Raw genomic sequence first — 55,516 nt, 5'->3', positions numbered from 1 at the left:
CTTTGCGCGCGCGTACTGGCACTGGTTCTTTCTGATCCAGCCGCCGCCTTTGCCAGAGGCTCTGCTGTCGTCCGATCCCTCGCGCTATGTGCGCAGCGTGATGGGCGGCCGGCACGCCGGCCTCGCGCCTTTCGCGCCGGAAGCGCTGGCCGAGTACGAGCGGTGTGCCGCGCTTCCGGGTACGGCGATGGCGATCTGCGAAGACTACCGCGCATCGGCCACCATCGACCTGGAACACGACCGCGCCGACGTGACGGCGGGGCGTCGTCTGCAGCAGCCGTTGCGCGTGCTGTGGGGCGAGCACGGCGCGGTTGGAAAATGCTTCGACGTGCTGGCGCTGTGGCGCGAACGTGCCGCCGACATCGCAGGCCGATCGGTCGCCTGTGGTCACTACATCCCTGAAGAAGCGCCGGACGAGCTGTTGCGCGAGGCGCTCGCCTTCTTCCATTCCTGAAACCTAGGACACTTCATGAGCACCAAAAGAATCGCAGTCATCGCCGGCGACGGCATCGGCAAGGAAACCATGCCCGAAGGCCTGCGCGTGTTGGACGCTGCCTCCCGCAAGTTCGGCATCGACCTGAAATTCGACCACTTCGACTTCTCGAGCTGGGACTACTGCGAGAAGCACGGCAAGATGCTGCCGGACGACTGGAAGGATCAGATCGGCGGCCACGACGCGATCTTCTTCGGCGCGGTCGGCTGGCCCGAGAAGATTCCCGATCACATCTCGTTGTGGGGCTCGCTGCTGCTGTTTCGCCGTGAGTTCGATCAATACATCAACCTGCGCCCGGCGCGCCTGATGCCGGGCATCACGGCGCCGGTCGTGCGCAGGGATGGCAGCCCGCGCCAGCCGGGCGAAATCGACATGTACATCGTGCGCGAGAACACCGAGGGAGAGTACTCGAGCATCGGCGGCCGCATGTACGAGGGCACTGCGCGCGAGATCGTGGTCCAGGAGACCGTGATGTCACGTCACGGTGTCGATCGCGTGCTCAAGTTCGCCTTTGAACTTGCGCAGTCGCGGCCCAAGAAGCACCTGACCAGCGCCACCAAGTCGAACGGCATCTCGATCACGATGCCCTATTGGGACGAGCGCGTGGCTGCGATGGCGAAGAACTATCCGGGCATCACGCTCGACAAGTTCCACATCGACATCCTGACGGCGCATTTCGTGCAGCGCCCCGACTTTTTCGATGTGGTGGTCGCGAGCAACCTTTTCGGCGACATCCTGTCGGACCTCGGTCCAGCCTGCACCGGCACGATCGGCATCGCGCCCAGCGCGAATCTGAATCCGGAGCGTACGACGCCGTCGCTGTTCGAGCCGGTCCACGGCTCGGCCCCCGACATCGCGGGCAAGGGCATCGCGAACCCGATCGGCCAGATCTGGTGCGGCGCGATGATGCTCGAGTTCCTGGGGCATAAGGAGGCGCACGACGCAGTGCTTGCTGCGATCGAAAAAGTGCTGGCACCACAAAGCGGCGCGCCTCGCACGCCCGACATCGGCGGAAACGCTTCGACAGCCGATCTCGGAAGGGCGATTGCCGAGGCCCTCTGAGCGAGTTCGCAAAACGCCCCTAGAATCGCGCTCCCCGCTGGATCACGTGGCTTGGTGTCTTATTGACACCCCGTGGACCAGTGGTTGTAATCGTTGGCGGCTGTCGCTGCCAACACGTCCACCAGCTGTTCCCTTCGCCCCCTATCGCCGCAGCTGGTCTGTCGGCAATGCCATGGGCCCGGCGACAGCTGGCGACAAACTGATCAACATTTTCTGCAAGGGGCCCTTGTGAACAAGACCGAACTGATTGAGCACATCGCAAAAAACGCCGACATCTCCAAAGCCGCTGCTACTCGCGCACTTGAATCGACCATCGGCGCCATTCGTACAACGCTCAAGAAGGGTGGTTCGGTTTCTTTGGTTGGTTTCGGCACATTCGCCGTCGGAAAGCGCGCAGCGCGAACCGGCCGCAATCCGCGTACCGGCGACGCGATTAAAATCAAGGCTGCCAAGATTCCGAAGTTCCGTCCCGGCAAGGCGCTGAAAGATGCGCTGAACTGAGTCATTGCTTCTCGGGGGTGCTTAGCTCAGTTGGTAGAGCGGCGCCCTTACAAGGCGTAGGTCACAGGTTCGAGCCCTGTAGCACCCACCACCCCGACAAAAAGGCGAGCATTTGTTCGCCTTTTTTGTTTTCCCGCCCGAGATCGTCACAGAGAGTGTTCAAGCATGTTTGAGTTCTTCCGCAAGTACAACAAGATCGTCATGGGCCTCTTGTTCTTGCTGATCATTCCTTCGTTCGTCCTGTTCGGCGTCGATCGTTACAAGGGCGACAGCTCCGGCGACAAGGTGGCCCAGGTCGATGGCCAGCCGATCACTCGGCCGGAATGGGATGCCCAACATCGAAACGAAGTGGCGCGCATCCGCGAACGTGCTCCCAACGTGGACGTCGCGCTCCTGGACTCGGATGCTGCGCGCTATGCAACGCTGGAGCGCATGGTGCGTGACCGAGTGATGGCGGTCGCCGCTGCAAAGTCGAACATGACGGTGTCCGAGGATCGTCTCGCGCGGCTCTTTGCCGAAGATGCCGGCCTGGCTTCTTTCCGTACTGCCGACGGCAAGTTCGATCGCGAGCGCTTCGTGATGGTGACCGGCCGTACGCCCGAGCAGTACGAAGCCGCAGTCCGTGCGGATCTCTCGACGCAGCAGGTGCTGCTCGGCGTGTCCGGCACGGCCTTCGCGGCAAACGCGCAGGCGGACCTGGCACTCGGCGCTTATTTCGATCGGCGAGAGATTCAGGTGGCGCGCTTCAACACCGCCGATTTCAATGGCAAGGTGCAAGTGAGCGATGCGGATATCGATGCCTACTACAAGGCAAACACTGCGCAGTTCCAGGCGCCGGAAGAAGCCTCCATCGAATATCTCGTGCTCGATCTCGATGCCGCAAAAAAGAATATCGCTGTCAGCGATGCGGATCTGCAGAGCTATTACCAGCAGAACCTGACCCGCTTCGGCACGCCTGAAGAGCGTCGTGCCAGTCATATTTTGATCAATGCCCCTGCGAGCGCATCGGCATCCGATCGCGAGAAGGCGCGTGCCAAGGCAGAACAGCTCCTGGCAGAAGTAAAGAAGTCACCGAATACGTTCGCGGATGTGGCGCGCAAGAATTCACAAGATCCTGGCTCGGCGGAAAAAGGTGGAGACCTGGATTTCGTGAGCAGAGGCGCGATGGTCAAGCCTTTTGAGGACGCGATGTTCTCGTTGAAAAAGGGAGAGATCAGCGGCATCGTGGAGACTGAATTCGGCTACCACATCATTCAGTTGAATGACATCAAGCCGTCTGTCGTGCAGCCGTTCGCACAAGTGCGTGCAACCATTGAAAACGATGTTCGCAGTCAACAGGCGACCCAGGAATTTGCCAAGGCGGCAGAGACTTTCACTGACGCGGTGTACCAGCAGCCTGACAGCTTGCGGCCTGCGGCTGACAAGCTCAAGCTCGTTATCAAGACGGCGAACCATGTGACGCGTTCTCCTGCACCTGGTGCTGTCGGCCCGCTGTCCAGCCGGAATTTCATTTCGGCGCTTTTTGCGCCTGAGGCGATCGACAGAAAGCACAACACGGAGGCGATCGAAATCGGCCCGAACCAGCTCGCTTCAGGTCGGGTGACGCAATATTCCGCTGCACGCACGCTGCCCCTGACGGAAGTTCGCGAGCAGGTTCGCAGTCAGCTGGTTGCGGAGAAAGCCGCTGCGCTTGCGCACACCGACGGACAGGCCAAGCTGGCAGCGTGGCAGAAGGATGCTGCTGGCGCAGCGTTTGGTCCGGTTGTGGTCGTGTCGCGCCCGGAGCCCCAGTCCCTGCCCGGTGCAATCGTGGAAAGCGCGTTGCGTGCCGACTTGTCGAAGCTACCGGTATTGCAAGGTGTCGATCTGGGGCCGGCGGGTTATGCCATTGTCCGTGTGACGAAAGCGGTCCCAAGGACGGCGCTGGCCCCCGATGCTGCCAAGCAGGAGCGTGAGCAGTTCGCGCAGGCTGTCGGGGCCGCAGAGAACATGGCGTACTTCGATCTGTTGAAGACTCGTTTCAAGGCGGAAATCCTGGTTCCGAAGCCGGTGGATGCGCAGTCTGCCGTGCAGCGCTGATTTTTGCCCTATAATCTAAGGCTCTACGGTGGCTGTAGCTCAGTTGGTAGAGTCCCAGATTGTGATTCTGGTCGTCGTGGGTTCGAGTCCCATCAGCCACCCCAGCCTTCGAAAAGGGCGCCTGTTACAAACAGGCGCCCTTTTTTCTTATGGGCATTGTCTTGTGATAATTTGAAGTTGAATTAGAATTCCGCGTTCCAATTTAATTCAAGGACTCAAGCATGGCTTCATCCACTCTTGCAGACATCAATTCACAGATCAAGAAGAACGAAGAACAGATCGCTCAATTGCGCAAGCAGGCTGAAGAGCTTCGCAATCACGAACGTGCCGGTGTCATCGAAGAGCTGCGCAAGAAGATCGCTGAATACGGATTAAGCGCTGCCGACCTGAAACTCAATGTACGCGGACCTTCCGGCAAACGTGCCGCAAGCGCGCCGACGACCAAGGCAGAGGCCAAATACCGCAGTCCGACGGGTGAGACATGGTCTGGTGGCCGTGGTCGCAAGCCTCGCTGGATCACGGAAGCACTCGCAGCTGGAAAGTCCCTGACCGACTTTGAAATCAAGTGACCCACTTGCACTTGAAGTACCCCATGAAAAAGCCCGCATAGCGGGCTTTTTCATGTGAAGAGAATTCGGTCAGGTGGCGCTCAGTTGGTCATGACCAATTTCCCCTTCACGCCACGCGAACCCATGTGGGCATAGGCTGCTTTCAGCTGGCTCATCGGCATCGTGCTGTCGATTACGGGTTTGATCTTTCCCTGGGCATACGACGCAACCAATTCCGCCATCATTGCGGCATTGGCCTTCGGTTCTCGGCGTGCAAAATCGCCCCAAAATACACCGACCAGAGACGCTCCTTTTAGCAGTGTCAGATTCAATGGGAGTGATGGAATGGGGCCAGCCGCAAATCCAACGACGAGGTAGCGGCCGCGCCATGCGATCGAGCGGAACGCCGGCTCTGCAAAGTCCCCGCCGACCGGGTCATAGATCACGTCCGGTCCCTTGCCTCCGGTTGCTGTCTTGATGGCATCGCGAAATCCGCCGGGCAGCGCATGCGTTGTGTAGTTGATCGTCTCATCGGCGCCGATCGATCGGCAGAGTTCGCATTTCTCATCCGTCGAAGCTGCGGCGATGACCCTGGCGCCCGCAGCCTTGGCGATCTGGATTGCGGCAGTGCCGACGCCGCCGGCCGCGCCGAGCACCAGGACGGTCTCGCCGGCTTTCAGCTGCGCCCGGTCCATCAATGCATGCCACGACGTCGCGTAGATCATGATGAAGGCGGCAGCGTCCACATGGCTGAATCCGTCCGGCAGCGGTATGCACAGCGCAGCAGGTGCCAATGTGTGCGTCGCAAAGCCGCCCGTGCCGGAAAGACAGGCAACGCTCTGGCCCACTTGCAGATGCTTGACTCCCTCGCCCACTGCCTGGACGGTGCCGGCGTATTCCGAGCCGGGCACGAAGGGGAGTGCGGGCTTCATCTGATACTTGTTCTGCACGATCAGCAGATCCGGAAAGTTCAGGCTCGCCGCCTTGATCTCGATCAGCACCTCTCCGGGGCCTGGTTGGGGCGTGGGCAACTCTTTCCAGGTCAGCGCGTCAACGCCAGTCGGGGTTTCACAAAGCCAGGCATGCATGCCGATGTCTCCTTCAGGTGCGGTGGGGGTCGGTGAATGCGGGCATGATAGGTGGCGCGCCAGAGTGCCCTTGTCCCTGCGGCGACCGCTGCAACCTACAATTCCGCGCACTCCAAGACATCCATGAAGATACTCATTTCCAACGACGACGGTTTTCAGGCTCCGGGCATCGTGGCCCTCTATGAGGCACTCAAGGATCTGCCAGATGTCGACGTCGAGGTGGTTGCTCCGGAGCACAACAACAGTGCCAAGTCCAACGCGCTGACGCTGGCGGCTCCGCTCTACGTGCATCGGGCGCACAACGGCTTTCGCTACGTGACCGGAACTCCGGCCGACTGTGTTCACATCGCCTTGAAGGGCCTTCTGGGCTACCGTCCCGATCTGGTCGTCTCCGGCATCAACAACGGCGCCAACATGGGCGACGACACGATCTATTCCGGCACGGTCGGTGCAGCCATGGAGGCGTATCTGTTCGGTATTCCCGCGATCGCTTTTTCTCAGATTGAAAAGGGCTGGGCACACGTCGATGCCGCTGGCCAGGTGGCACGGCGATTGGTAGAGCAGGTTCGGCGCGAGCGGATGCTGGAAGGAGCACCCTGGCTCCTCAATGTGAATGTGCCCAACAGGCCCTTTGGCGAACTCAAACCCGTCAAGGTCTGCCGACTCGGGCGGCGCCATGCGGCGGAGAAGGTCATTACCCAGGACAGTCCACGCGGCGAGACGATGTATTGGATCGCTGGCGCCGGTGGTGCCAAGGACAGTGGCGAGGGGACGGATTTCCACGCGACGGCGGCTGGCCACGTGTCTCTCACGCCGCTGCAGATCGACTTGACGGACCATGCCAACCTTGGCCAATGGCGCGACTCGGTGGCGCGATTGGCGGGATAAGCATGAGCTTGCGCCTGCGCCCATTGATGCCGGTGCCGCCGAGCGCGGATGCTGTGAAGATCTGATGGTGACGCAACGCCCCGGCTTCCCCATACGGCTCACGCCCACGGCATCTGCTGCGACACGCGGACGGATGCCCGCGGCACCCGCGAGGCCGACGTTGCCGGCAACGCCCTCCATGGCCTCCGATGCGATCCGTGCGCGCATGGTCCAGCGTCTTGCCGGGCAGGGCATCGGCGATGCGCGGGTCCTGCGCGCGATGATGGCGGTCGAGCGCCACCTCTTCGTCGATAGCGCACTGGTGAATCAAGCCTATGAAGACACGAGCCTGCCTATCGGTTTCGGGCAGACCATTTCCAAGCCGAACGTGGTTGCGCGAATGGTCGAGTTGCTGCTGGGTGCGTCGGCTCTGACAGGGCAGCCCGATGGACGCCTGGGCCGCATACTCGAGGTCGGGACGGGGTGCGGTTACCAGGCGACGGTGCTGAGCCATGTGGCCAGCGAGGTCTACAGCATTGAGCGGCTGCGTGGCTTGCACGAGCGCGCCCGTACCAACATACGGCCGCTTCGTCTGGCAACCGTTCATCTTCTCTTTGGCGATGGCATGGTGGGCTATGCCAAGGGCGGCCCGTATGCGGGCATCATTGCTGCGGCCGGAGGCGAAGCGGTGCCGCAAGCCTGGATCGACCAGCTTGCCGTTGGTGGCCGGATCGTCGCGCCGACACAGTCCGCGAGTGGCGGGCAGGTGCTGGTCGTGATCGACAAGATGCCCGCCGGGGTCCAGCGTCGTGTGCTGGAGGCGGTTCATTTTGTCCCCCTAAAATCGGGAATTGCTTGAAGGAAGAATACATGCAGGGTTTTGGCAATCGGGGCTGGCTTGCTGGCGTAACGCTGGTTTCGGTCCTGGCGCTGGCAGCTTGTACGGCACCGCCGCGCGTTCCGGCGCCGGTCGAGGATCGCGCATCGACCATCATGACGCCGTCCACAGCGGCAGGGGTGCCGCCGATCACCACCGACGCCTCCGGCAAGCCGCTGCCGGGTATCGAGAATTACGGAAAACCCGGCTATTACGCCGTACGCCCCGGCGACACGCTGCGCCGTATCGGCGCAGAGACGGGTCAGAGTTGGCAGAACATCGTTCGCTGGAACAACCTCGAGAACCCGGACCGTATCGAGGTCGGGCAGGTGTTGCGCGTGATTCCGCCATCGGCGACTGCAGAGTCTTCGGGTGCAGTGACGCGGCCGGTATTGCCGCCCGCCGTCGTCGTGCCGGGCAACAACGGCTCGACGGCGTCGGTTCCTCCCCCTGTGCCTTCGACCGCTGCCAAAGCACCGGCGGCAACAGGCGGGGATGAAGACGTGGGCTGGATCTGGCCTGCCAGTGGTTCATTGATCGCGGGCTTTGACGAGGCCAAGAACAAGGGGCTGGACATTGGCGGCAAGGCCGGCGACGCCGTGCTCGCTGCGGCCGATGGCCGCGTTGTCTATGCCGGTGCCGGCTTGCGCGGTTACGGCAATCTGATCATCCTGAAGCACAACAACACTTACCTGACTGCGTATGCGCACAACCAAGCGCTGTTGGTCAAGGAAGATCAGTCGGTGCAGCGAGGCCAGAAGATTGCCGAAATGGGCAACAGCGACGCAGATCGGGTCAAGCTCCACTTCGAGATCCGGCGGCAGGGTAAGCCAGTCGACCCCGCACGTTATCTGCCGACGCGGTAGGCACCGATCCGTTGCTTGGCGCTTGGTCGGGCTTGCCAGCCTGAGACAATCGCCGCATGACGGATACGACAGAAAAAAAAGGGGTGACCCACCCGAGCGATGAATGGCTGAACGTCGAGTCGCTTGATCTCGACGCCCAAGGCGTTGCACACAAGGCGGACGGCATGGTCGTCTTCATCGAAGGCGCATTGCCTTTCGAGGAAGTGCAGCTCAACGTTCATCGCAAGAAGAACAACTGGGCACAGGGAACTGTGACCGCCATCCGGCGCGAATCGTCGCAGCGCGTTCGGCCAGGTTGCCCGCATTTCGGATTGCATACAGGCGCTTGCGGCGGCTGCAAGATGCAGCATCTGGATGCGTCGGCACAGGTCGCGGTCAAGCAACGCGCATTGGAAGACAACCTGTGGCACCTCGGCAAGGTTCGTGCGGAAACCATGCTGCGCCCGTTGGCCGGGCCGTCCTGGCATTACCGCTACCGTGCCCGGCTTTCGGTGCGCTATGTGGTGAAGAAGGGCACGGTGCTCATCGGCTTCCATGAGCGCAAGAGTCGCTATCTTGCGGACATGACGGTCTGCCCCGTGCTTCCTGCACGGATCAGCGACATGCTGGTACCGCTGCGTGAACTCATTGCGTCGCTGGATGCTCGCGATACGTGTCCCCAGATCGAGCTCGCCTGCGGTGATGCCCCGGGTAGCACCCAGCTCGGAACAATCGCGCTCGTGCTGCGCCATCTCGTGCCGGTGTCGAAGAGCGATGCCGACCGGCTGCGTGCTTTTGCGGCCGTGCATGAAGGTGTGCAGTGGTGGCTGCAGGCCAAGGGACCGGAGACCGTGAAGTTGCTCGATGAGGGCGGCATGCCGCTGTCTTACGAGCTGCCTGAATTCGGCGTCACCATGCCGTTCAAGCCGACGGACTTCACGCAAGTGAATCCGCACATCAATCGGGCGCTGGTCGGTCGGGCGCTGCGCTTGCTGGACGTACAGCCTCACGAGCGTGTGATCGACTGGTTCTGTGGCTTGGGCAATTTCACGCTGCCTCTGGCAACGCGCGCGCGCGAGGTGCTGGGCATAGAAGGTAGCGACACGCTGGTGGCGCGGGCGGGTGACAACTTCCTCCGCAACCAGCCTGCTACGTCGTCACGCGGTGCGTTGTCGAATGCGAGCTTCGTCGCCCGTAACCTGTTCGACATGACGCCAGCCATGCTGGTCGCGGATGGCGCGGCAGACAAATGGCTTGTCGACCCGCCGCGGGAAGGCGCTTTCGCCTTGGCGAAGGCACTCGCCGACATCCATCAGCAGGTCGAGTCCCATGAAGGCAGCTGGACGCCGCCAAAGCGCATCGTCTATGTCAGCTGCAACCCGTCGACGCTGGCACGCGATGCCGGATTGCTGGTGCACCAGGCCGGCTATCGATGCACGTTCGCGGGGGTGGTCAACATGTTTCCGCACACGGCACATGTCGAATCGATCGCGGTGTTCGACCGGATATGAAAAAAGGCCCCGAAGGGCCTTTTTTCTTGCGTGCCACTCGGGCCCGACCAGTTGATCAATCCCGTTCGCCACCCATGATGCCGAGCAACGCGAGCAGGCTCTGGAACACATTGAACAGATCGAGATAAAGGGCCAGCGTTGCACTGATGTAGTTCGTCTCGCCGCCGTCGATGATCTGCTTCAGGTCATAGAGCATGTAGGCAGAAAAAATGCCGATGGCTGCGACCGAGATGGCCAGCATGCCCGCGCTGGAGCCGACGAATATGTTGATGATTCCGCCAACCATCAGGACCATCGCGCCGACGAACAGCCATTTGCCCATGCCGGACAGGTCGCGTTTGATGACGGTGGCAAGCGATGCCATCACGAAGAAAACACCTGCCGTGCCGCCGAACGCCGTCATGATCAGCTCTGAGCCGTTCTTGAAGCCCAGCACCATCGCGATCAGGCGCGAGAGCATCAGCCCCATGAAGAAAGTGAAGCCCAGCAGCACGGGGATGCCGGTTGCGGAGTTCTTTGTTTTCTCGATGGCGAACATGAAACCGAACGCACCGCCCATGAAGACGATCAGGCCAAGGCCGCCCGACAGAGAGCGTGTGATGCCGGTGGACACGCCCAGCCACGCGCCAAGTACCGTGGGAACCAGGCTCAACGCAAGGAGCCAGTAGGTGTTGCGCAGGACGCGCTGGCGCTCCGCCTGCGGCAGCGTCTGGCCGTAGCCGACGGAAGTGTCGAGGGTAGTGACGCGGTCGTTCATTGCTGAAACTCCTGGGGGTTGACTGCAACACTGCAGATCGAAGCATTCTAGGATGCGGCTTCACGGTTGGTCACAAAAGCTCGCCGTCTATGTGCCTACATCATGTGTGGGCTCTACCCGTGCCTGGCGGTATGCTCGACGGCTCATCAAATCAACCTGACCATGAAGACCAAATCCTTCCTCGAACTTGCAGACGTCAAGGCCATCGCGGCAGCGGCGGAAGCAGAGGCACTCAAGAACAATTGGGCCGTGACGATCGCTATCGCCGACGACGCCGGACATCTGCTGTGGCTGCAGCGGTTGGATGGAGCGGCGGCACTGTCGTCCCACATTGCCCCCGCCAAGGCGCACACGGCCGCCCTCGGACGGCGCGAGAGCAAGGTCTATGAGGACATCATCAATGGCGGACGAATCGCCTTCCTTACGGCGCCCCTCGTCGAGGGAATGCTCGAGGGCGGAGTGCCGATCCTGAAAGACGGGCACGTGATCGGTGCCGTGGGCGTGAGTGGCGTGAAGTCCAGCGAGGATGCACAGATCGCCAAGGCAGGTATTGCAGCGATCGGCCTCTGAAATAGATGCAAAGCAAAACGCCGACCTCGAGGTCGGCGTTTTCTTGAGCGATCAGCGTGGAAAAAAAGCTTGGCTAGTCGGCGAACCGTTGGCTAGCAAAAAACGACCCTTCGGAGAATGATCTCCTGGAGTCGCCCCACGATGAAACTTGCACAGTGGCTGCGATCCTTATTTCGTCAGGATCAGCTTGCCGAGTTTGGTGGCCTGAAGCCGATAGAGCGAGCCGTTGTGAAGGATGGCGACGGTCTTGCTGCCCCGCAGAAGATCGGCGCTTTCCAGCAGATGCGCAGGACGCGCGCCACTTTGTGTCGAGGCCTGGCCGCCACCGGAATGGTCGAGCGAAGGGTGGTTCAGCACCAAGGTGGCGGAGGGATTGCGTTGCATCTGGAGTTCCTTTCTCGAAACGATGAGCGAATGATAATGATTCGCAATTAAAAGTCAATCGTCGCGATCAATCTTTTTTGCGAACCACCGTTGCTCACTTTGCGTCGGGCTCGGTGATGAATCCAATCTTGCGCACGCCGGCCTCGCGTGCTGCCGACATGGCCTGTGCCACCCGCTCATAGCGAACGGCCTTGTCCCCGCGGATGTGCAGTTCAGGCTGCGGATCCTTCGCCGCCTCGGCCGCCAATAGCGGTTTGAGCGCCGTGTCGTCGATCTTGTTTTCGTTCCAGTAATAGCTGCCGTCGGCAGCTACCGTGAACAGGATGTTCTGTGGTTTGTTGACCTCCGGCTCGCTGGTGGCCTGAGGCAGATCGATGTTCACCGCGTGCTTCATCACCGGCACGGTGATGATGAAGATGATGAGAAGCACAAGCATGACGTCGACCAGTGGCGTCATGTTGATTTCATTCATCACCTCATCCGGTTCGTCTTGTGTTCCGAATGCCATGGTGTTCAGCCCTTCTTGAGCGGCACGACGATCGGCGTTTCACTGCCGCTCTGAACGCGGGCGCCGGTGACGAAGTAAGCATGCAGGTCGTGCGCGAAACTGTTGAGCTTGTTCAGCACGAACTTGTTGCCGCGCACGAGGGTGTTGTAGCCCAGCACGGCGGGGATTGCGACCGCCAGGCCCAGCGCCGTCATGATCAGTGCTTCCCCGATGGGGCCCGCCACCTTGTCGATGGTGGCCTGACCGACCGTGCTGATGCTCATCAGCGCGTGATAGATGCCCCACACCGTGCCGAACAGACCGATGAACGGCGCGGTCGATCCGACCGAGGCGAGCACGGCGAGGCCGTTCTGCAGGCGTGCGGTGAACTCGTCGATGCCGTTGCGCAATGCACGCGTGATCCAGTCGCTGACGTCGAGCGAGTCGTGCAGGTGTGCCTTGGTGTTGCGATGGTGCGCAGCCGCCTCGCGACCTTCGAGCGCCAGTCCCCGGAAGGGATTGGTCTCGTCCTTGCCCAATTTGTTGAGTGCCGTCGCGAAATCTTCGCTGTGCCAGAAATCCTGCGAGTGCCGTGCGAGGCGCTTGTACTTGATGACGTCGAGCGCCTTGATGAAGATGACGATCCATGATGCGAGCGACATGCCGACCAGAATCACGGCGACTGCCTTGGTGACGAAGTCGCCCTGACTCCATACATTCATCAGGCCAAAGTGGGAATCCATACGAACAGCTCCAGAGAAAATTAGTTGAGAACCCAGTTGATCGGTACGTTGAACTCCATCGGTTCAACGACCCCATTTCTTTTGCCAGGCACATAACGCCAGCTCATGACGGCTGTGCGCGCGGCCTCATCGAGCCGCTCGTAGCCGCTCGATGTGCGAATGCTTGCCTGCTTGGGCAGACCGTCGATCCCGATCAGCACGCGCACCACTGTCTTGCCTTGTTCGCCGAGCCGCTTGCTCATGGCCGGATAAACAGGTTTCGGGTTCTGCAGGTAATCCGCATCGCTGCTCGGAAGCTGCACGCTGGGCGGCGCCGGTGGAGCCGGCGGCGGGGCAGGAGGAGCGGGCGGTGCTGGTGGTGCGGGCGGCGCCAGTGGTGGCGCTGGCGGCTGCGGCTCGAGCACGCCGGTCGGCGCGTCCGGCGCCGGTGCGGGTGTGCGGATGGCCATCGGCCGTGGAGGCGGGGGCGTCCTGATTTCCTTGGGCCGCGGCGCGGGCGGCGGCGGTGGAGGGGGCGGAGGCGGTTCCTTTGGCTTGGGCGGTTCCACGAACTCGCTCAGTATCTCGACAGGAACAACGACTTCGGCGGCTTTTCGAATCAGGCCGCTTTGCAGTGCCCACAGAGCTGCTACGTGAAAAAGAACCACACCGCCCGCAATGAGGGCATTGCGGGATAACCCCAGTGCGTAACTGGGAGGCGAAGAGAAGCGCTCAGACACGGTCCACCATTCGGGATATGGGTGCGCCGAACGCACCCCGATTCAGCACAAACCGCTGCTTATTTGCGAAAGATCCACCAGACGGAGCCGGCGACGAAAATCAGGCTGCCAGCGAGTGCCGAGAAGAGTTCCATGCGCTGCTTTCCTGAATGGAAGTGGCAAGCTGGATAGTCCTCGCGTCGTCGCGATGAAGCGCGGCGACGGGGTGGGACGCACTGCATTGCGCGACGACCTCGCGTGCGCAACCTTCGCATCGACCACACTGTGTGGCCACGCCAAGCTCAAATTGCACCTCGTCAAAGGTCATGCCGGCACGCGCATGGCGCGCAATCTCCCGGTCCGACACTCGGCGGCAAACGCAAACGATCATGGGAGTGAAGGCGCTTTGGCTGGCTGTTTGAAGAAGCTTCATTATAAATACGAATTTGTCGCATTTGCAATCGCTATCGATTCTTCGGCCTGCCATCAGCCTCTAGATCTCGGACCACATCCGCAAAAGATTGTGATAGTGACCCGTCAGCGCAACGGTTTCCTCCGTTTCGCCCAATCGCGTGCGCAGCTTCTGTATCGACTGATCGAGTTCGAACAGCAGGCCGCGCTGATGGTTGTCACGCACCATGCTTTGCAGCCAGAAAAAAGAGCAGACACGTGCGCCGCGCGTCACAGGGGTCACCCGGTGCAGGCTGGTCGATGGGTAGAGGATCAGATCACCCGCCGGGAGCTTGACTTCGTGGACGCCGTAGGTGTCGACCACTTCCAGTTCTCCGCCGTCGTATTCCTCGGGATCGCAGAGGAACAGCGTACATGACAGGTCCGTGCGGAGCTGTGCACCGGTCCCTGGAACACTGCGCACCGAGCCGTCGATGTGCAGACCGTAATGTTCGCCCCCTTCGTAGCGATTGAACAACGGCGGTACGTAGCGCAGTGGCAACGCAGCAGAAAAGAAAAGCGGGTGGCGGGCCAGGGCTGCAAGCACGGAACGGCCGAGTTCCTGGCTGACCGGGGATTGTTCCGGCAACTGCCGATTGCGCTTCACCTTGGCACCCTGGTCACCGACGGTCTCCCGGCCGTCTACCCATTCGGTGGCGTCGAGGGCTCGGCGCAACTGCTGGACCTGTGCGGCGCTCAGGACTTCGGGAACATGCAACATCATTTTCAAGGGCCTTCACAATGAAAAAAGCCCCGGCAGCGCCGGGGCTCGAGTGTCGCACCGCCGTCAGCGGTACGTCTTGATGGAGATCAGAACGCGAAGTTCGCAGTGATCCGTGCCGAGCGGGGCGTGCCGGGGGTGTAACGGTAGCCGCTCTTGTTGATTGCGGCCACGTAGTCCTTGTCGAACACGTTGTACAGATTGAACTGGAGGTCGAGGTTCTTGTTGATCCGGTAGGACGCCATGGCGTCGACCACCCAATAGGAGTCGACATACGCCGGCGTGCCGACTGCGCCATCGGTGCCGCGGTGCAGCTTGCCGTTGAAGCGGGCGCCCGCGCCGATCGTCAGGCCGAAGGGCAGTACGTAGGTGGTCCAGGACGTGAACGCACTCTTCGGCGTGTAAGCAAGCGCCGTGCTGCCATCGGCCAGAACCACCGGACCGCTCTTGACCTTGGTGTCCATCGTCGTGAAGCCTGCGCTCACGCCCCATGCGTCGGTGATCGCGCCAGCCGCGCCGAGTTCGATACCCTGCACCTGCTTCTTACCAGTCTGGTAGTAGAGACTCGATGCGGTGTCCTGCACCACTTCGTTGCTCACTTGCGTGCGGTAGAGCGCTGCGGTCAGTGCCACGCGCTTGTTCAGCACGTCCCACTTGGTGCCGATCTCATAGGTCTTGGCCTTTTGCGGCAGATAGTTCGTGTTGGCCGCGCTGTTGGCCGCCGAACTCAGTGCGAAGTTGGCGCCGCCCGGAGGCTGAGCGGCTGTGCCGTAAGCGGCGTAGATGCTTGCGTTGTCGACGGGCTTGTAAACCACGCCCAGCTTGCCGGTGAAGAGGTTGTCCGAGGTCTTCAGATCCGTCACGGCGATGGTGCGGGTCTGAGCCGCACCGGTGCCGGCCAACGTCAGGGCGGTGGCGTTGTAGTCGGTGTTGTAGTGCTCGAAGCGGATGCCACCCGTGATCTGCCACTGCTCGTTGAGCTTGGCCGTGTCGAAGATGTACAGGCCGACGGTGTCGGTGCTGCCGTCCGAACCCGTGCCGTTCGGGATGCGGTTGTAGCCGGTCACGTTCGGGTTCGGGTTGTAGAGGTTGGCGGCCGGCCAGGAGCCGGCGGCTGCGTAGGTCGTGCCGACCGTGGCAAATCCTGGGGCGTAGAAGTTCTCGTTGGTCTGCTCTTCGTGGCTGAACTCGACGCCAGCGCTGATGGTGTGGCTCACACTGCCCGTATTGACCTTGGCTTGCACATTGGTCTGGTTGATGAAGACCTTGTTGACCTGGTCCTTGTTGGTCGGCGAGTTGCGGGTGATCGTCCAGCCCGAGGGATCCGACGCCGACGGCGTGGTGAGCGAAGCCGCGCTTGCGGCCGGTGCGGCGCCGGTCGCCGTAAGACCGGCGGCCATGAACGACGTCAGCATGTAGTCTTGCGACGTCTTCGCATAGCGCGTGGTGTTGCGCAACGTCACGTCCGGCGTGATGTCGTGTTCGATGCGCACCGTCAGCATGTCCGTCGTCACCTTGTCGAAGTCGGAGCTGGTGCCATAGAAGTTGCTCGAGTCAACGCGCGCGGCCGAGTCCAGGAAGGTCCGGCGGCGGCTGCCGAGAGCCAGCGGATCCGGGTTCGTGTAGCCGGGCAGGCCGATGGTCGGAACACCGCCATCAGGCACGTTGTCCTGCTTGACGTGCAGGTAGTCGATGTACGTACGGGTCGGGGTGTTGAGGCCCAGGGCGAGCGACGGTGCGATCGCCGTACGCTTGTTCTTCACATAGTCGCGGCCGTCGACGCCAGCGTCCTGCGCCACTGCGTTCAGACGGAACGCCGCACCCACGCCGTTCTCGCCGCTCAACGACTTGTTCCAGTCGATGCTGCCGCGCTTGTAGTCGGCCGTGCCGAATCCGATCGAGCCGCTGAAGCTGTCTTCCAGCTTGGGCTTCTTGGTGATCATGTTGATGTAGCCCGTCGGCGACGTACGGCCGACGTCCGTGCCGGCGGGGCCCTTGACCACTTCAACTTGCTCGATATTGAACACGTCGCGCGAGATCGAGCCGATGTCGCGGATGCCGTCCACGAAGATGCTGCTGGAGCTGTCGAAGCCACGCATGTAGATCGCGTCGCCGGTGCTGGTGCTGCCGTTTTCACCGAGGTAGAACGCACTGGCGCCGGGCGTGTTGCGCAGCGCTTCGGTCAGCGTCGTCGCACCTTGCTCGCGAATGATCTGCTCCTTGATCACGGCGATGGTTTGCGGTGTGTCGACCAATGGCGCAGTGAACTTCGGATTCGCAGACGTATCGGCCTTGTAGTCGCTGGCGGTGCCGGAGTCCTGCACGCGGACTTCCTTCAGCGTGTTGGTTTGTGCGCCCACAGGAAGTGCAAGCACCATCAGGGTGGCGGCTGCCACGCTGCTCAAGGGAGGGACGGCACGCGCCACGGCGTGCTTGCGGCTTTTGATGTAGGCCATGAAATCTTCCGAGTTGTTTGGGAATTGTTTTGGACTTGAACTCGACTGGCGGGTCCGGCGCCGGGCAGAGAGGCCGGTCAGGATTGGCTTGTTGAGGCCTCCGGGGCGCGACGCCGCGGAAATGCATGCAAATGATAATAACTATCAATACCTTTGGTCACACGCGCTGCCTGAGTTCACCAAAATTTCCACCAGATGTTGCGGTACAGCAACTGTCGGACGACGCCGGGTCGCATTGCCGGCGCAATGCGACAGCCGGAAGCGGCTCAGGTGCTAGGTGGTGGCCGTCGCGGGGTCGATGCCCCGGAGGCGCTTAATAGACGTCGCGGTGATAGCGGCCGTTGCCGATCAGCTCACGCACGAGCGCGTCGCCAGCGATCTGGCGCAGAGCGGCATCCACGCCGCTGGCCATTCCTTGGAGGCTGCCGCACACATAGATGGCGGCATCGCGCGCCAGCCAGGACTGAAGCTCGTCGGCAGCCTGCAGCAGCCGATGCTGCACGTAGATCGGCTCCTGCTGGTCGCGCGAGAACACCATGTCGAGTCGTTGCAATACGCCCATGGCTTGCCATGCTTCGAGTTCGCTGCGGCAGAAGTAGTCGTGCGTTGCCTGGCGCTCGCCGAAGATCAGCCAGTTCTGATGCTGGCGCATGGCCGCTCGCGCGCGGAGATGGCCGCGCAAACCCGCCAGGCCGGTTCCGTTGCCGATCAGAATCAACGGTCGCTCGAGATTCCCGTCAAGGCGGAAATTGCGGTGGGCCCGCACACGCAGTGACACCGAGTCACCAAGCGCCAGCGTCGACGTGAGCAGACCGGACGCCGCGCCGAGCGTGCCGTCGGGATGACGCTCCTGCCGCACCAGCAGTTGGACTTCTCCATCCGAAGGAATGGATGCGATGGAATAGTCGCGCGGGCGCTTCGGGTCGCTGTTGAGGGCCACCTGTACGAGATCACCCGACTGCCAGGTCGCTTTGGCGCCAGATACGGGCCGCAGACCCAGGTGATAGACAGGCCCGCCCTGGCTGCCTGGGTTGAGCAGTTCACGGCGAACGAGCTGCCAGGCGGCATAAGTCGCGTCATCCTTGCCTTCGTCGTTCGAGGTGGATGTGCTTTCACTGCCCCATTGGGCATGCCAGCGGGCAAGCGCAGCAGGATCGCCGTTGTCGACTTCGATACGAGGTTCCGAGGCGAGCGCACCGCTGGCCTGCAGCCATTCGTCGAGCGCGCGGCCGAAGCCGCAGAACTGCGCATATTGGCGATCGCCAAGTGCCAGCACCGCGTAGTGCAGCGAAGGCAACTGCATTGGTTCGCCCATCAACTGCTCGGCGAAGAGGCTGGCATCGTCCGGGGCGTCGCCTTCACCATAGGTGCTGACGATGAAGAGCGCGTGCTTTGCCGCACTCAGCGTTGGCGCATCGAGTTCGTTCAGCGGCATCACGCGGACCGGCGCGCCGGTGGCATGCAGAGCCCGTGCGGTTTGCCAGGCGATGGATTCCGCCTGCCCGGTCTGGCTGGCGAAAGCCACCAGGACGGCTGGCTTGTCGCCAGCGCCAGCGAGAGCAGCTGCCGCGTTCGCGGTCGCGGACCGCCGACGGCGTTCGCGCAGATAAATGGCCAGGCACAGCGCGATGTAGGCGAGCACCACGAGGCCAGCCGCCAGCATGCGGAAGTAAGGCTCAGTCATCGTGTCGATCGCGAGAGGTTACTACTTGAATGGGCGCGCGTGGCGTCACGCCGACAAGGCGCGCCAGGTCTGGGTCGCGAGGACTTGCTGGGTTTCACCATTGCGGCGCACGAAAACCGCCGCGATTCGATGACGCTCCGCGAACGCGGGCCCTTCCGTTGCGCCAAGCACCATGAGCGCAGTGGCGAGCGCGTCCGCATGCATGCATTGCGGATGAAGCACGCTGACGGACGCCAATGTTGCGGACAACGGTTCACCGCTGCGTGGGTCGATGGTGTGCGACCAGCGGCGCCCGCTCTGCTCGTGGACATGCCATCGATCGCCCGAGGTGGCGATGGACATTCCATTCAACGCCACCGGCGGCAATGCGTCGTCGACGACATCGATGCGAACACGCCATGCTTGCCCGCCCGGTCGAACGCCGATGCCGCGCAGCTCGCCGCCGATCTCGACCAGAAAATTGCACAGGCCCAGCGCGAGCAGAGCCTCGACGACCTTGTCGACGGCAAAGCCCTTGGCCACGCCCGAAAAATCGAGAGACAAGCCGCCGGGCTGGGTGATCGTGCGCGCGTCCGGGTCGAAGGCGAGTCGTTCCCGCCCTGTGCGCGATCTCGCGTCAGCCAGCGCTGCAGGAGTCGGCTCCGCGGAGATGACGCTGGCGTGCGCGCCAAAACCCCACAGCGCCACCAGCGAGCCGATGGTGGGATCGATGGCACCACCGCTGGCCTCGGCCCATTGCAGCGCGCAGGCCAGTACTTGCGCGAAGTCCTTCGGCAGGACGTGCCGGCTGCCTGCAGGTGCCTGGTTGTAGCGGCTGATGTCCGATGTGGCTTCCCAGGTGCTCATCTGGTCGATCACTTCGCGCAGCGCCTCGTTGATCGCTGCAAGCACGGTGTCGTGCGCGCGCATCGCCGGGTTGTCGAAGACCAGCGACCAGGTCGTCCCCATCGTGCGACCGGCCAGCTTCTGCAAGCGGCTGGGGTCCGCCGGCCGAGGGATGGCCGTGTTCGCATAGCCACCGGCGCGCCAGGTGGCGAAAGAGGGGCGCACCGGTGCAACTCCGATCAGGCGATCAGGGCAGCACTTGCAGCGTCGCTGCGTAGCTCAGGCGCCGCTCCTTGGCCTGCGGCAAGGTGGTCTTGTTGTCCTTCGTGTTGGCGTCGAGGTAGTACATGCCTGCCACAGGCCACGTCACGCTGAACTGGCCCTTGTCGTCGGTCTTGAGCTTCAGTTCCGCCAGGGCGTCCCGGTATTGCGTGTCGCCCTGCGTCACGGTGACTTCGAGGTCCTTGGCGGCCTGGCCGTCGACCAGCAGGGTGAACGTTGCCTTTTCGCCCTTCACCAGGTCCGTCGGGCTGCCGGTCGACACCAACTCCAGGCCCTGGCCGATCGGCTTGAGTGCCGAAGGCTTGCCCATCGTCACGAAGGTCTCGATGCGACCCGACGACTGCGTGATGACCACATCGGTCGCGTCGGCAGGAATCTCCTTGCCGATCGTCTCTGGCGTGCCGCGTGCGCGCTTCTGCTGGCCGGTGGCTTTGTCCTTCCAGCTGGCAAATGCGCCGCCGTTGATCACGGCGATACGGTAGGTGCCTGGCTGCGCGATGCTCAGGTCGAAGACGCTGCGCTGCTTCAGCTTGGCTTCGGACTCGGCTTTCACCGCGGTGCCATCCGGAGCGGTGATCTGCAGGCCATCGAGGCGCAGGGCAGCGTGATTGGCCACGAACAGATCGTTCGAAACAGCGGCATCGACGGTGATCGTGTCGGCCTTCGACAGCACCGTGGTCGACGGCAGGATCCAGGCGTTGTGCGCGTGAGCGGTGCCCAGGGCGGCAATGAGGGCGGTTGCAAGCGCGGCGGTACGGATGGAAAGTTTCATGGCGGACTCCTGTGAGTGGATTCGATGGGCGGGGCGGTGGTCAGGGCTTGAAATCGAGCTTGATCTCGCCGAGCTCGTTGCTGCCTGTGGCGGTGGCTTGCGCCGCACCGGTCGGCGGCCATTGGAAGGGCACGGTCACCACTTCGCGGCCGCCTGCCTCGCGCGCCGCTTCGACGACGAACTTGTAGGCGCCAGGTGCGAGTTTCGGCAGCGCTGCCGTGCCTTCCGTCAGGTTGATCTGATGCTTGCCGACCGGCTTGGTGGCGCCACTGATGCCGTCGATCGGCATCTGCAGCTCTCGGCCGGTACGGCGCCACCACTGGCGCAGATCCTTGAGCCACTTGGTGCCTTCACCTTCAGGATTGTTGGTACGGGTGCGGATGTCATACCAGACGGCGACCGTGCTGGCGACAGAGTTGTCGGCGCGTTCGATCCAGGCCGCCACATAAGGACGGTGGTATTCCGCTCCGCTGAGGCGTGGCACCTCGATGCTCACGCCCACGCCAGCCGAAAATGCCGGGGCGCCGAACAGGGCGGCGAGCGCCGGGATTGCGAGCGAATAACGAACTTGCACGAAGAGACCTCTTTCTGATTGGTGATTAGTGGATGAAGAGCAGGGCCAGCAGGACCGGGATCACCAGTCCCATGCCGACCATCGGCCAGGTGAAGGGTCGGTTGCCCGCATGCATCTTGAGAATGAAGAGACCGGTGATCGAGAAGATCATGGCCGCGGCTGCAAAGACATCGATGAACCAGCTCCACGCGGTGCCGGCGTTGCGGCCCTTGTGCAGGTCGTTGAGATACGAGATCCAGCCGCGGTCGGTGCGCTCGTACTCGATCTCGCCGTCACCCAAATTCAGCCGCAGCCATGCATCGCCCCCCGGCCGCGGCAGGGAGAGGTAGATCTCGTCGTCCGACCATTCGGCGTCGCGCCCGGCCGTATCGATGGCCCAGTGGGTCTTTACCCAGGTTTGCAGTTCCGTCGACAAGGGTGCGTGCCCCTTTTGCTGGGACTTCACCGCAGGCTGTTGCTTTTCCAGTTGTGCGCGCAGGGCGTCATCGATGGTTGCGCGCAGATTGGTCGTGACGGGTTTGGCTTCGATCTGCCCCGCGTGATTCAGCGTGAAGCCAGTCACGCTGAACAAGATCATGCCGATCAAACAGATGGCGGAACTGACCCAATGCCACTCGTGCAGAGTTTTCAGCCAGTAGGCACGTCGGCGGTTGTCGGTGGAGGTGGCGGTCATCGGCGCCGCAGATTCTAGCGGCTCGAATGAGAATGAATGTTATTTGTAGTCTTGTGGATGCCGTGTCAATAGCTTCTGAAAGACTTGCAAGAGCTCGCGTCGATGCTCCTGAATCGATAGCGTGTGAAGTTCGGTAAAGAAAAAAAAGGCCCTCATGGGGCCCTTCTGAATTGTCGACGTGTGCCGCTCAGGCGAGTTCGCCCATTTGGGACTGCTGGTAATTTTGCAGGCCGACCTTGTCGATCAGGTCGATCTGTGTTTCCAGGAAATCGATGTGTTCCTCCGTGTCGTCGAGGATCTTCTGCAGCAGTTCGCGTGACACGTAGTCGCGCACCGTCTCGCAATGCGCGATGCCGGCCTTGATGGTGGCTTGTGCGCCGTATTCAGTCTTCAAGTCGCAGGCGAGCAGTTCAGGCACGTCTTCGCCGACATTGAGCTTGGCGAGATCCTGCAGGTTGGGCAGGCCATCCAGCATGAAGATGCGGTCCATGAGCCAGTCCGCGTGCTTCATCTCGCCGATCGACTCTTCGTATTCTTTCTTCGCCAGCTTGTCGAGCCCCCAGTGCTTGAGCATCCGGTAGTGCAGGAAATACTGGTTGATCGCAGTCAGCTCGTTCTTCAGCTGAGCCTGCAGATGTTCGATGACTTGGGGGTCGCCCTTCATGATTGTTGTCCTCTTCTGAAACCACGATTGTCCGAGGGCGAAAGGGGTCTTTGCAAGCAAACCCATGCCCTGCCGGTCTGCATGCGGCTGAGGGTGATAGGCGTTCGTGTTTGGTTATGTCAGAAGCATGTCACGAAGGGGCGCTGACATAGGCCGGTGCAATACATTGAATAGTTTATGACTATTGATTTGAGTGAATCGGTAGTTATACTAGCTGCTCGCACTTTTTATCCACCTGCACCGCCAAGGAAAACACCATGTCCGTGATCAATACCGAAATCAAGCCCTTCAAGGCAACCGCCTACAAGGATGGCAAATTCGTCGACGTGTCGGATGCCGATGCCAAGGGCAAGTGGTCCGTCTTCTTCTTCTACCCCGCCGACTTCACGTTCGTGTGCCCGACCGAACTGGGCGATGTGGCTGACCACTACGCCGAGTTCCAGAAGCTGGGCGTGGAGATCTTCTCCGTGTCGACCGACACCCACTTCACGCACAAGGCCTGGCACGATTCGTCGGAAACGATCGGCAAGATCAAGTACACGATGATCGGCGACCCGACCCTGGCGATCAGCCGCAATTTCGAAGTCCTGCGCGAAGATCAGGGCCTCGCCAACCGCGGCACCTTCATCGTCGACCCGCAAGGCGTGATCCAGGCGCTGGAAATCACCGCTGAAGGCATTGGCCGCGATGCCAGCGACCTGCTGCGCAAGGTCAAGGCGGCTCAGTACGTCGCTTCGCACCCCGGTGAAGTCTGCCCCGCCAAGTGGGAAGAAGGCGCTGCCACGCTGAAGCCGTCGTTCGACCTCGTCGGCAAGATCTAAGCGCTCCTTTGCGCCCAAGCCCGGGCGCTTCGGCTCCCGGGCTTTTTTGTTCCTCCCCGTATTTCAGGAAAGTGAGTCCGCCATGCTCGACGCAGCCACCAAAGCCCAACTCAAGAGTTACCTCGAACGCGCCACGCAGCCGATCGAAATCGTCGCTTCGCTCGACGACAGCAAGGCTTCGGGTGAACTGCAGTCGCTGCTGAAGGACGTCGCGGAGGCGTCGCCGCTCATCAAGCTCACCGAGAGCCGCGACGATGAGCATCGCAAGCCCTCGTTCTCCGTCAACCGGCCAAGCGAGAACCACGGGCCGCGCTTCGCCGGCCTGCCGATGGGCCATGAATTCACGTCGTTGATCCTGGCGCTGCTTCAGATCGGCGGCTACCCGCCGAAGGTCGAACAGGCGATCCTCGAGCAGATCCGCGCACTCGATGGCGACTTCGAGTTCGAGGTCTATGTTTCGCTGACCTGCCACAACTGCCCTGACGTCGTACAGGCGCTGAACCTGATGGCAGTGCAGAACCCGCGCATTCGCACCACGATGATCGAGGGCGGCACCTTCCAGGACGAAGTCAAGGAACGCCAGGTGATGGCCGTGCCGACCGTGTTCCTGAACGGCACCGAGTTCGGCCAGGGCCGCATGAGCCTGGAAGAAATCCTCGCAAAGATCGATACCAGCGGCGTCGAGCGCGAGGCGAAGAAGATCGATGGCAAGGCACCGTTCGACGTGCTGATCGTCGGTGGTGGTCCGGCTGGTGCGGCGGCGGCGGTCTATGCGGCCCGCAAGGGCATTCGCACCGGTGTGGCATCGGAGCGCTTCGGCGGCCAGGTGCTCGACACCATGGGCATCGAGAACTTCATCTCCATCAAGGAGACCGAAGGGCCCAAGTTCGCGCATGCGCTGGAAGAGCACGTTCGCAACTACGACGTGGACATCATGAATCTGCAGCGCGCCAAGGCATTGATTCCGCAAGGCGGCGCGGATGGCGATCTGATCGAGGTGCAGCTCGAAAGCGGTGCAACACTGAAGAGCCGTTCAGTCGTGATTTCCACGGGCGCGCGCTGGCGCAACGTCAACGTTCCAGGCGAGCAGGAATACAAGAACAAGGGCGTGGCCTATTGCCCGCACTGCGACGGTCCGCTGTTCAAGGGCAAGCGCGTGGCTGTCATCGGTGGCGGTAATTCGGGCGTCGAAGCGGCGATCGATCTGGCGGGCATCGTGGGCCACGTCACGCTGATCGAGTTCGACAAGCAACTGCGTGCCGACGCGGTTCTGCAGCGCAAGTTGGGCAGCCTGAAGAACGTCGCCGTTCACTTGAACGCGCAGACGACGGAAATCACCGGCGACGGGCAGAAGGTGAATGGCCTGGTGTTCAAGGATCGGGTGAGCGGTGACAGCCACACCGTGCCGTTGGATGGTGTGTTCGTGCAGATCGGGCTGGTTCCGAACACTGACTGGCTGAAGGGCGTCGTCGAGTTGTCGAAGCACGGCGAGATCGTGGTCGACTCGCGCGGTCAGACCTCGGTGCCTGGCGTGTTTGCCGCGGGTGACGCGACCACGGTGCCGTTCAAGCAGATCATCATCGCCGCAGGCGACGGCGCGAAGGCCGCGCTGGGCGCGTTCGATCATCTGATCCGCACGTCGGCACCGGAAGAAAAGGTGCTGGCCACGGTCTGATCGGCGCTTTCAAATGAGAGCGGTTCTCATATAATCCGTGGACTCGGGCACGCCGTCCGAGTCCACGCCAGCCAGGCTACGCGCACCATGCGCCGTCCAGCAAGCAGTTCACTCACTGTTTTCCCGGATGTCCAGTGGCCAGCCTCTCTTCCCTTCTTCTTGACCGATCTGCGCTGTCGTGCACGCGCGGTCTGATTGCCAGCGCTTGCGTGCATGTTCCTTTCCAAGGAGCGACACGATGAACGCAAGTGAAATCCGCACCGCCTTTGCGGCGCTGCGTACGCAGGGCAAACGCCACAAGGATGCCGCCGAGGCCTTGGGCTTGAGCGAAGGCGCCGCTGTCGCCGCGCACGCTGATGCGCACGACGGCGCACTCCAAGCGACGCCGCTGCGCGCCCCGTGGATCGATCTGCTGCAAGCCCTGGAGCTTTGCGGGCCGCTGCTGGCGCTGACCCGCAACGCGTCGACGGTGCATGAGAAAACTGGCGTCTATCAGAAAGTGTCGGGCAGCGGCCCCATGGGGCTCGCGCTGGGTGAAGACATCGATCTGCGTCTTTTCTTCAGCCAGTGGCATGCGGGTTTCGCCGTGGAAGAGGCGGCGGCCAATGCGGGCAATCCGTCGTCGCTGAGCCTTCAGTTCTTCGATGCGGCTGGGCTGGCCGTGCACAAGATCTTCGCGCGCGACGCGACCGACCGCGGTGCGCTCCAGTCGGTGATCAGCGCCCATGCCGATACGTCGCTGCGCGCCGTCTTTGGCGCGACGTCAGCCAAGGCACTGCCAAGGCCCGATGCTGCGATCGATGCGGCCGGTCTCAATACAGCCTGGAGCGCAATGCAGGACACCCACGAATTCTTCGGTCTGCTGAAGAAATTCGAGGTCGAGCGGCAACAAAGCTTCCGGCTGGCCGAAGGTCGCTTCACGCGGCGCGTGGCGCCGTCGGCATTGCGCGAACTTCTGAACGAGGCTGCGTTCGATGGCACGCCCATCATGGTGTTCGTCGGCAGTCCGGGCTGCATCCAGATCCACACCGGGCCGGTGATGCGCATCGAGCCCATGGAAATTCATGGGGCGCAGTGGCTCAACGTGCTCGATCCTGGCTTCAACCTGCACTTGCGAGAGGATTGGATCGATACGGTGTGGGTGGTCGAGAAGCCGACGAGCGATGGCGTGGTGACTTCTGTCGAGGCCTTCGACGGCGAAGGCAACGTGATGGCGATGTTCTTCGGTGCACGCAAGCCAGGGGCGCCCGAGCTCGAAGCGTGGCGCGCCATCGTGCGCAAGCTCTCGCCGATCGAGTTGCCGGCATGAGCAATCTGAAGACGGTCGAGATCAAGGCGTTCGTCCCTGCGAAGGACTTCACGCGCTCCAAGCAGTTCTATCAGGAGCTCGGGTTCACCATGGCCTGGGATGGCGGCAACCTGGCGTACTTCCATCACGGGCAGACCAGCTTCCTGCTTCAGGATTTCTATGAGCAGGCGCTGGCCGAGAACCTGATGATGCATCTGCTGGTGGAAGACGTACACGCCTGGTGGGCTGCCGTCGTTGCGAGCGGCGTGATCGAGCGCTATGCATTGCGCTCCGTGCCGCCGCAATTGCAGCCTTGGGGAATGACCGACTTCGTTCTGATCGATCCCAGCGGGGTTCTCTGGCGCATCGCGCAGAACGAGCCCGCGCAGCCTTGATCTTCACCTTGCCTTTTCCCCCAGACCCATGACCGACAAGCTCTCTATTCTTTCTGGCCGCCGCGCCATGCTGCGCGCTTTTTCTGCTTCCCTGGGCGCGGCGGCGCTCCCAGGTTGGGCGCAAGGGGCGGGCGCGCCGCGCCTGGTCACCATCAGTGGCGCAATCACCGAAGTGGTCTACGCGCTGGGTGCGGAGACACAGTTGGTGGGCACGGACACCACCAGTCTGTACCCGCCGGCCGCGCTGCGGACGCCGAAGGTCGGCTACATGCGCCAACTGTCCGCGGAAGGTCTGTTGTCGCTCAAGCCGGACGCCGTGATCGCCACGACCGAATCGGGCCCGCCCGTCGTCCTTGACCAGATTCGCAGCGCCGGCGTCAAGCTGGAGCTGATCGATGCCGACCACAGCTGGGGCGAAGTCCAGCGCAAGGTTCAGGCGGTCGGCCGTGCCTCCGCCCGCGAAGCGCAGGCGCGCGATCTGCAGGCAAAACTGGACGCCGAATGGGCTGGCGTTCAGAAGCGTGTGGCTGCCTCGGCAACACGCAAGCCGCGCGTGTTGTTCGTGCTGTCGCACAGCGCAAGTCCGCAAGTGTCTGGTGAAAAGACGGCTGCGCATTCGGTGATCGGTTTTGCCGGCGGGGTCAACTGCCTGAGCGGTTTCCAAGGTTACCGACCGATGACGGCGGAGGCGATGGCCAGCGCCGCGCCCGACATCATCCTGACCAGCACGCAGAGCATCGAGGCGCATGGTGGCGTGGACAAGTTCTGGCAACGTCCTGAGCTCGCGCTGACGCCTGCCTACCGCAAGCGTGCGTTGATCACGCAAGACGCACTGCTGCTGCTCGGTTTCGGTCCACGGCTTCCGTCCGCCATCGATGAGCTGCACACGCAATTTCTCGCCGCATGAGCCGACGCATTCGCGCGCGCACGGTGATCTGCGCCGGCGTGCTGCTGCTCCTTCTGGCATTGCTGGCGGGTAGTGCATCGGGTGCGTATGCGATCAGTCCGACGCAACTTTGGGGCGTCTTTGGCGATCTGCTGCGCGGCACGGGCGATCCGTCTCCCGAACACCTCGTGTTCGTCAATATCCGTTTGCCAAGGCTGGTGCTGGGCGTGGCGGCGGGAGCCGGCCTCGGTTTCTCCGGCGCACTCATGCAGGGGCTTTTCCGCAATCCGCTGGCCGATCCGGGGCTGATCGGCATCAGCAGCGGCGCGGCGCTCGCGGCGGGCGTCACCATCGTTCTGGGCGCCTGGCTGTGGCCATCGCTGCCGCGCACACTCGGCAGCTGGACGTTGGTCTCGATGGCCTTCGGCGGTGGGTTCCTGGTGACGTTGTTGATCTATGGTCTCTCGCAAAGCGGCGGGTCGACGCGCATGGCGCTGATGCTGCTGGCCGGCATCGCCGTGAATGCGCTGGCCGGCGCCGGGCTCGGCTTCCTGAGCGTGATGGCGACCGATGAACAATTGCGCAGCCTGCAGTTCTGGCTGTTGGGGAGCCTTGGCGGTGCGCGCTGGAGTGCCGTGGTGCTGGTCGGCTCGGTCGTGCTGATCGCACTGCTGGCGGGCATGACGCTGGCATCGCAGCTCAATGCCGTTGCGCTTGGCGAGGCGCAGGCCACTCTTCTGGGTGTCGAAGTGGAGCGCGTCAAGCGGCACGCCGTCTGGATCACCGCCATTGCGGTGGGCGCTGTCACGGCCACCACGGGCATCATCGGTTTCATCGGGCTAATCGCGCCGCATTGGGTGCGCATGGTGGCGGGGCCTGACCATCGCGTGGTGCTGCCCGGTTCCGCATTGCTCGGCGCGACCCTGGTGCTGGTGGCCGACACGGTCGCGCGCACGGCCATGGCACCAGCCGAGCTGCCACTGGGCGTGTTGACCGCCTTCATCGGCGCACCGATGTTCCTGTTGATGCTCCGCCATTTCCGGGAACGTGCATGAACACCGCGGGTTCACTCGCCTGCACGGATGCCACGATGCTGGCCGGCGGCAAGACGATCATGGCTTCGACGTCCACGGTGTTCGGTGCAGGCCGCGTGACCGCGATCCTCGGCCCCAACGGTGCGGGCAAGTCCACGCTGCTGTCGATCCTTGGCGGTCAGCGTGTGCCCACAGGAGGGCGGGTTTCGCTCGACGGCCAGCCGCTGACCAAGTACACGCCTGCTGCGCTGGCCTTGCGGCGGGCGCTGATGCCGCAAGAGAGCGCAGTGGCTTTCGAGTTCACTGCCCAGGAAATCGTCGCACTCGGGCGCTATCCGCACCGCAGTCAGCCAGCCGACGACGAGGACCGTATCGTGTCAGAGGCGATGGCGTTGACCGGTGTCGAGCGGTTGTCGGGGCGCGTGCTCAATACGTTGTCGGGTGGCGAAAAGGCCCGTGTGCATCTGGCGCGCGCGTTGGTGCAACTCTGGCACCCACGCCCCGATGGCGCCGCGCGTTGGCTGCTGTTGGACGAGCCCACCGCAGCACTCGATCTGGCGCATCAGCACGCGACCATGCGGCTCTTGCGCAACTGGGCAGGGCAGGGCGTCGGCGTCGTTGCGGTGCTGCATGACCTGAACCTTGCACTGCGCTACGCAGACGATGTGCTGGTACTGGGTGGTCCGGCCGGCCTGCATGCAGGCGCCGCACATGAGGTTCTGCAGCCGTCGCTGGTCGAACGGGTCTGGGCCATGCCATGCCAGCCGGTGGCTGGCGGCGACGGCATCGTGCAGTTCCTCTTCGGATAGAGGCCCAGGAAACGTTCAGTAAGTGAGCCGCTCCGGGCGCAATTCCTGAAGGATCGTCGTTGCGATCTCCTCGATCGACTTGGTCGTCGTCGACAGCCAGCGGATGCCGGCGCGCCGCATCATCGCTTCCGCCTCGCTGATCTCGTTGCGACAGTTCTCGAGGCTCGCATAGCGCGAATTCGGGCGGCGCTCGTTGCGGATTTCGGACAGCCGTTCCGGCTGGATCGTGAGCCCGAAGATCTTCTTGCGGTGCGGCATCAGGGCCGGTGGCAATTGGCGGCGGTCGAAGTCTTCGGGGATGAGCGGGTAGTTCGCGGCTTTGAGGCCATGCTGCATTGCCAGGTAAAGCGATGTCGGCGTCTTGCCGCTGCGGCTCACGCCGACCAGGATCACGTCGGCACCTTCGAGGTCGCGGTTGCTCTGGCCATCGTCATGCGCCAGGCTGAAATCGATCGCCGCGATGCGGTCGTTGTATTCCTTGCTCTTGCTCACGTCGCTGAAGCGGCCAATGCGGTGGTTCGACTTCATGTTCAGTTCGATCTCGAGCGGCCGAACGAAGGTGCCGAACATGTCCAGCAGCATGCCCTTGCAACCGGTTTCAAGAACCTCCAGCACTTCCATGTTGGCCAGCGTCGAGAAGACGATGGGACGCTGACCCTCGAGCTCCGCCGTATGGTTAATCTGTCGCACCGCCTGGTGCGCCTTGTCGACGGTGTCGGTGAATGGCAGCCGGATGTGGCGCGGTTTCATCTCGAACTGCGAGATGACGGCGTTACCGAAGGTTTCGGCGGTAATGCCGGTGCCGTCCGACACGAAGAAAACAGTGCGCGTGTGCATGATTTTGAGCGGTCTTGTCCTGCGGCACGCCGGGGCTTGGCGCGCCTACAATCCGCTTCATTATCGGGATTCCGGTCGGATTCCGGTACGGTCCCTGACGGTTTTCCCAGCCATCGAATTCATCCCATGACCAGCGCGCGAGCACCCAAAGCAACGAGAACGATCGTGCCGCGCCCTGGCCGCATGCGGCACAGGTTTTAACTTCTGGAGCTTCCCATGTCTGCACTCTTCGAAGCGACCGCCCTGGTCGTCCCGTTTGAAAATCTGAGAATGACCGACGTCGAGTCGGTGGGCGGCAAGAACGCCAGCCTCGGCGAAATGATCTCCCAACTGCCGCAGGGCGTGCGTGTTCCGACGGGCTTCGCCACCACGGCGCATGCTTTTCGTGAGTTCCTCGCGCACGACGGTCTGGCTGCACGCATCAGCGACAAGCTCGCGACGCTGGACACCGAGGACGTGCGCGCACTGGCCACCGTCGGCGCCGAGATCCGTGCGATGGTCGAGGCGCAACCCTTTCCGACCGATCTGCAGAAAGCGATCTCCGATGCATTCGCCACGCTGAGCGCCGGCAATCCGGCTGCTTCTTTCGCCGTGCGCTCGTCCGCCACGGCCGAAGACCTGCCCGACGCGTCTTTCGCCGGCCAACAGGAAACCTTCCTGAACGTGGTCGGCATCGACGACGTGCTGCACAAGATGAAGGAAGTGTTCGCGTCCCTGTACAACGACCGTGCCATCAGCTATCGCGTGCACAAGGGCTTCGCGCATGACGTCGTGGCGCTGTCAGCCGGCGTGCAGCGCATGGTGCGCTCCGACCTCGGCGCCGCGGGCGTGATGTTCACGATCGACACCGAATCCGGTTTCGAGGACGTGGTGTTCATTACCTCCAGCTACGGTCTCGGCGAGACGGTGGTGCAGGGCGCCGTCAATCCTGACGAGTTCTACGTGCACAAGCCCATGCTCAAGGCCGGCAAGCGTGCGCTCATCCGCCGCAACCTGGGCTCGAAGCTGATCCAGATGGAGTTCGCCACGCCGGAAGAGAAGGCCGCAACCGGCAAGCTGGTCAAGACCACCGACGTCAAGGCGGAGCTGCGCAATCGCTATTCGCTGACCGATGCCGATGTCGAGCAGCTTGCCAAGTACGCGCTCGTGATCGAAGAGCACTACGGCCGTCCCATGGACATCGAATGGGGCAAGGACGGCACGGACGGCCATCTCTATATCCTGCAGGCCCGCCCGGAAACCGTGAAGAGCCAGCAGCAGGGCAAGGCCGAGCAGCGCTACAAGCTGCTGGGCAAGGGCACCGTGCTGGCAGAAGGCCGCGCCATCGGCCAGAAGATCGGTACCGGCCCGGTCCGGCTGGTCTACAACATCAGCGAGATGGACAAGGTCCAGGCCGGCGACGTGCTCGTGACCGACATGACGGATCCGAACTGGGAGCCCGTGATGAAGCGCGCCAGCGCCATCGTCACGAACCGTGGTGGCCGCACCTGCCACGCCGCCATCATCGCGCGTGAACTCGGCATTCCCGCCGTGGTCGGCTGCGGCGATGCCACCGACCTGCTCAAGGACGGCACGCTCGTCACGGTGAGCTGCGCCGAGGGCGATACCGGCTTCATCTATGACGGCCTGCTCGAAACCGAAGTGACCGAAGTCGTGCGTGGCGAGATGCCGCCCGTCGACGTCAAGGTCATGATGAACGTGGGCAATCCCCAGCTCGCCTTCGACTTCGCGCAACTGCCGAACCACGGCGTAGGTCTGGCGCGCCTCGAATTCATCATCAACAACAACATCGGCGTGCACCCGAAGGCGATCCTCGATTATCCGAATGTCGATGCCGACCTGAAGAAGGCTGTCGAGTCGGTCGCTCGCGGCCATGCGTCGCCACGCGCTTTCTACGTCGACAAGGTGGCCGAAGGCATTGCGACCATCGGCGCCGCCTTCTGGCCCAAGCCGGTGATCGTGCGTCTGTCCGACTTCAAGTCGAACGAATACCGCAAGCTGATCGGCGGCAGCCGCTACGAGCCCGAAGAAGAAAACCCGATGCTGGGTTTCCGGGGTGCCGCGCGTTACGTGAGCGAGGAGTTCCGCGAAGCCTTCCTGATGGAGTGCGAAGCCATGCGTCGCGTGCGCAACGACATGGGCCTGACCAATGTTCAGATCATGGTGCCTTTCGTCCGTACGTTGGGCCAGGCCGAGCGCGTCACCGGGCTGCTGGCCGAGCAGGGGCTGAAGCGCGGCGAGAACGAACTGAAGATCATCATGATGTGCGAGGTGCCGAGCAACGCCATCCTGGCAGATGAGTTCCTGAAGTACTTCGATGGCTTCTCGATCGGCTCGAACGACTTGACGCAGCTCACGCTGGGCCTGGACCGCGACTCCGGCCTTGAACTGCTGGCGGCCGACTTCGATGAGCGCGATCCAGCCGTCAAGGCCATGCTGAGCCGCGCCATCACGGCGTGCAAGTCGGCAGGCAAGTATGTCGGCATCTGTGGTCAGGGCCCCAGCGACCATCCCGACTTCGCGCTTTGGCTGGCAGAGCAAGGGATCGAGTCGATTTCACTGAACCCCGACAGCGTGATCGATACCTGGAAGCTGCTGTCGGCGCGTTGATCTCCTGGCTGAGCGAGAGCGAGGCTCTCGCCCGGCCAGTTGCTGTTTAGCAAAAAGCCGGGCTATAATGCTCGGCTTTGCCTTGCCACACTGCGCCGACGCTGCGGGTGGCTTAATCCCTTCTACGGAAGACCCACAAGGAGTGCCATGCGTCATTACGAAATCATTTTGCTGATCCATCCGGATCAGAGCGAGCAAGTTCCGGCCATGCTGGAGCGTTACAAGGGTCTGATCACCGCCGGCGGTGGCAAGGTTCATCGCGTGGAAGACTGGGGCCGTCGTCAGCTGGCTTACCAGATCAACAAGCTCAACAAGGCGCACTACCTGTGCGTGAACATCGAAGCCGAACAGGCCGTGATGGGCGAGCTGGAACACGCGTTCAAGTTCAACGATGCCGTGCTGCGTCACCTCACCGTCGTCAAGAAGAAGGCTGACACCGGCCCTTCGTCGATGATGAAGACGGTCGAACGCGAAGAAGCCCGCAAGGCTCAGCAGGCCGAATACGCCGCCAACAACAACTGATCGTGCAGTGGCCGCTGCAGTCAATCAGCTCCTGCTGACTGCCTGCGTAGCCGAACTCGGTAATTTGCGTTTCACGCCGGCCGGCGTGCCCGCCCTGGACCTTAAGCTCGAACACGAGTCGAAGATCGAAGAGGCCGGTGCACCGAGGCAGGTGAAAGCGGCCCTCAAGGCCGTGGCGTTCGGCGCAGTGGCCGAACGGCTCGCGAAGCAGGCATTGGGCAGTCTCTGGCGTTTCCAGGGCTTCCTCGCCACACCGGGCAACGCCAAGCATCCCGTGCTGCACATTCAGGATTTTCAGCAAGATTAATTTTCGAAGAGAGGTCCAGAAATGGCCACGTTCAAGAAATTCAACAAAGACAAGCGCCCGAAGCGCAACACCCAGTCGCTTCTGTTCAAGCGCAAGCGCTTCTGCCGTTTCACCGTCGCTGGCGTCGAAGAGATCGACTACAAGGACATCGACACGCTGCGTGACTTCATCAGCGAAAACGGCAAGATCATTCCCGCACGCCTGACCGGCACGCGCGCGATCTATCAGCGCCAGCTGAACACCGCGATCAAGCGTGCGCGCTTCCTCGCGATGGTTCCGTACAGCGACCAGCACCGCATCTAAGGAGCCAGACACCATGCAAGTCATTCTTCTGGACAAGGTCGTCAACCTCGGCACCCTCGGCGAAATCGTCAAGGTCAAGGACGGTTACGCACGCAACTTCCTGATTCCGACGGGCCGCGCACGCCGCGCCACCGCTGCGAACAAGGCCGAATTCGAAGCCAAGCGCGTCGAGCTCGAAAAGGCTGCCGCTGCAAAGCTGGCCGAATCGCAAGCCCAGGGCGAAAAGCTCGGCGGCACCGTCGTCAAGATCACGCAGAAGGCCGGCGTTGATGGCCGTCTGTTCGGTTCGGTCACCAACAACGACATCGCCGAAGAGCTCAACAAGCTGGGCTACAAGGTCGCGAAGTCGCAAGTGCGCATGCCCAACGGCCAGATCAAGGTCGTCGGCGACAGCACCGTCAGCGTTGCGCTGCACACCGACGTGGTGGTCGACATCACCGTCACGGTCTACGGCGAAAGCGCCTGATCGCAAGTCGCGCTTCTCGCGCGCCGTAAAGCCGCCTTCGGGCGGCTTTTCTTTTTCCAGGGCAACCCACAGAGGTTGTCCTCGTTGCTTCACTGGAAAATCACCGCTTATCCACAGCGTTGTCCCGTGACGCTGCCAAGCATGCGCCGTAGCATGCTTGGCTGCAAGGAGAGCCATGTCCGCCGTTTTTTCTTATGCCGACAACGACCCGTCGGCCGACCGCCAGGTCGCGCAACTGCGCATTCCTCCGCATTCCATCGAGGCCGAGTCCAGCGTACTGGGCGGCCTGCTGCTGGACAACGGCGCATGGGACCGCATGGGCGACCTGCTGGTGGATGGCGACTTCTACCGCTACGAGCACAAGCTGATCTACGCGGCCATCGGCACGCTGATCAATGCCTCGAAGCCGGCTGACGTGATCACCGTCTTCGAACAACTGCAGAACCTTGGCAAAGCCGACGAGATCGGTGGCCTGCTGTACCTCAACTCGCTGGCGCAATACGTGCCAAGCGCGAGCAATATTCGTCGCTACGCCGAGATCGTGCGGGAGCGGTCGATCCTGCGCAAGCTGGTGTCGGCCGCCGACGAGATCGCGACCGAGGCCTTCAATCCACAGGGCAAGGCAGTCGACAAGATCCTGGACGAATCCGAGCAGAAGATCTTCAACATTGGCGAAGAAGGCTCGCGAATGAAGCAGGGCTTCCAGGGCATGCACACCCTGGTTGTCGATCTGCTGGATCGCGTGACGGAGATGGCCGACAACCCGAACGACATCACGGGTGTGCCGACAGGTTTCATCGACCTCGATCGCATGACTTCCGGCTTCCAGGCTGGCGACATGATCGTGCTGGCCGCGCGGCCGTCCATGGGCAAGACGGCCTTCGCGATCAACATCGCCGAGCACGTGGCCCTCAACGAAGGCTTGCCGGTGGCCGTGTTTTCGATGGAAATGGGTGCGGCACAACTTGCGGTGCGTATCGTCGGCTCGATCGGTCGTATCGACCAGGGCCACTTGCGTACTGGCAAGCTGACCGACGAGGAATGGCCACGTCTCACCGAAGCGATCGAAAAGCTGCGGAACATCTCGCTGCACATCGACGAGACACCCGGGTTGACCACCAGCGAGCTGCGCGCCAACTCGCGTCGGTTGGCCCGTACCTGCGGTCAACTCGGCCTGATCGTGGTCGACTACCTGCAGCTGATGAGCGTGTCGACGGCCATGAACGACGAGAACCGCGCCACGGCGGTGGGTGAAATTTCCCGCGGCCTGAAGATGCTCGCGAAAGAGCTCAAATGTCCGGTGATCGCGCTGTCCCAGCTGAGCCGTGGTGTTGAATCGCGTACAGACAAGCGCCCGATGATGAGCGACTTGCGGGAGTCCGGCGCCATCGAACAGGACGCGGATGTGATCATGTTCATCTACCGCGACGACTACTACAACAAGGACAGCAAGGAGCCGGGCGTCGCCGAGGTGATCATCAGCAAGCAGCGCAATGGCCCGACCGGTACCGTGAAGCTTGCTTTCCTGAAGTCGATCACCAAGTTCGAGAGCCTGGCGGGCGGCGGCGGGCACGACTACTGAGCTTTGGGAGGCATGCGCGCCATCCCGCAGGATCATTTCCCTGCGGGTTGTATTGGCAGATCGAGCCCTTGTTCCGCCCGCACCTTGCGCAGCAGATCGGCCAGCGTCTTGCCGGCTTCGTGGCTGAAGCGCTCCGGCAGCACGTCCAGGGCATCGATGCGATCGATGCGGAAACCTCGAAAGTCAGCGCGGAGTTCACACCACGCCGACAGCGTCCAGACCTTCCCCCAGTAGAAGCAGCCGAGCGGGCGTACCGTTCGCGTGCTGCCCGAATCGCTCGCGTCGCGGTAGTTGATGCACAACTTGTGTCGCGCCTGAACAGCCTCGCGCACCGTCTGCAGTCGTGCGCGCGTCGTGTCGTCGAGTGCAAGCGCCGGAGCGTAGAGTGCAATCGCTTCGGCGGACGCCCGCGCTGTGGGTGACAACACCGACAGGATCTTGCCGAGTGCCGTTTCCACGTCGCGCGCCATCGCCGGATCGACCCAGCTTTGCGCCAGCCGCGCCGCAGCCACGAGTGCGCGGGCCTCATCCTGCGTGAACATCAACGGCGGCAGTTCGAAGCCGGCTCCCAGTCGATAGCCGACACCGGCTTCGCCTTCAATCGGTACGCCCTGATGTTGCAAGTCGGCTATGTCGCGATAGATGGTGCGCTCTGACACCTCGAGCCGCCGGGCGAGCATCGCGGCTGTGGTCAACCGGCGCCCGCGGATCAACTGCACGACCTGGAACAGTCGGTCGGCACGGCGCATCAGGCGCTTCCGCGTTCGATGTCGGCGCCGAGGCGCAAGGTGCCGAGCAGAACGGCTGAGGCGTCGACCGTCTTGGCGTGCATGCGCGAATGGCGGACAGCGTGCGTCATTCAGTCGATGAGGGCCATGCTCACGCGACGCCGATGTAGACAGCCACATCGACAGGACTGCTGTAGGCCTCGAAGTCGCTCACATAGCGACGTCGTACTTGAGGATGCGCTTCGATGTATTGCCATGCGGCCATCCAGGCACCGAGCACCGCTTGCGGCATCGGTCCGTTGGCCTTGAACACGAGGTAGTCGCCAGCCTCGATCTGCGCGCTGCCGCCCTGCGTGACCGCAACGCCGGCGGTCACATCGAAGGCGCCTGTCACGTCGGACTCGTAGCCCGAGTAGACGCCGAAATTGCGCAGGTCGGTCGCGTCGCGATGCGGTGTCAGGCCCATGACGTTGTCGCGGAAAAATCCAGCCCAGAGGCCAGGGATGCGACCGGTGGCGGGCCTGGCCTCATCGGCGTTCGTGGTGCGCACCGACGGGCCTGCGACGGAAAAGGCATTCAGATGCTGGCGAAGGGGCTCCATCTCGATATCTCCTGTCATCCTGTGAGAGAGCGGGGCGCAAGTCGAAGTGTCTTCCCGTCGGCTTGCATGGCGCTCGCAATCAGCGTCATGTCGTGCTCGCTGACCTTGAAAAGCCCGAAGCGGAATTTCGCGCCCCAGCGTTTCGGATCTTCGACGAAGTCGAAGGCCTCGACCAGAGGCGCGATCGGCGCTTCCTGCGATGGCGCATAGCGTACATCGCGGCGCCACGGCTTGAAGCCGTTGCCCATGTCCCCGACATATGGCACGCCGGGCTGCACGATGCCGATCGAGACGAAGCTCTGCAGCCGATCGTTGCCACCATAGACCGTGGCGGGCGCGTAGTAGGCCACGCGATCGCCCGGCGCGATGCGCTGGAGCGGCGTGCCCTTGCCATGGCCGACCTGCATGAAGCCGACCGGCCGGTGATCGCGGCCGATGCGCGCGTGCTCGGCGCTGGCGACAGCGATCCAGTTGTTGCGAACCCTTGGTCCGCGGCCGGAATCGGCGCATGCGCCATCGTCATGCATCGGCGCTTTCGCGTCATCGCGCATGCGGAAAAGCAGATGGATGGACGTCATGTTCAGGCGGCCGCATGGAGTCCGACAAGATTCCCGTCGACATCCTCTATCTGTGCGAAGTAACCGACGCCGGGTGCGATCAGCGTTCTGGGCGCCACGATGCGGCCGCCCGCGGTCTGCGCACGCTGCAGTGCTGCCTCCACGCTCGGCGCGCAATCCAGGTACACCAGCGTGCCGCCACGCACGGGCTGATGCGCCGGCCGTTGAACCAGGCAGCCGCCGGCGCCAGGTTTGTCGTGCGCAAAAACAGCCATCGCTTCGCCACCGACGTCTTCGGTTCCACGCATCGGGCGGTCGAGCATGGCTTCGTAGAAGCGTTGAGATCTGCCGAGATCGGCGACCGGAATTTCGAACCAGGTGGTGGCGTTGCGCATGAGAAGCTCCTGTTGTTGAGTGAGGCTTCATGCTGCGCGAGTGCTCCTGACAACGTGCTGTCAGGAGCTGGCTTGCGAATGAGAAAAGCCCGCGTACCCAAAGGGTGCGCGGGCTTCATCCGGGTGGGCGACTCAGGCGGTCAGAGCGCTTCGCTGGCGAAGTCCGCCAGGCGCGAGCGTTCGCCGCGGGCCAGCGTGATGTGTCCGCCGTGCGGCCAGCCCTTGAACCTGTCGACCGCGAAGGTCAGGCCCGACGAACCTTCGGTGAGGTAGGGCGTGTCGATCTGCGCGAGGTTGCCCATGCAGATGATCTTGGTGCCAGGGCCGGCACGTGTGATCAGCGTCTTCATCTGCTTGGGCGTGAGGTTCTGAGCCTCGTCGACGATCACGTACTTGTTGAGGAAGGTGCGGCCGCGCATGAAGTTCATGCTCTTGATCTTGATCCGGCTGCGAATCAATTCATTGGTGGCTGCACGCCCCCATTCGCCGGCACCGCCGCCGTCGCCCTTGGCGAGGAACTCGAGGTTGTCGTCGAGTGCGCCCATCCACGGGCCCATCTTTTCCTCTTCCGTGCCGGGCAGGAAGCCGATGTCTTCCCCGACGCTCACCGTCGCCCGGGTCATGATGATCTCGGTGTACCGGCGATCGTCGAGAACCTGGGTCAAGCCCGAGGCCAGCGCCATCAGCGTCTTGCCGGTGCCGGCGGTGCCTGTCAGGGTGACGAAGTCGATGTCCGGGTCCATCAGCAGGTTCATCGCGAAGTTCTGTTCGCGATTGCGTGTGGCGACGCCCCAGACGGCGTTCTTGCCGGAGCTGTAGTCCTTGAGCGTCTTGAGCACGGCCGTCTTGTCGCGGATTTCCGTCACGCGCGCGTACATGCTGGGCTCGCCGGGCGCTTCGAAGAAGACGAACTGGTTGATGTAGAGGTTGGGAACGATCGGGCCGCTGATCCGATAGAAGGTGCTGCTGCCGCTCTGCCAGCTTTCCACGGTCTTGCTCTGCCGCGTCCAGAAATCGGGCGGCAGGGCCATCGAGCCCGCATAGAGCAGATCGCCATCTTCGAGCGTCTTGTCGTTCTGGTAGTCGTCCGCAGCAAGGCCCAGCGCACGTGCCTTGACGCGCATGTTGATGTCCTTCGACACCAGCACGACTTCCTGCTTCGGATGACCCGGACGATCCTTCGCGTACAGGTCGCGCAGGGCCTGCACCACCCCCAGGATCTGGTTGTCGGCCTTGCCTTGCGGCAGGCTTGCCGGCAGCGTGTAGTCGAGCGTCTCGGTCTGGAAGAACAGCTTGCCGCCCGCTTCCCGGTGGCCGGTCGTGTCGAGCTTCAGGCCCTTGGCGATGTCGGCGCCTTGCGCGCCTGCCAGCGCATCGAGCGTGCGGCTGGTCTGGCGGCCATTCCGAGCGACCTCGGTCGTTCCCTTCTTGTGGCCGTCCAGCTCCTCCAGCACGATCATCGGGAGATAGATGTCGTGTTCCTCGAAGCGGAACAGGCACATCGGATCGTGCAGCAACACGTTGGTGTCGAGCACGAACAACTTGGCCGGACCCGTGGCGCGCGCCCGGCGCGGGCGTGTGGTTTCGGCCGGTGCGCGTTCCGCGCGCGCACGGGCTGCGGGCGCTGCCGCCGCAACCGGCACGGCCGTCGGAGCGGGCGACGGCTTGCGAGCGGCAGGAGGTGCCTCGTCGGCGGGCGATTCGATCTGTATCGGGCGCGGCTTGGTCTCGATCTGCTGCATCGGTGCGGCAACCGGCGCTGCGGGTGGCGGCACGAGGGGTGCTGCACCGATCGTGTCCTGCGCTTCATCGAACAGCTCCAGGGCTTGAGGGCCCTCGGCGCGGACATCGTCTGCCGCCCTGCGGCCGCCGCGGCGCGAGGTTTTCTGCGGCGAATGCGCCGGCGCATCGATGGCATCCGGAGAGAGGAGGGCTGCGCGTTTCGTGGGTGCGGGAGGCAGAGGCATGAGGCTGTTAGCTCGCAAAGAGAAGGCCAGAAAGCGAAAAAGCCGCCTGAAGGCCAGGGCGGCTTTGTTCGGTGGATGCGGTCGTGGAGCTCAACGGCATGAGCTCATTATGCACATCGCGGGCGGCATGCCCTGCGATCGTTGCAACGCGCAAATCGAAGTCCGGAGAAGAAGCGAACTCAGGCGGCCTTCTTGAGGGTCTTGACGGCCTTGAGTACTTCCTCGACGTGGCCAGGCACCTTCAGTCCGCGCCACTCCGCCTTGAGCACGCCATCGGCGCCGATCAGGAAGGTGCTGCGCTCGATGCCCTTCACCTTCTTGCCATACATGATCTTGTTCTTCACGACGCCGAACATGTGACACATCTTTTCTTCCGTGTCGGCAATGAGTTCGAAGGGCAATTCGAGCTTGGCCTTGAATTCGTCGTGCGACTTCATGTTGTCGCGTGACACGCCGAACACCGTTGCGCCAGCTTTCACGAAATCCTTGTAGTGGTCGCGGAACTGCATCGCTTCGGTCGTACAACCGGGCGTGTTGTCTTTGGGGTAAAAATACATCACCAGCACGTGCCCGAGGTGGGAGGTGTTCGAGACCTTGATGCCGCCAGTGGCGTTAGACTCGAATTCGGGGATAGGTTTGTTGACAACGATCGCCATGAAACTTGTTTTCTCCGTTGGGCTCCGTCTGCGCATCGGTGCCGCAGATGGAAGATTGGTCGTTGCTAATCGAGGGCGGATCGCCGGCTCGCAACCTGCAATTTTACCTTGAAATGAGAGTCACCCGCCATTGGTGGGCTGTTCCAGGAGCAGTGCGGCGACCACGTGACGTCCTTCGCCCGCAAGGATGTTGTAAGTACGGCATGCCGCAGCCGTGTCCATCGTTTCGACGCCGATGCGCCGGGCCATCAGGGGTTGCAGCCACGCCGGCGACGGAAACCGGATGCGCTCGCCGCTCCCGAAGATGATCATTTCGGCGCCCAGTTCGGCCAGTTGCGCGAAGTGCGAGGGGCCGACCTCGCCGAAATTCCTGCAGTCCCACGCGAAGCGCTCGCCGTTGGAGCCGATCACCACGCTGCTCGTGACCTTCTCGTTGTTGATCGCTACCCAGCCCGGACCGTGCGCAGTGAGTGTCTGAACGTCGGATTTGTCGGGTTGGAGCTTCATCTGGAGAGGGGTTGGAACTGTGGTCAAATTATAGGTTTTCCCCTGTGTAGATGCCCCTTGGAGGGACTTTGAAACCGCTCAAGAAATCGGCCAAGCTGGCCAACGTTCTCTACGACATCCGCGGCCCGATCATGGACGCCGCGAAACAGATGGAGGAAGAGGGTCAGAAGATCATCAAGCTCAACATCGGCAATCTGGCGGTGTTCGGTTTCGATGCACCTGAAGAAGTCCAGCAGGACATGATCCGCAATCTGCCGGCCTCGGCGGGCTACTCGGACAGCAAGGGCATCTTCGCGGCACGCAAGGCCGTGATGCACGAGACGCAGAAGCAGCGCATCGCGGGCGTCACGCTGGACGACATCTACCTGGGCAACGGTGCCAGCGAGCTGATCGCGATGGCAACCAATGCACTGCTCGACGACGGCGACGAATTGCTTCTTCCGGCGCCGGACTATCCGCTGTGGACGGCATGCACCAGTCTGTCGGGCGGCAAGCCTGTGCACTATCTGTGCGACGAAGCCAACGGCTGGATGCCCGACCTGAGCGACATTCGCGCGCGCATCACGCCCGCGACCAAGGGCATCGTCGTCATCAATCCGAACAACCCGACGGGCGCGCTGTATTCCGACGAGCTGCTCAAGGGCATCGTCGCGATCGCCCGCGAGCACGATCTCGTCATCTTCGCGGACGAGGTCTATGACAAGGTGTTGTACGACGGCGTCAAGCACACCGCGATCGCCAGCCTGTCGACCGATGTCGTCACGCTGACCTTCAATTCGCTTTCCAAGAGCTATCGCTCGTGCGGCTATCGTGCGGGCTGGCTGGTGGTGTCGGGCGACAAGGCGCGTGCGCACGACTACATCGAGGGCTTGAACATGCTTTCGAACATGCGTCTGTGCGCCAACGTGCCGGGCCAATGGGCCATCCAGACGGCGCTCGGCGGCTACCAGAGCATCGACGAACTCGTCGGCAAGGGCGGCCGGTTGCGCCGCCAGCGCGACCTGGCCTACGAGCTGATCACCGCGATCCCCGGCGTGAGCTGCGTGAAGCCGGTGGCGGCGCTCTACATGTTCCCGAAGCTCGATCCGGCGGTCTATCCGATCAAGGACGATCGCGAATTCTTCCTCGAGCTTCTCAAGGAAACCAAGGTGATGCTGGTGCAAGGCTCCGGCTTCAACTGGGCCACGCCCGACCATTTCCGAATCGTGTTCCTGCCGCATGAAGAGGACCTGCGCGAGGCGATCAACCGCATCGCGAAGTTCCTCGAACGCTACCGGCTGCGCCACGCCTGACCCGAATCCTGACCTGACGGCCGCAGAAGGCCCATTGCTTGAAATGACTGAATCCATGAAACCCATCCAGGTCGGCCTGCTCGGCATCGGCACTGTCGGCAGCGGCACCTTCAACGTGTTGCGGCGCAACCAGGAAGAAATCAAGCGCCGTGCCGGACGCGGCATCGAGATCACGATGGTCGCCGACCTCGATACGGCGCGCGCGCAAGCCGCCGTCGGCGAAGGCGTGCAGGTCGTCGCCGACGCGCGCGCCGTGATCGCCAACCCCAAGATCGACATCGTCATCGAGCTCATCGGCGGTTATGGCATCGCCAAGCAATTGGTGCTCGAAGCCATCGCGGCCGGCAAGCACGTGGTCACGGCCAACAAAGCGTTGCTTGCGGTGCATGGCACCGAGATCTTCGCGGCGGCGCAGCAGAAGGGCGTGATGGTGGCCTTCGAGGCCGCAGTGGCCGGCGGCATCCCGATCATCAAGGCGCTGCGCGAGGGCCTGACGGCCAACAGCATCCAGTGGATCGCCGGCATCATCAACGGCACAACCAACTTCATCCTGTCCGAGATGCGTGACAAGGGCCTGGACTTCGGCACGGTTCTCAAGGAGGCCCAGCGCCTGGGCTATGCCGAAGCCGACCCGACCTTCGACATCGAAGGCGTCGACGCGGCGCACAAGGTGACGCTGATGAGCGCGATCGCCTTCGGCATCCCGGTGCAGTTCGACAAGGCCCACGTCGAGGGCATCACCAAGCTCGCGGCGCAGGACATCAAGTACGCCGAGCAGCTCGGCTACCGCATCAAGCTGCTGGGCATCACGCGGCGCGCCAGGAATGGCATCGAGCTGCGTGTGCATCCGAGCCTGGTGCCCGCAAAGCGCCTGCTGGCCAACGTCGAGGGCGCGATGAACGCCGTCGTCGTGCATGGCGATGCCGTCGGCACCACGCTGTACTACGGCAAGGGCGCAGGCAGCGAGCCGACGGCCAGCGCGGTGATCGCCGACCTGGTCGACATCACCCGTCTGCACAGTGCCGACGCGGCACAGCGCGTGCCTTACCTGGCCTTCCATCCGAACGCGATGAGCGACCATCTCGACGTCGTGCCGATGCGCGAGGTCGTGACCAGCTACTACCTGCGTCTGCGCGTGGCCGACGAGGCGGGCGTGCTGGCCAAGGTCACGGGCCTGCTGGCCAATGCCGGCATCAGCATCGATGCGGTGCTGCAGCGCGAAGCCGACGAAGTCGGCGGCGAGGGCTCCACGCAGACCGACCTGATCATCCTCACGCACGACACCCGCGAAGGCACGCTCGACGACGCGATGGCGGAACTGCAGGCGCTGCCGACCGTGCTGGCGCCGATCGTGCGCATCCGCAAGGAGGAGCTGTCCTGATGCGCTACATCTCGACCCGCGGCGACAACACGTCGCGCCAGTTCTGCGACATCCTGCTCGAAGGCCTTGCGCCGGACGGCGGCCTGTACCTGCCCGAACGCTATCCGCAGGTCGACAAGGCCACGCTGGCGCGCTGGCGTGCACTGCCCTATGCGGAACTGGCCTTCGAGATCCTGTCGCTCTACATCGACGACATTCCGCCGGCCGACCTGAAGGCGCTTTGCGCGAAGACCTACACCGCCGAGGTGTTCGGTTCCGACGAGATCGTCCCGCTGCGCGAGCTCGAGGACGGCACCTACCTCGAGGCCTTGTCGAACGGGCCGACGCTCGCCTTCAAGGACATGGCGATGCAGCTGCTGGGCAACCTGTTCGAGTACGAACTGGCCCGCCGCGGCGCCGAGCTCAACATCCTCGGTGCGACCAGTGGCGACACCGGCAGCGCGGCCGAGTACGCGATGCGCGGCAAGAAGGGCGTGCGCGTCTTCATGACCTCGCCGGACGGCCGCATGAGCCCGTTCCAGCAGGCGCAGATGTTCAGCCTGCAGGACGCGAACATCCACAACATCGCCATCACCGGCGTGTTCGACGACTGCCAGGACATCGTCAAGGCGGTGTCGAACGATCTCGACTTCAAACGCAAGTACAAGATCGGCACCGTCAATTCGATCAACTGGGCGCGGCTGCTGGCGCAGGTCGTCTACTACTTCGCCGGCTATTTCCAGGCGACGGGCTCGGAAGATGCGCAGGTCAGCTTCGCGGTGCCGTCCGGCAACTTCGGCAACGTCTGCGCAGGCCACGTGGCCCGCATGATGGGCCTGCCGATCAAGACGCTGGTGGTCGCCACCAACGAGAACGACGTGCTCGACGAGTTCTTCCGCACCGGCGTCTACCGCGTGCGTGGCGCAGCCGACACGCACGAGACCTCGAGCCCGTCGATGGACATCAGCAAGGCCAGCAATTTCGAGCGATTCGTGTTCGACCTGCTGGGCCGCGACGGCGCGCGCACGCGTTCGCTGTTCGAAGGCGAGCTTGGCCGCACCGGCCGTTTCGATCTGGGCGCCGACCCGGTATTCGCCAACGCCAAAGCCAGGTTCGGCTTCGCGAGCAGCCGCAGCACGCACGCGGATCGCCTCGCGACCATCCGCGACACCGACAAGCGCTTCGTCACGTTGATCGATACGCACACGGCCGACGGCCTGAAGGCCGCGCGCGAACACATGGCGCCGGGCGTGCCGATGATCGTGCTGGAGACCGCGCTGCCCATCAAGTTCGCAGCGACCATCGTCGAGGCGCTGGGCCATGAGCCCGAGCGGCCGGCGCGTTTCGAAGGCATCGAGTCGCTGCCCAAGCGGGTCGTGAAGCTGCCGGCCGACGCCGAAGCCGTCAAGGCCTACATCGCGGCGCACTGCGCCTGAGGCGCGTATGAAGGTCGTCGGCTTCGCGGGCTTTTCGGGTGCAGGCAAGACCACGCTGGTCGAGCGCCTGATCCCGGTGCTGAGGCGCGGCGGCCAGCGCGTGTCGGTCGTGAAGCACGCGCACCACAACTTCGACATCGACCATCCCGGCAAGGACAGCTACCGGCATCGCCAGGCCGGCGCGTTCGAGGTGGTGATCGCCTCCGAGCGTCGCCTGGCGCTGATGCGCGAATTCGAACAGCCCACCGAACTCTCGGTGCACCACATGCTGGCCGAGCTCGACGCGCAGGCCGACTGGGTGCTGGTCGAGGGCTTCAAGCGCAGCGAACTGCCCAAGATCGAGATCTGGCGTGCCGCGCATGCCGACGCCGACCGGCCGGCCCGCTACATGGACGACCCCTGTATCGTCGGCATCGCGACCGACGTGCCGGAGCGCCTGCCCGTGCCGACCGCGCTGCCGATCTTCGATGTCAACGACGCGGAAGCCGTCGGGCATTGGCTGCTCGATCACGGCGACCGATTTGAATACGGAGCACCGACCCATGGCTAGTTCAGCCCCTTCCGGCCGTCCGCCGCTGATGTCGCTGGACGAGGCGCTGTCGCGCCTGCTGGCCCGCGCCACACCGGTGCTCGACACCGAAAGCATCTCGACCTTCGAGGCCGATGGCCGCGTGCTGGCGCAGGACGTGGTTTCCGCGCTCACCGTTCCGCCGCGCGACAACAGCGCGATGGACGGCTATGCGGTGCGCGCTGCCGATTGCGCCGTGCCCGGCGCCGTGTTGACGGTGGCACAGCGCATTCCGGCCGGCAGCGTCGGCACGACGCTCGCGGGTGGCACTGCTGCACGCATCTTCACCGGCGCCCAGATACCCGAAGGCGCCGACGCGGTCGTCATGCAGGAAGAGACGACCGCATTGCCGCAGGACGGCTCGCTCGGCCAGGTGCGCGTCGACGCGTCGCCGACCGTCGGTCAGTGGATCCGCCGTGCCGGCGAGGACGTGGCGGCCGGCGATGTCGTGCTGGCACGCGGCAGCCGCCTGACACCGGCCGCGCTGGGCCTGGCGGCCAGCGTCGGCCTGGACCGGCTGCAGGTCGCGCGACGCCCGCGCGTCGTGCTGCTGTCGACCGGCGATGAGCTCGTGATGCCCGGCGAAGTCGCGCCGGAAGCGATGAAGCCCGGCGCCATCTACAACTCCAACCGCTTCTTCATGCGCGCGCTGCTCGCGCGGCTGGGTTGCGAGGTCAGCGACCTGGGCATCGTGCCGGACCGGCGCGACGCGACCATCGAGGCCCTGCGCGGCGCGGCGGCGAGCAACGACCTGATCGTCACCACGGGTGGCGTTTCGGTCGGCGAGGAAGACCACATCCGTGCAGCGGTCGAAGCGCTCGGCGAACTCCAGATGTGGTCGCTCGGCATCAAGCCTGGCAAGCCCTTCGCCTATGGGCGGATCGGCAACGCACACGTCACCGGCCTGCCGGGCAATCCGGTGTCGAGCTTCATGACTTTCGTGCTGCTGGTGCGGCCGTTCCTGCTGGCGTTGCAGGGGGCGGCTCGCGTGGCACCGCCTGCGGTCGCCATGCGCGCAGATTTCGACTGGCCGCGTGCCGACAAGCGTCGCGAGTTCCTGCGGGCACGGCGCAACTCAGCCGGTGGACTCGACCTGTTTCCCAACCAGAGCTCGGGCGTGCTGACCTCGGCGGTCTGGGGCGACGGCGTGGTCGACACGCCCGCCGGCCAGCCGGTCAAGGCCGGCGACATCGTCCAGTTCATCGCTTTCGAATCGCTGCTGGCATGAAGATCTCGATCCGTTATTTCGCTTCGGTGCGCGAAGCGCTCGGCGGCGGCGACGTCGTCGACACCCAGGCCGCCACACTGGCCGAACTGCGCGACGAGCTCATCGCGCGCGACGAGGCGCATGCGATGGCGCTGGCGCGCGGCAGGGCCGTGCGGATGGCGCTCGACCAGGTGATGAGCGCCGAGAGCGCGCCGCTGCGTGAGGGCAGCGAGGTCGCGTTCTTCCCGCCCGTCACCGGCGGCTGAACGCAGCCTGCGGCGCCGCGAGCACGTCGTGTGCCGCGCGCAGCCGCTCGGTCAGCTCGGCGCTGGCCGCCGTCATCGGCGCACGCAATTCGGCCGACATGGCGAGATCCTGTGCGAGCAACGCCTTCACGGGCGCCGGATTCGGCTCCGCGAAGAGCAGTCCGATCAACGGCGTGAGTGCCTGCCACTCGGCGCGTGCCTCGGCCATCTGTCCATCTGCCAGCAGCTCGATCAAGCGCACGAAGCGCGCCGGCTGAAGATGCGCGCTGGCGGCGATCGCTCCGCTGCCGCCTTCAGCCAGCAGGCTGAGCATCTGCGCGTCTTCCCCGGCCAGCACCTGCAGGCGGCCATCCGCGATCAGGGCGCGCGTCTTGGCCGCATCGCCGCCGCAGTCCTTGATGGCGCGGATGTTCGGATGGGATGCAAGCGCCAGCAGGGTGTCGAGCGCGAGCGTGCTGCCGGTCCGGTAGGGAATGTCGTAGAGCAGCACCGGCGCGGGGCTGGCATCGGCGATCGCTCGAAACCAGTCGATCAGTCCGGCTTGCGACGGGCGGATGTAGCTGGGCGCCGGCACCAGCAGGCCGGCCGGCTGCAGCGCTGCCAGGCGCCTCACCCAGGCCAGCGTCTGGCCGAGATGGCTGCCGCCGATGCCCATGATTCGCGGCAGCGCCGGTGCTGCCGCGGCCACGGTGGCGAACACCGCCAGTTGCTCGTCGTCGTCGAGCGCGGCAGCTTCACCGGTCGAGCCGCAGACGACGAAGCCCGCAATGCCGCTCGGCGCCAGCTGGCGCACGAGTGCCTCGAGTGCCGGATGGTCGACCGCGCCGTCACGGAACGGCGTGACGAGCGGTATCCAGAGGCCGGAGAAGTCGGCGGGAGCGCGTTCGGAAGCGTCGATGGGCGACGTGGGAGTTCGATGGGATTGCACGCAGGTTTCCTTCAGGAAAGCGACCGATGGATGAACCATCGTCCGATGCGCGCACACGACCCGCGGGGTCCTCTGGAGAGGCTTCGGTTCCGTCGCTCATCCGACGACGGAACCGAAGCTCCGGTCAGACGAGCTTTGGTTTTTTCGCTTTGCCGGCCACGTGCGCGCAGGCCGTCGCACGGAGCGACGGCATGGCGGACGAGGTACGGCAAGGCATCGCAGGAGTCTAGCCTGATGCCACAATTCAGGCATGAGCAGCGCGCGCGTTTCCATCCAGACCGGTGATTTCGACCTGCAGCAGGAGGTCATGGCGTTGCATGCGGGCGACAGGCGCGTGGGCGCGATCTGCAGCTTCATCGGCACGGTGCGCGACCGCAGCCAGGGCAGCGAGGTCAGCGCGATGGAGCTCGAACATTACCCCGGCATGACCGAGAAGGCGATCGAGGCCATGATCGACGAGGCACAGCGCCGTTTCGACATCTTCGGCGCGCGCGTGGTGCACCGCATCGGCATGCTGGAGCCGACCGACCGCATCATGATGGTGGCGGTGATCTCGGCGCATCGCGGCCAGAGCTTCCAGGCCTGCGAGTTCCTGATGGACTATCTGAAGACCCAGGCGCCGTTCTGGAAGAAGGAACAGACGCCCGAAGGCGCACGCTGGGTCGACGCCCGCGTGGCCGACGACGCCGCGCTTGCGCGGTGGGGCGTCGACGCGCCGAACGCCTGAGGGCGCGCGCCCCGGGTCATCCGGCAGCGGGGCGCTGCGCGGGCCTTGATCCAGCGCAAGGAACGGCCGACCCGACGATGCGGGCGCGTCCTGCGCCCTTGAAGCCGGGCGCCGCTGCCCAATATGGTTCGCAATACGGAAGCACAAGGCACACGAGGCTTTTCAACATGCGACAAGACAAACTCACCACCAAATTCCAGGAAGCGCTGGGTGACGCGCAATCGCTCGCGCTCGGCAACGACAACGCCTACATCGAACCGGCCCATCTGCTGGTGGCGATGCTGCGGCAGGACGACGGCCCACGCGCGCTGCTGGAGCGTGCCGGCGTCAACGTACCCGGCCTGACGCAGGCGGCGGAAGCGGCCATCAAGAAGCTGCCGCAGGTGCAGGGCGGCGACGCGGTGCAGGTCGGCCCCGAGCTCGGCAAGCTGCTGCAGGCGACCGAGAAGGAAGCCATCAAGCGCAACGACCAGTTCATCGCCGGTGAGCTGTTCCTGCTGGCGCTGGCCGACAGCAAGGCCGACATCGGCAACCTGGCGCGCAGCCAGGGCATGACGCGCAAGTCGCTCGAAGCCGCGATCGACGCGGTCCGCGGGGGCCAGGGCGTGAACAGCGCCGACGCCGAAGGCCAGCGCGAGGCGCTCAAGAAGTACTGCCTCGACCTGACCGAGCGCGCCCGGCTCGGCAAGCTCGATCCGGTGATCGGCCGCGACGAGGAAATCCGCCGCGCGATCCAGGTGCTGCAGCGCCGTACCAAGAACAATCCGGTGCTGATCGGCGAGCCCGGCGTCGGCAAGACCGCCATCGTCGAAGGCTTGGCGCAACGCATCGTCGCGGGCGAAGTGCCCGAGTCGCTCAAGGGCAAGCGCGTGCTGTCGCTCGACATGGCGGCCCTGCTGGCCGGCGCCAAGTTCCGCGGTGAGTTCGAGGAACGCCTGAAGACCGTGCTCAACGAGCTGGCCAAGGACGAGGGCCAGACCATCGTCTTCATCGACGAACTGCACACCATGGTCGGCGCCGGCAAGGCCGAGGGCGCGATGGACGCGGGCAACATGCTCAAGCCGGCGCTGGCGCGCGGCGAGCTGCACTGCGTCGGCGCCACCACGCTCGACGAATACCGCAAGTACATCGAGAAGGACGCCGCGCTGGAGCGCCGCTTCCAGAAGATCATCGTGGGCGAGCCGTCGGTCGAGGCGACCATCGCCATCCTGCGCGGCCTGCAGGAGAAGTACGAAGTCCACCACGGCGTCGACATCACCGACCCGGCCATCGTGGCCGCGGCCGAACTGAGCGACCGCTACATCACCGACCGTTTCCTGCCCGACAAGGCGATCGACCTGATCGACGAGGCCGCGGCCAAGATCAAGATCGAGATGGACTCGAAGCCCGAGGTCATGGACCGGCTCGACCGCCGGCTGATCCAGCTGCAGATCGAGCGCGAAGCCGTGCGCCGCGAGAAGGACGAGTCCTCGCTCAAGCGCTTTGCGCTGATCGAGGAAGAGATCGCCAAGCTGCAGAAGGAGATCGCCGACTACGACGAGATCTGGCAGGCCGAGAAGGCCCAGGCGCAGGGCAGCGCCCACGTGCGCGAAGACATCGACAAGATCAAGTTCCAGATCGCCGAGTTCACGCAGAAGGGCGACTTCAACAAGGTCGCCGAACTGCAGTACGGCCAGTTGCCGGCGCTCGAGAAGCGGCTGAAGGAAGCGCAGGAGAGCGAAACCAGCAAGGGCAAGTCGAGTGCGCCCACGCTGCTGCGCACCCAGGTCGGCGCGGAGGAGATCGCCGAAGTCGTGGCGCGTGCCACCGGCATTCCGGTGTCCAAGCTGATGCAGGGCGAGCGCGACAAGCTGCTCATGATGGAAGACCGCCTGCACGAGCGCGTGGTCGGCCAGGACGAAGCCATCGGTGCGGTCGCGAATGCGATCCGCCGCTCGCGCTCGGGTCTCTCCGACCCGAACCGCCCGACCGGTTCCTTCCTATTCCTCGGCCCGACGGGCGTGGGCAAGACCGAGCTGTGCAAGGCGCTTGCGGGCTTCCTGTTCGACAGCGAAGACCACCTGATCCGCATCGACATGAGCGAGTTCATGGAAAAGCATTCGGTGGCTCGCCTGATCGGCGCGCCGCCCGGCTACGTGGGCTACGAGGAGGGCGGCTACCTGACGGAAGCCGTGCGCCGCAAGCCTTACAGCGTGCTGCTGCTCGACGAGGTCGAGAAGGCGCATCCGGACGTGTTCAACATCCTGCTGCAGGTGCTGGACGACGGCCGCCTGACCGATGGCCAGGGCCGCACCGTGAACTTCAAGAACACGGTGATCGTCATGACCAGCAACATCGGCTCGCCGATCATCCAGGCGATGGTCGGACGCCCCGGCGAGGAGATCAAGGAAGCGGTGTGGGACGAGCTCAAGAACCACTTCCGCCCCGAGTTCCTGAACCGGATCGACGAGACGGTGGTGTTCCATGCGCTCGACGCGAAGAACATCGAATCGATCGCCGCGATCCAGCTCAAGGTGCTGCAGGCGCGTCTGGCGAAGATGGACCTGTTCCTGGATGTATCGGCGCCGGCGCTCGCCGAGATCGCCAAGGTCGGGTTCGACCCGGTGTTCGGTGCGCGACCGCTCAAGCGGGCGATCCAGCAGCGCATCGAGAACCCGCTGTCGAAGCTGCTGCTGGACGGCAGCTTCGGGCCGAAGGACACGATCCGGGTCGAGACCGATCCGATCCAGTCGCCGGGCCAGTTCAGCTTCACCAAGGCAGAGGCGACCGGGGAACATTTGGGCGCTGCCGCGGCCTAAGCGCAGATGTTCAATTTCCTGCTCCGCGTCGTTCTCTTCCTTTTCGGGCTGGTGTTCGCGGCCAGTCTGCTGTGTGCTGTGCTGCTTTTTGCGGCGATCTGGGCACTGCGTGCCGGCTGGGCCCGCCTGACCGGTAAGCCGGTCACGCCGTGGGTGATGCGATTCAATCCGCGCAGCGGTTTCGACCGCTTCACCTCGGCGGCCAGGCCGGCGGAGCCGAGGGCCGCGGACGTCGCGAATGCGCGGGCGCGGGGCGAATCGGTTCGCACACCGATCGCGCTGGGCGATCCGCAGGACGTGACCGACGTGCGCGCACGTCCTGTGCCGCGCAACGACTGAAGCGCCGGAGCCGGCCATGGCTCCTTTCGCGCCAAGGCGCAGCCAGGTGAAGCCTTGCCACCTGCGCACGGCTTCAGTGGCGCTGGTGCGCGCACAAACGGGGTGGAGCCTGCATTCAGGTGACCCCGGGCAACGGTCAGGGTTTGCGTGCAGGACAGGAACCCTACTCATCCGTAGAATTCCTACTGGCCGGTAAGGTCCCAGGTCGCCCCGAGCGATCGACATCGGACTTTCCTGCCAGCACAAACCCGATGGCTTCCACTTCCTCCCGCCCCGTGCCTCCAGCTCGCGCCTCGCGCGAGCTCCCCGCACAGCCTGCCGCCGCAGCGTTCGTCTCACCCTGGGATTCCGCGGGCAGCCGGGCGCTGCAGCGCGAGGTCAAGCGCAACGCGGTGCTGCAGGCGGCGGCCCGGCTCTTCAACGAGCGCGGCTTCCACGCGACCTCGCTCGACGACATCGCCGAACGCCTGAACGTGAGCAAGCCCACGCTCTACTACTACGTCGAGAACAAGGACCAGATCCTGCTGGAGTGCGTGCGCACCGCGCTCGACCTGATGCATGCCGGCATCGACGAAGTGCGCGCCGCGGGCGGCAGCGCGATCGACCAGCTCAAGGCCTGCATGCGCAGCTACTCCAGCGTGGTCATGCAGGACTTCGGCATGTGCGTGATCCGGATCGGCGAAGACCCGCTGCCGATGCCGCTCAAGAAGGAATTGCGCAGGCTCAAGGCCGGCATCGACAGCCAGTTCCGCCGGCTGATCGCGGACGGCATCGCCGAGGGCTCGCTGGCACCCTGCGACCCGAAGATGGCGGCGTTCATGCTCGCCGGCGCGCTGAGCTGGATCGGCCGCTGGTACCGCAGCGACGGCGCACTGACGCCCGACCAGATCGCCGACCAGGCCATCGCGCTGTTGTTGAACGGCGTGATCCAGCAGCCTGCGGCGCTGGCCACGTCCCTCATCGCGGCTACTCCGGCCATTCCGGCCGCCCGAAAGAAAGGAAAGACATGACCAACGATTCCCCCCTGTTGCTGGGCCGCGAAGGCGCGGTGGCGACCATCCGCTTCAACCGCCCCGGCGCGCTGAACGCCATCGACGTTTCCATGGCCATCGCCTTCCTCGCCGCCGCGCGCGAGCTCGCCAGCGACAAGACCGTGCGCGCGGTGCTGCTCAGTGGCGCGGGCAAGGGCTTCATGGCCGGCGGCGACCTCGCCGTGTTGCGCGCCGATCCGATCCAGGGCGCGAGCGACCTGATCGGCCCGCTGCACGAAGCACTGACCGTGCTGGCGACGTTGGACGCACCGGTGGTCGCGCAGGTCCACGGCGTCGCGGCCGGCGCCGGCCTGAGCCTGATGCTGCAGGCCGACTTCGTGCTCGCGGCCGAAGGCACGCGCTTCAACCTGGCCTATGTGAACGTCGGCGCCAGCTGCGATGTCGGCGCCTCGTGGGCGTTGCCGCGGCTGGTCGGCCTGCGCCGCGCGCTCGAGATCGCGATGCTCGGCGACGCACTGGATGCGGCTGCGGCCGAGCGCATGGGACTGATCAACCGCGTGGTGCCCGTGGCCGAACTCGAATCCGAGGCCATGGCCTTCGCGCAGCGGCTGGCGAACGGCCCGACGGTCGCGCTCGGCAACCTGCGCCGGCTGATGCGCAGTTCGTTCGACCGTGAACTCGGTGCGCAGCTCGACGCCGAATCGGCCGCCTTCCGCAACTGCGCCGCCACCGACGATTTCAAGATCGGCATCGACGCCTTCTTTGCCCGCAAGCCGGCCGCCTTCACCGGTCGCTGAGCATCCGCTTCACTTCATCATTCAGGAGAATTTCATGGCTCTTCCAGACATCTTCGTGGTCGGCACCGCGCGCACCGCCATCGGCACCTTCGGCGGCTCGCTGAAGGACGTTCCCAACACGCAACTGGCGACCACCGCCGTGAAGGCCGCGATCGAACGCAGCGGCGTGGCGCCCGATGCGATCGGCCACGTCGTCATGGGCAACGTGATCCCGACCGACGTGAAGGACGCCTACCTGAGCCGCGTGGCCGCGATTGACGCCGGCTGCCCGATCGAGACGCCGGCCTTCAACGTCAACCGGCTGTGCGGCTCCGGCTTGCAGGCGATCGTGTCGGCGGCCCAGGCAATCTCGCTGGGCGACTGCGACATCGCGATCGGCGGCGGCTCCGAGTCGATGAGCCGCGGCCCGTACTTCGACACCTCGGCGCGCTACGGCATGCGCATGGGCGACGCCGTGCTGGTCGACTATATGCTCGGCATCCTGCACGACCCGTGGGAGAAGATGCACATGGGCATCACGGCCGAGAACGTGGCGGCGCGCTACAAGATCTCGCGCGAGATGCAGGACCAGCTCGCCGTGCAGAGCCAGCAGCGCGCGGCTGCGGCCATCGCGGCCGGCCGCTTCAAGGAACAGATCGTTCCGGTCGAAGTCAAGACGCGCAAGGGCGTCGTGCTGTTCGACACCGACGAGCACGTGCGTGCCGACACCACGGTCGAGACGCTCGCCAAGATGAAGCCGGCGTTCAAGAAGGACGGCCTGGTGACGGCCGGCAACGCGTCGGGCATCAACGACGGCGCAGCCGCCGTGGTGCTGGCCAACGCCGATCGCGTGAAGGCACTGAACCTCAAGCCGCTCGCGCGCCTGGTCGGCTATGCGCATGCGGGTGTCGAACCGGCATACATGGGCATCGGCCCGGTGCCGGCGACGCGCAAGGTGCTCGAGCGCACCGGCCTGAGCGTGAAGGACCTGGACGTGATCGAGTCGAACGAAGCCTTCGCGGCGCAGGCCTGTGCGGTGATCCAGGAGCTGGGCTTCGACCCGGCCAAGGTGAACCCGAACGGCTCGGGCATCTCGCTGGGCCACCCGGTCGGCGCGACCGGCGCGATCATCACGACGAAGGCGATCGCGGAGCTGCATCGCGTCGGCGGCCGCTATGCGCTGGTGACGATGTGCATCGGCGGTGGGCAAGGCATCGCTGCGATCTTCGAAAGGGTCTGACGTTCGCGACCAGCGGGCCGGCGAACCCGG

At 63.7% G+C, this 55,516-nt stretch carries 59 protein-coding genes and 2 tRNA genes (1 of these 61 only partly in view); 37 read left to right on the top strand and 24 right to left on the bottom strand.

All coding sequences use genetic code 11. The annotated features are described in order from the left end of the window. The 7 genes from AC07PZ_RS20370 to AC07PZ_RS20340 all read left to right on the top strand — a co-directional run. A protein-coding gene (locus AC07PZ_RS20370; protein ID WP_495296942.1) for an alpha/beta fold hydrolase crosses the window boundary here: on the top strand, positions 1-454 show its 3' portion. 467 nt of this gene lie to the left of the window's left edge; only the last 454 of its 921 coding nucleotides appear in the window; its start codon lies beyond the left edge, outside the window; it ends in the stop codon at positions 452-454. A 15-nt stretch (positions 455-469) separates the two neighbouring features. Beyond that, complete coding sequence (locus AC07PZ_RS20365) at positions 470-1,555, top strand: tartrate dehydrogenase (RefSeq protein WP_495296941.1); 1,086 nt, start codon at positions 470-472, stop codon at positions 1,553-1,555. A gap of 228 nt (positions 1,556-1,783) precedes the next feature. Then, positions 1,784-2,056, top strand: a complete 273-nt coding sequence (locus tag AC07PZ_RS20360) for an HU family DNA-binding protein (protein ID WP_007830705.1) — start codon at positions 1,784-1,786, stop codon at positions 2,054-2,056. A 15-nt stretch (positions 2,057-2,071) separates the two neighbouring features. Beyond that, positions 2,072-2,147 (top strand) — tRNA-Val (locus AC07PZ_RS20355). Positions 2,148-2,221: 74 nt separating this feature from the next. Next, positions 2,222-4,135, top strand: a complete 1,914-nt coding sequence (locus AC07PZ_RS20350) for a SurA N-terminal domain-containing protein (protein WP_495296940.1) — start codon at positions 2,222-2,224, stop codon at positions 4,133-4,135. A gap of 28 nt (positions 4,136-4,163) precedes the next feature. Beyond that, positions 4,164-4,239 (top strand) — tRNA-His (locus tag AC07PZ_RS20345). 117 nt (positions 4,240-4,356) lie between these two features. Next, positions 4,357-4,704: an H-NS histone family protein gene (locus tag AC07PZ_RS20340; protein ID WP_495296939.1), complete on the top strand. Its 348-nt coding sequence runs from the start codon at positions 4,357-4,359 to the stop codon at positions 4,702-4,704. 80 nt (positions 4,705-4,784) lie between these two features. On the opposite strand, the gene AC07PZ_RS20335 is transcribed toward AC07PZ_RS20340, so the two are convergent. Then, positions 4,785-5,771 (bottom strand): NADPH:quinone oxidoreductase family protein, encoded by a 987-nt coding sequence (locus tag AC07PZ_RS20335; RefSeq protein WP_495296938.1) that lies wholly within the window; start codon positions 5,769-5,771, stop codon positions 4,785-4,787. A gap of 123 nt (positions 5,772-5,894) precedes the next feature. Between AC07PZ_RS20335 and surE the strand changes: the two genes are divergently transcribed. The 4 genes from surE (at position 5,895) to rlmD (ending at position 9,871) form a co-directional block, all read left to right on the top strand. Next, on the top strand, positions 5,895-6,659 hold the full coding sequence (gene surE / locus AC07PZ_RS20330) for a 5'/3'-nucleotidase SurE (protein ID WP_495296937.1): 765 nt from the start codon (positions 5,895-5,897) through the stop codon (positions 6,657-6,659). Positions 6,660-6,723: 64 nt separating this feature from the next. Next, positions 6,724-7,497 carry a protein-L-isoaspartate(D-aspartate) O-methyltransferase gene (locus AC07PZ_RS20325; protein WP_495296936.1) on the top strand — a complete coding sequence of 258 codons (774 nt, stop codon included), beginning with the start codon at positions 6,724-6,726 and terminating at the stop codon, positions 7,495-7,497. Positions 7,498-7,508: 11 nt separating this feature from the next. Beyond that, positions 7,509-8,381, top strand: a complete 873-nt coding sequence (locus AC07PZ_RS20320) for a peptidoglycan DD-metalloendopeptidase family protein (RefSeq protein WP_495297092.1) — start codon at positions 7,509-7,511, stop codon at positions 8,379-8,381. A gap of 56 nt (positions 8,382-8,437) precedes the next feature. Further along, positions 8,438-9,871: a 23S rRNA (uracil(1939)-C(5))-methyltransferase RlmD gene (gene rlmD, locus AC07PZ_RS20315; RefSeq protein WP_495296935.1), complete on the top strand. Its 1,434-nt coding sequence runs from the start codon at positions 8,438-8,440 to the stop codon at positions 9,869-9,871. 55 nt (positions 9,872-9,926) lie between these two features. Here the strand turns inward: rlmD and AC07PZ_RS20310 are convergent, their stop codons facing one another. Further along, a complete protein-coding gene (locus tag AC07PZ_RS20310; protein ID WP_495296934.1) occupies positions 9,927-10,628 on the bottom strand; it encodes a Bax inhibitor-1/YccA family protein in 702 nt (233 codons plus the stop codon). A 162-nt stretch (positions 10,629-10,790) separates the two neighbouring features. Here AC07PZ_RS20310 and AC07PZ_RS20305 point away from each other — a divergent pair, with 162 nt between their 5' ends. Continuing rightward, complete coding sequence (locus AC07PZ_RS20305; RefSeq protein ID WP_495296933.1) at positions 10,791-11,198, top strand: GlcG/HbpS family heme-binding protein; 408 nt, start codon at positions 10,791-10,793, stop codon at positions 11,196-11,198. A 168-nt stretch (positions 11,199-11,366) separates the two neighbouring features. Here AC07PZ_RS20305 and hemP read toward each other — a convergent pair whose 3' ends face one another. The 13 genes from hemP to bfr form a co-directional block, all read right to left on the bottom strand. Next, entirely contained in the window at positions 11,367-11,582 is a 216-nt protein-coding gene (gene hemP, locus AC07PZ_RS20300; RefSeq protein ID WP_495296932.1) for a hemin uptake protein HemP, read from the bottom strand. 94 nt (positions 11,583-11,676) lie between these two features. Next, positions 11,677-12,090, bottom strand: coding sequence for an ExbD/TolR family protein (locus AC07PZ_RS20295; RefSeq protein ID WP_495296931.1), 414 nt, complete (start codon positions 12,088-12,090; stop codon positions 11,677-11,679). Positions 12,091-12,095: 5 nt separating this feature from the next. Next, positions 12,096-12,812 carry a MotA/TolQ/ExbB proton channel family protein gene (locus AC07PZ_RS20290; protein ID WP_495296930.1) on the bottom strand — a complete coding sequence of 239 codons (717 nt, stop codon included), beginning with the start codon at positions 12,810-12,812 and terminating at the stop codon, positions 12,096-12,098. A gap of 20 nt (positions 12,813-12,832) precedes the next feature. Then, a complete protein-coding gene (locus tag AC07PZ_RS20285) occupies positions 12,833-13,531 on the bottom strand; it encodes an energy transducer TonB (RefSeq protein ID WP_495296929.1) in 699 nt (232 codons plus the stop codon). Between the two features lie 100 nt (positions 13,532-13,631). Continuing rightward, a complete protein-coding gene (locus AC07PZ_RS20280) occupies positions 13,632-13,901 on the bottom strand; it encodes a (2Fe-2S)-binding protein (protein WP_495297091.1) in 270 nt (89 codons plus the stop codon). Between the two features lie 102 nt (positions 13,902-14,003). Next, positions 14,004-14,684, bottom strand: coding sequence for a Fe2+-dependent dioxygenase (locus tag AC07PZ_RS20275; protein ID WP_495297090.1), 681 nt, complete (start codon positions 14,682-14,684; stop codon positions 14,004-14,006). 86 nt (positions 14,685-14,770) lie between these two features. Next, positions 14,771-17,137, bottom strand: a complete 2,367-nt coding sequence (locus tag AC07PZ_RS20270; RefSeq protein ID WP_495296928.1) for a catecholate siderophore receptor Fiu — start codon at positions 17,135-17,137, stop codon at positions 14,771-14,773. Between the two features lie 313 nt (positions 17,138-17,450). Then, the gene (locus AC07PZ_RS20265) at positions 17,451-18,800 is read right to left on the bottom strand and encodes a sulfite reductase subunit alpha (protein ID WP_495296927.1); all 1,350 of its coding nucleotides are present in this window, start codon (positions 18,798-18,800) and stop codon (positions 17,451-17,453) included. A gap of 66 nt (positions 18,801-18,866) precedes the next feature. Then, the gene (locus tag AC07PZ_RS20260; RefSeq protein ID WP_495296926.1) at positions 18,867-19,871 is read right to left on the bottom strand and encodes an FAD:protein FMN transferase; all 1,005 of its coding nucleotides are present in this window, start codon (positions 19,869-19,871) and stop codon (positions 18,867-18,869) included. Positions 19,872-19,893: 22 nt separating this feature from the next. After that, positions 19,894-20,700 (bottom strand): DUF4198 domain-containing protein, encoded by an 807-nt coding sequence (locus AC07PZ_RS20255; protein WP_495296925.1) that lies wholly within the window; start codon positions 20,698-20,700, stop codon positions 19,894-19,896. Between the two features lie 40 nt (positions 20,701-20,740). After that, entirely contained in the window at positions 20,741-21,274 is a 534-nt protein-coding gene (locus AC07PZ_RS20250) for a DUF2271 domain-containing protein (protein WP_495296924.1), read from the bottom strand. 25 nt (positions 21,275-21,299) lie between these two features. Beyond that, on the bottom strand, positions 21,300-21,947 hold the full coding sequence (locus AC07PZ_RS20245) for a PepSY-associated TM helix domain-containing protein (RefSeq protein ID WP_495296923.1): 648 nt from the start codon (positions 21,945-21,947) through the stop codon (positions 21,300-21,302). A gap of 187 nt (positions 21,948-22,134) precedes the next feature. Next, a complete protein-coding gene (gene bfr / locus AC07PZ_RS20240; RefSeq protein WP_495296922.1) occupies positions 22,135-22,611 on the bottom strand; it encodes a bacterioferritin in 477 nt (158 codons plus the stop codon). Between the two features lie 257 nt (positions 22,612-22,868). On the opposite strand from bfr, the gene ahpC reads away from it, so the two are divergent. From ahpC to AC07PZ_RS20205, 7 genes are all read left to right on the top strand, one after another. Further along, on the top strand, positions 22,869-23,432 hold the full coding sequence (ahpC, locus tag AC07PZ_RS20235) for an alkyl hydroperoxide reductase subunit C (protein WP_495296921.1): 564 nt from the start codon (positions 22,869-22,871) through the stop codon (positions 23,430-23,432). A gap of 82 nt (positions 23,433-23,514) precedes the next feature. Further along, the gene (gene ahpF / locus AC07PZ_RS20230) at positions 23,515-25,107 is read left to right on the top strand and encodes an alkyl hydroperoxide reductase subunit F (protein ID WP_495296920.1); all 1,593 of its coding nucleotides are present in this window, start codon (positions 23,515-23,517) and stop codon (positions 25,105-25,107) included. Between the two features lie 238 nt (positions 25,108-25,345). Then, a complete protein-coding gene (locus tag AC07PZ_RS20225; RefSeq protein ID WP_495296919.1) occupies positions 25,346-26,416 on the top strand; it encodes a hemin-degrading factor in 1,071 nt (356 codons plus the stop codon). Next, entirely contained in the window at positions 26,413-26,790 is a 378-nt protein-coding gene (locus AC07PZ_RS20220; protein WP_495296918.1) for a VOC family protein, read from the top strand. Before AC07PZ_RS20225 ends, AC07PZ_RS20220 begins: the two co-directional genes overlap by 4 nt. A gap of 28 nt (positions 26,791-26,818) precedes the next feature. Further along, on the top strand, positions 26,819-27,697 hold the full coding sequence (locus tag AC07PZ_RS20215) for a heme/hemin ABC transporter substrate-binding protein (protein WP_495296917.1): 879 nt from the start codon (positions 26,819-26,821) through the stop codon (positions 27,695-27,697). Next, the gene (locus AC07PZ_RS20210) at positions 27,694-28,731 is read left to right on the top strand and encodes a FecCD family ABC transporter permease (protein WP_495296916.1); all 1,038 of its coding nucleotides are present in this window, start codon (positions 27,694-27,696) and stop codon (positions 28,729-28,731) included. Before AC07PZ_RS20215 ends, AC07PZ_RS20210 begins: the two co-directional genes overlap by 4 nt. Then, a complete protein-coding gene (locus tag AC07PZ_RS20205; protein WP_495296915.1) occupies positions 28,728-29,519 on the top strand; it encodes a heme ABC transporter ATP-binding protein in 792 nt (263 codons plus the stop codon). The genes AC07PZ_RS20210 and AC07PZ_RS20205 overlap by 4 nt, the downstream gene beginning before the upstream one ends. Positions 29,520-29,534: 15 nt before the next feature. Here the strand turns inward: AC07PZ_RS20205 and ppsR are convergent, their stop codons facing one another. Continuing rightward, positions 29,535-30,356: a posphoenolpyruvate synthetase regulatory kinase/phosphorylase PpsR gene (gene ppsR, locus AC07PZ_RS20200; protein WP_495296914.1), complete on the bottom strand. Its 822-nt coding sequence runs from the start codon at positions 30,354-30,356 to the stop codon at positions 29,535-29,537. A gap of 216 nt (positions 30,357-30,572) precedes the next feature. Here ppsR and ppsA point away from each other — a divergent pair, with 216 nt between their 5' ends. From ppsA to dnaB, 6 genes are all read left to right on the top strand, one after another. Next, positions 30,573-32,966 carry a phosphoenolpyruvate synthase gene (ppsA, locus tag AC07PZ_RS20195; protein ID WP_495296913.1) on the top strand — a complete coding sequence of 798 codons (2,394 nt, stop codon included), beginning with the start codon at positions 30,573-30,575 and terminating at the stop codon, positions 32,964-32,966. 147 nt (positions 32,967-33,113) lie between these two features. Further along, positions 33,114-33,488 carry a 30S ribosomal protein S6 gene (gene rpsF / locus AC07PZ_RS20190; protein ID WP_495296912.1) on the top strand — a complete coding sequence of 125 codons (375 nt, stop codon included), beginning with the start codon at positions 33,114-33,116 and terminating at the stop codon, positions 33,486-33,488. Between the two features lie 7 nt (positions 33,489-33,495). After that, a complete protein-coding gene (gene priB, locus AC07PZ_RS20185) occupies positions 33,496-33,795 on the top strand; it encodes a primosomal replication protein N (RefSeq protein ID WP_495296911.1) in 300 nt (99 codons plus the stop codon). A gap of 21 nt (positions 33,796-33,816) precedes the next feature. Beyond that, complete coding sequence (gene rpsR, locus AC07PZ_RS20180) at positions 33,817-34,098, top strand: 30S ribosomal protein S18 (protein ID WP_488291704.1); 282 nt, start codon at positions 33,817-33,819, stop codon at positions 34,096-34,098. Positions 34,099-34,111: 13 nt separating this feature from the next. Next, positions 34,112-34,564, top strand: coding sequence for a 50S ribosomal protein L9 (gene rplI / locus AC07PZ_RS20175; RefSeq protein WP_495296910.1), 453 nt, complete (start codon positions 34,112-34,114; stop codon positions 34,562-34,564). Positions 34,565-34,739: 175 nt separating this feature from the next. Beyond that, positions 34,740-36,146, top strand: coding sequence for a replicative DNA helicase (gene dnaB, locus AC07PZ_RS20170; protein WP_495296909.1), 1,407 nt, complete (start codon positions 34,740-34,742; stop codon positions 36,144-36,146). Positions 36,147-36,178: 32 nt separating this feature from the next. On the opposite strand, the gene AC07PZ_RS20165 is transcribed toward dnaB, so the two are convergent. The 7 genes from AC07PZ_RS20165 to AC07PZ_RS20135 all read right to left on the bottom strand — a co-directional run bounded on the left by AC07PZ_RS20165 (position 36,179) and on the right by AC07PZ_RS20135 (position 41,557). After that, the gene (locus tag AC07PZ_RS20165) at positions 36,179-36,895 is read right to left on the bottom strand and encodes a helix-turn-helix transcriptional regulator (RefSeq protein ID WP_495296908.1); all 717 of its coding nucleotides are present in this window, start codon (positions 36,893-36,895) and stop codon (positions 36,179-36,181) included. A gap of 130 nt (positions 36,896-37,025) precedes the next feature. Then, positions 37,026-37,475: a GyrI-like domain-containing protein gene (locus tag AC07PZ_RS20160; protein ID WP_495296907.1), complete on the bottom strand. Its 450-nt coding sequence runs from the start codon at positions 37,473-37,475 to the stop codon at positions 37,026-37,028. 14 nt (positions 37,476-37,489) lie between these two features. After that, complete coding sequence (locus AC07PZ_RS20155) at positions 37,490-38,002, bottom strand: EVE domain-containing protein (protein WP_495297089.1); 513 nt, start codon at positions 38,000-38,002, stop codon at positions 37,490-37,492. 53 nt (positions 38,003-38,055) lie between these two features. Next, complete coding sequence (locus AC07PZ_RS20150; protein ID WP_495296906.1) at positions 38,056-38,427, bottom strand: VOC family protein; 372 nt, start codon at positions 38,425-38,427, stop codon at positions 38,056-38,058. A gap of 140 nt (positions 38,428-38,567) precedes the next feature. Further along, positions 38,568-40,394 carry a PhoH family protein gene (locus AC07PZ_RS20145; RefSeq protein WP_495296905.1) on the bottom strand — a complete coding sequence of 609 codons (1,827 nt, stop codon included), beginning with the start codon at positions 40,392-40,394 and terminating at the stop codon, positions 38,568-38,570. Positions 40,395-40,573: 179 nt separating this feature from the next. Beyond that, on the bottom strand, positions 40,574-41,050 hold the full coding sequence (locus AC07PZ_RS20140; RefSeq protein WP_495296904.1) for a peroxiredoxin: 477 nt from the start codon (positions 41,048-41,050) through the stop codon (positions 40,574-40,576). A 120-nt stretch (positions 41,051-41,170) separates the two neighbouring features. Beyond that, complete coding sequence (locus AC07PZ_RS20135) at positions 41,171-41,557, bottom strand: Mth938-like domain-containing protein (protein WP_495296903.1); 387 nt, start codon at positions 41,555-41,557, stop codon at positions 41,171-41,173. A gap of 68 nt (positions 41,558-41,625) precedes the next feature. Here AC07PZ_RS20135 and AC07PZ_RS20130 point away from each other — a divergent pair, with 68 nt between their 5' ends. The 6 genes from AC07PZ_RS20130 to AC07PZ_RS20105 are packed head-to-tail and all read left to right on the top strand — an operon-like array spanning position 41,626 to position 47,686. Further along, positions 41,626-42,849 (top strand): pyridoxal phosphate-dependent aminotransferase, encoded by a 1,224-nt coding sequence (locus AC07PZ_RS20130; protein ID WP_495296902.1) that lies wholly within the window; start codon positions 41,626-41,628, stop codon positions 42,847-42,849. Positions 42,850-42,904: 55 nt separating this feature from the next. Next, positions 42,905-44,230: a homoserine dehydrogenase gene (locus tag AC07PZ_RS20125; protein ID WP_495296901.1), complete on the top strand. Its 1,326-nt coding sequence runs from the start codon at positions 42,905-42,907 to the stop codon at positions 44,228-44,230. Next, a complete protein-coding gene (gene thrC / locus AC07PZ_RS20120) occupies positions 44,230-45,645 on the top strand; it encodes a threonine synthase (protein WP_495296900.1) in 1,416 nt (471 codons plus the stop codon). Before AC07PZ_RS20125 ends, thrC begins: the two co-directional genes overlap by 1 nt. A gap of 7 nt (positions 45,646-45,652) precedes the next feature. Next, on the top strand, positions 45,653-46,195 hold the full coding sequence (mobB, locus tag AC07PZ_RS20115) for a molybdopterin-guanine dinucleotide biosynthesis protein B (RefSeq protein ID WP_495296899.1): 543 nt from the start codon (positions 45,653-45,655) through the stop codon (positions 46,193-46,195). Then, positions 46,188-47,441 carry a molybdopterin molybdotransferase MoeA gene (locus AC07PZ_RS20110; RefSeq protein WP_495296898.1) on the top strand — a complete coding sequence of 418 codons (1,254 nt, stop codon included), beginning with the start codon at positions 46,188-46,190 and terminating at the stop codon, positions 47,439-47,441. Before mobB ends, AC07PZ_RS20110 begins: the two co-directional genes overlap by 8 nt. After that, positions 47,438-47,686, top strand: coding sequence for a MoaD/ThiS family protein (locus AC07PZ_RS20105; RefSeq protein WP_495296897.1), 249 nt, complete (start codon positions 47,438-47,440; stop codon positions 47,684-47,686). Before AC07PZ_RS20110 ends, AC07PZ_RS20105 begins: the two co-directional genes overlap by 4 nt. On the opposite strand, the gene dapA is transcribed toward AC07PZ_RS20105, so the two are convergent. Beyond that, positions 47,673-48,614: a 4-hydroxy-tetrahydrodipicolinate synthase gene (gene dapA, locus AC07PZ_RS20100; RefSeq protein ID WP_495296896.1), complete on the bottom strand. Its 942-nt coding sequence runs from the start codon at positions 48,612-48,614 to the stop codon at positions 47,673-47,675. The genes AC07PZ_RS20105 and dapA overlap by 14 nt on opposite strands. A 250-nt stretch (positions 48,615-48,864) precedes the next feature. Between dapA and AC07PZ_RS20095 the strand changes: the two genes are divergently transcribed. The 6 genes from AC07PZ_RS20095 (at position 48,865) to AC07PZ_RS20070 (ending at position 55,486) form a co-directional block, all read left to right on the top strand. Next, positions 48,865-49,341, top strand: coding sequence for a molybdenum cofactor biosynthesis protein MoaE (locus tag AC07PZ_RS20095; protein WP_495296895.1), 477 nt, complete (start codon positions 48,865-48,867; stop codon positions 49,339-49,341). A 167-nt stretch (positions 49,342-49,508) separates the two neighbouring features. After that, positions 49,509-52,139 carry an ATP-dependent chaperone ClpB gene (clpB, locus tag AC07PZ_RS20090; protein WP_495296894.1) on the top strand — a complete coding sequence of 877 codons (2,631 nt, stop codon included), beginning with the start codon at positions 49,509-49,511 and terminating at the stop codon, positions 52,137-52,139. Between the two features lie 6 nt (positions 52,140-52,145). Then, positions 52,146-52,478, top strand: coding sequence for a hypothetical protein (locus tag AC07PZ_RS20085; RefSeq protein WP_495296893.1), 333 nt, complete (start codon positions 52,146-52,148; stop codon positions 52,476-52,478). A gap of 251 nt (positions 52,479-52,729) precedes the next feature. After that, complete coding sequence (locus AC07PZ_RS20080; protein ID WP_495296892.1) at positions 52,730-53,488, top strand: TetR/AcrR family transcriptional regulator; 759 nt, start codon at positions 52,730-52,732, stop codon at positions 53,486-53,488. Next, positions 53,485-54,267, top strand: coding sequence for an enoyl-CoA hydratase/isomerase family protein (locus AC07PZ_RS20075; RefSeq protein ID WP_495296891.1), 783 nt, complete (start codon positions 53,485-53,487; stop codon positions 54,265-54,267). The genes AC07PZ_RS20080 and AC07PZ_RS20075 overlap by 4 nt, the downstream gene beginning before the upstream one ends. Positions 54,268-54,301: 34 nt before the next feature. Continuing rightward, positions 54,302-55,486, top strand: a complete 1,185-nt coding sequence (locus AC07PZ_RS20070; RefSeq protein ID WP_495296890.1) for an acetyl-CoA C-acyltransferase family protein — start codon at positions 54,302-54,304, stop codon at positions 55,484-55,486. The last annotated feature ends 30 nt before the right edge of the window (positions 55,487-55,516 follow it).

The sequence above is a fragment of the Variovorax sp. GW821-FHT10B04 genome, assembly GCF_059415645.1.
This window is presented reverse-complemented; position numbering and strand designations above follow the sequence as displayed.

Coding starts and splice junctions, on each gene's coding strand:
- AC07PZ_RS20365 (WP_495296941.1), top strand. CDS start 470: ATGAGCACCAAAAGAATCGCAGTCATCGCCGGCGACGGCATCGGCAAG.
- AC07PZ_RS20350 (WP_495296940.1), top strand. CDS start 2,222: ATGTTTGAGTTCTTCCGCAAGTACAACAAGATCGTCATGGGCCTCTTG.
- AC07PZ_RS20340 (WP_495296939.1), top strand. CDS start 4,357: ATGGCTTCATCCACTCTTGCAGACATCAATTCACAGATCAAGAAGAAC.
- AC07PZ_RS20335 (WP_495296938.1), bottom strand. CDS start 5,771: ATGCATGCCTGGCTTTGTGAAACCCCGACTGGCGTTGACGCGCTGACC.
- surE (WP_495296937.1), top strand. CDS start 5,895: ATGAAGATACTCATTTCCAACGACGACGGTTTTCAGGCTCCGGGCATC.
- AC07PZ_RS20325 (WP_495296936.1), top strand. CDS start 6,724: ATGGTGACGCAACGCCCCGGCTTCCCCATACGGCTCACGCCCACGGCA.
- AC07PZ_RS20320 (WP_495297092.1), top strand. CDS start 7,509: ATGCAGGGTTTTGGCAATCGGGGCTGGCTTGCTGGCGTAACGCTGGTT.
- rlmD (WP_495296935.1), top strand. CDS start 8,438: ATGACGGATACGACAGAAAAAAAAGGGGTGACCCACCCGAGCGATGAA.
- AC07PZ_RS20310 (WP_495296934.1), bottom strand. CDS start 10,628: ATGAACGACCGCGTCACTACCCTCGACACTTCCGTCGGCTACGGCCAG.
- AC07PZ_RS20305 (WP_495296933.1), top strand. CDS start 10,791: ATGAAGACCAAATCCTTCCTCGAACTTGCAGACGTCAAGGCCATCGCG.
- hemP (WP_495296932.1), bottom strand. CDS start 11,582: ATGCAACGCAATCCCTCCGCCACCTTGGTGCTGAACCACCCTTCGCTC.
- AC07PZ_RS20295 (WP_495296931.1), bottom strand. CDS start 12,090: ATGGCATTCGGAACACAAGACGAACCGGATGAGGTGATGAATGAAATC.
- AC07PZ_RS20290 (WP_495296930.1), bottom strand. CDS start 12,812: ATGGATTCCCACTTTGGCCTGATGAATGTATGGAGTCAGGGCGACTTC.
- AC07PZ_RS20280 (WP_495297091.1), bottom strand. CDS start 13,901: ATGATCGTTTGCGTTTGCCGCCGAGTGTCGGACCGGGAGATTGCGCGC.
- AC07PZ_RS20275 (WP_495297090.1), bottom strand. CDS start 14,684: ATGATGTTGCATGTTCCCGAAGTCCTGAGCGCCGCACAGGTCCAGCAG.
- AC07PZ_RS20270 (WP_495296928.1), bottom strand. CDS start 17,137: ATGGCCTACATCAAAAGCCGCAAGCACGCCGTGGCGCGTGCCGTCCCT.
- AC07PZ_RS20265 (WP_495296927.1), bottom strand. CDS start 18,800: ATGCTGGCGGCTGGCCTCGTGGTGCTCGCCTACATCGCGCTGTGCCTG.
- AC07PZ_RS20255 (WP_495296925.1), bottom strand. CDS start 20,700: ATGAAACTTTCCATCCGTACCGCCGCGCTTGCAACCGCCCTCATTGCC.
- AC07PZ_RS20245 (WP_495296923.1), bottom strand. CDS start 21,947: ATGACCGCCACCTCCACCGACAACCGCCGACGTGCCTACTGGCTGAAA.
- bfr (WP_495296922.1), bottom strand. CDS start 22,611: ATGAAGGGCGACCCCCAAGTCATCGAACATCTGCAGGCTCAGCTGAAG.
- ahpC (WP_495296921.1), top strand. CDS start 22,869: ATGTCCGTGATCAATACCGAAATCAAGCCCTTCAAGGCAACCGCCTAC.
- ahpF (WP_495296920.1), top strand. CDS start 23,515: ATGCTCGACGCAGCCACCAAAGCCCAACTCAAGAGTTACCTCGAACGC.
- AC07PZ_RS20225 (WP_495296919.1), top strand. CDS start 25,346: ATGAACGCAAGTGAAATCCGCACCGCCTTTGCGGCGCTGCGTACGCAG.
- AC07PZ_RS20220 (WP_495296918.1), top strand. CDS start 26,413: ATGAGCAATCTGAAGACGGTCGAGATCAAGGCGTTCGTCCCTGCGAAG.
- AC07PZ_RS20215 (WP_495296917.1), top strand. CDS start 26,819: ATGACCGACAAGCTCTCTATTCTTTCTGGCCGCCGCGCCATGCTGCGC.
- AC07PZ_RS20210 (WP_495296916.1), top strand. CDS start 27,694: ATGAGCCGACGCATTCGCGCGCGCACGGTGATCTGCGCCGGCGTGCTG.
- AC07PZ_RS20205 (WP_495296915.1), top strand. CDS start 28,728: ATGAACACCGCGGGTTCACTCGCCTGCACGGATGCCACGATGCTGGCC.
- ppsR (WP_495296914.1), bottom strand. CDS start 30,356: ATGCACACGCGCACTGTTTTCTTCGTGTCGGACGGCACCGGCATTACC.
- ppsA (WP_495296913.1), top strand. CDS start 30,573: ATGTCTGCACTCTTCGAAGCGACCGCCCTGGTCGTCCCGTTTGAAAAT.
- rpsF (WP_495296912.1), top strand. CDS start 33,114: ATGCGTCATTACGAAATCATTTTGCTGATCCATCCGGATCAGAGCGAG.
- rpsR (WP_488291704.1), top strand. CDS start 33,817: ATGGCCACGTTCAAGAAATTCAACAAAGACAAGCGCCCGAAGCGCAAC.
- rplI (WP_495296910.1), top strand. CDS start 34,112: ATGCAAGTCATTCTTCTGGACAAGGTCGTCAACCTCGGCACCCTCGGC.
- dnaB (WP_495296909.1), top strand. CDS start 34,740: ATGTCCGCCGTTTTTTCTTATGCCGACAACGACCCGTCGGCCGACCGC.
- AC07PZ_RS20165 (WP_495296908.1), bottom strand. CDS start 36,895: ATGCGCCGTGCCGACCGACTGTTCCAGGTCGTGCAGTTGATCCGCGGG.
- AC07PZ_RS20160 (WP_495296907.1), bottom strand. CDS start 37,475: ATGGAGCCCCTTCGCCAGCATCTGAATGCCTTTTCCGTCGCAGGCCCG.
- AC07PZ_RS20155 (WP_495297089.1), bottom strand. CDS start 38,002: ATGCATGACGATGGCGCATGCGCCGATTCCGGCCGCGGACCAAGGGTT.
- AC07PZ_RS20150 (WP_495296906.1), bottom strand. CDS start 38,427: ATGCGCAACGCCACCACCTGGTTCGAAATTCCGGTCGCCGATCTCGGC.
- AC07PZ_RS20145 (WP_495296905.1), bottom strand. CDS start 40,394: ATGCCTCTGCCTCCCGCACCCACGAAACGCGCAGCCCTCCTCTCTCCG.
- AC07PZ_RS20140 (WP_495296904.1), bottom strand. CDS start 41,050: ATGGCGATCGTTGTCAACAAACCTATCCCCGAATTCGAGTCTAACGCC.
- AC07PZ_RS20135 (WP_495296903.1), bottom strand. CDS start 41,557: ATGAAGCTCCAACCCGACAAATCCGACGTTCAGACACTCACTGCGCAC.
- AC07PZ_RS20125 (WP_495296901.1), top strand. CDS start 42,905: ATGAAACCCATCCAGGTCGGCCTGCTCGGCATCGGCACTGTCGGCAGC.
- thrC (WP_495296900.1), top strand. CDS start 44,230: ATGCGCTACATCTCGACCCGCGGCGACAACACGTCGCGCCAGTTCTGC.
- mobB (WP_495296899.1), top strand. CDS start 45,653: ATGAAGGTCGTCGGCTTCGCGGGCTTTTCGGGTGCAGGCAAGACCACG.
- AC07PZ_RS20110 (WP_495296898.1), top strand. CDS start 46,188: ATGGCTAGTTCAGCCCCTTCCGGCCGTCCGCCGCTGATGTCGCTGGAC.
- AC07PZ_RS20105 (WP_495296897.1), top strand. CDS start 47,438: ATGAAGATCTCGATCCGTTATTTCGCTTCGGTGCGCGAAGCGCTCGGC.
- AC07PZ_RS20095 (WP_495296895.1), top strand. CDS start 48,865: ATGAGCAGCGCGCGCGTTTCCATCCAGACCGGTGATTTCGACCTGCAG.
- clpB (WP_495296894.1), top strand. CDS start 49,509: ATGCGACAAGACAAACTCACCACCAAATTCCAGGAAGCGCTGGGTGAC.
- AC07PZ_RS20085 (WP_495296893.1), top strand. CDS start 52,146: ATGTTCAATTTCCTGCTCCGCGTCGTTCTCTTCCTTTTCGGGCTGGTG.
- AC07PZ_RS20080 (WP_495296892.1), top strand. CDS start 52,730: ATGGCTTCCACTTCCTCCCGCCCCGTGCCTCCAGCTCGCGCCTCGCGC.
- AC07PZ_RS20075 (WP_495296891.1), top strand. CDS start 53,485: ATGACCAACGATTCCCCCCTGTTGCTGGGCCGCGAAGGCGCGGTGGCG.
- AC07PZ_RS20070 (WP_495296890.1), top strand. CDS start 54,302: ATGGCTCTTCCAGACATCTTCGTGGTCGGCACCGCGCGCACCGCCATC.